The following is a 55,809-nucleotide window of genomic DNA, read 5'->3' as shown; positions in this document are numbered from 1 at the left end:
GAAACTGTCCACCAGGGTGGCGATCACGATGCGCGGCCCGTCGAAGGACAAAAACAGCATGGTCATGAAGACCCCGAGCAGCGTGGACAGGACCGGCTCCGTGGTCGAGCTTTGCGGGTCGAAGAACATGGCAAAACTCAGGCCCATTTCGCTGCTGATCAGCGTACCGGCGACATCGGTTGCCGCCAGGATGAGACGCATGACGAAGCCCATCGCCAGGCCTATCAAGAGCTGTTCGAACAGCATGGCCAGCCCCGCGGGCGACACCAGAGGGGTCGCAGGCAGCGGCGGCAGCAGCGGAGCGAGCACCAGCGTCAGCACCAGGGCAAAGCCGGCCCGGTAGCGACGGGGGATGGAGCGCGAGGAAAAAAACGGCTCGGCACTCAGCAGACCGGTGATACGCGCAAACGGCCACACAAAATAGCCGACGATCGCGTTGATCTGTACATCGCTGATCGGAATCATCAGCCGATCACGTTCGGTATGCTCTGGAACAAGCGCGTGGTGTAATCGATCAGCGTGTTGAGCATCCACGGGCCGGCCAGCACCAGCGTCAGAAACAGGGCCAGCAATTTCGGAATGAAGGTCAGCGTCATTTCATTGATCTGGGTCGCCGCCTGCAACACGCTGACCAGCAGACCGACCAGCAGCGACACCAGCAGCACCGGCGCCGCGACCATCAGCAGCACCGACATGGCGTTCTGTACGATATTGATTACGAGTTCGGGACTCATCGCCAACTCCTCATTACCTGACTCAACCCGTGAAAAAGCTCTGTACCAGCGACCCCATCAGCAAGGTCCAGCCATCGACCAGGACGAATAGCATCAACTTGAACGGCAACGATATCATCACCGGCGACACCATCATCATCCCCATCGCCATCAGCACGCTGGCCACGACCAGATCGATGATCAAAAACGGGATGAAAACCATGAAACCGATCTGGAATGCCGTTTTCAGCTCGCTGATGATATAGGCCGGAATCAGCGTCTTCATCGAGACATCGGCCGGTGTCGCCGGCTTGGGCGAACGCGAAATTTCGATGAAGAAGGCCAGGTCCTTTTCCCGCGTCTGATGCATCATGAACTCGCGCAAGGGTTTGCCACCGACGTCGAGCGCCTGGTTGAAGGTGATTTTATCATCGGAATACGGCACCCATGCCTTGGTATAGATCTGATCCAGCGTCGGGCCCATGATGAAGACCGTGAGGAACAGGGCCAGGCCGACCAGAACCTGGTTGGGCGGCACCGACTGCGTACCGAGAGCCTGACGCAGCAGGGACAGGACGATAATGATGCGGGTGAAGGAGGTCATCATCAGCAACATGGCCGGAATGAAACTCAAGGCGGTCATGAACAGCATCATCTGCAGGCTGATCGAGTAATTCTGTCCGCCTCCCGGCCCCGGGGTGCTGTTCATCAGGGGCAGGCCGGCCGTTTCGGCCAGCAGGGGAAACAGGGCGAACCCTATCCCCAGAATCAGGAACAAACGTTTCATGAAACCGCTTTATCGGAAGACGGCCGCGCTTTGTCGATCGCCGCTTTGAGCCAGCGGGCGAACGGTTCGCCACCGCCGGCAGGCGCATCGACGTCGGCACTGGCGGGGCGCGGCATACGCGCCAGTCGGTTAATTGCTTGCGCAGTCACGCCAAGAACCAACCACTCGCCCTCGATCTCGACCACAACCACGCGCTCGCGCTGCCCTACCATCACCGCGCTCACCACCTTGAGCCGGCTGCCGCCGCCAAGGGCGCCGGCAGAGACTTTGCGGAACATCCAGGCGCAGGCCGCGATGGCAGCCAGCACCACGGCCAGGCCGAGCACGACTTGCATGATGCCGGCCAGCGGGGATGGAGAGGCGATGGCCGGCACGGCCGCGGCCCAGGCAGGCACCGGCGCCAACAGCGCCGTCAGCAGGGGCAATCTCATTTCTGCAGGCGCCGGATACGTTCGGCCGGCGTGATGATGTCGGTCAGACGGATACCGAATTTATCGTTGACCACGACGACTTCGCCCTGGGCGATCAGACAGCCGTTCACCAGGACGTCCATCGGTTCACCGGCCAGTCCGTCGAGCTCGACCACCGAGCCCTGCGCGAGTTGCAGCAGATTGCGAATCGCGATCTTGGTCCGGCCAAGCTCCACCGTGAGTGCGACCGGGATGTCCAGAATCATGTCGAGATTCGGCGGCATGTTCTGCGCAGGATCGCCGGCCCCGAGATCCTTGAACAGACCGGTGGCGGGGGCCGGAGCCGGAGCGGCTTCGGCGCTATCGGCCACGGTCTGCTCGGCCATCGCTGCGGCCCAGTCGTCCATCGAAATTTCTTCTTCCGGCGCCGCGTCGGCTGGCGACGCCATTTGTTCGTCAGTCATCTGTTTCTTCTCCTGCGGCCTTCGCATCGGCGAGTTCCTGCGCGCCGGCCAGAACCGTATCGACTTTCAAGGCATAACGTCCGTGCAGGGTACCATAATGGCACTGGAAAACCGGAATGCCGGACACATCCGCCACGATGGAGTCCTGTATCTCCAGCGTCACCACATCGCCCTGCTTGAGATTGAGGATCTGCCCGAGCGTGACCCTGGCCTCGCCCAGCGTCGCCACCAGTTCGACTTCGGCCGCCTGCACCTGCCGCGACATCAGACTGACCCAGCGATTATCGACTTCGGTCCGGTCGGCCTGCATGGTACTCGACAAGATATCGCGAATCGGCTCGACCATCGAGTAAGGCATGCAGATGTGAAAATCGCCGCCGCCCGCCCCCAATTCGATGTGGAAGGTCACCGCCACCACCACTTCGGTCGGCGTCGCGATATTGGCGAACTGGGTATTCATTTCCGAGCGCAGATAGACGAATTCGATCGGATAGACCGGTTCCCATGCCTTCTGGCACTCGGTGAACACCACGTCCAGCAGACGCTGGATGATGCGCTGTTCCGTCGGGGTGAAATCCCGCCCTTCGACACGCACATGATAACGACCGTCGCTGCCGAACAGATTATCGACGATGAGAAATACCAGATCCGGATCGAAAATCAGCAATCCCGTGCCGCGCATCGGCTTGATATGAACCAGATTCAGGTTGGTCGGCACCACCAGATTGCGAATGAATTCGCTGTACTTCTGCACCCGCACCGGTCCGACCGAAATTTCGGCGTTGCGGCGAATGAAGTTGAACAGCCCGATGCGCAGATTGCGGGCGAAACGCTCGTTGATGATCTCGAGCGTCGGCATCCGCCCACGCACGATGCGTTCCTGGCGACCGATATCGTAGGTGCGTATGCCCTCCGAATCGCCGCCGCTGGTGTCCTCGTCGTCCTCCCCGGTGACGCCCCGCAGCAGGGCATCGACCTCCTCCTGGGACAGGATATCGTCGCCCATGGCCTTACTGGTTCTGAATGATGAAAGAGGTGAACAGGACGTTCACGACCGGCGGGTTATCGTCGGGAGCGTCCATGGACTGATTGATGATCTGCTTGACTTGCGTCTTGAGCTTGATCTTGCCCTCGGCCGTGGCCAATTCATCCGCGCTCTTCGACGACAATAGCAAAATCACCGCACTGCGGATTTTTGGCATGTAGTCGGTCAGTTTTTTCTTGGCTTCTTCGTCGGACACTTCGGCCTGCATGTCGACCTGCAGCAGACTGCCGGAAGCACCGGTCAGATTCACGACGAAGGTATCGAGCTTTTCGAAGGCGGGAGGCGCATCCTTCTTCTTGGTCTGCGTCGTCTCGGCTTGCGCCCCACCCGCCGCCGCCGGCTTATGCAGGAACAGGTATCCCACGCCTGCAACAGCCACCAGGACCAGCACCAGCAAGACAACGGCGATCAGCATCAGCTTGCTGCCGCCGCCAGCCGGTTTAGCCTCTTTTTCCACCTTTTTCTCTTCAGCCATGAGCACTCGGTTCCGTACGTATAGGTATTCTGGAATTTTAAGCGATTTCTTGCATGCATTTTCCAGATTTCGACACAGCCTGAACAGGGGCCAGGTGCGAATAATCCGGGCAAAGCGGCTCCAGAACGGGACTTTGTGCCATGCACAACCCCGAACTCGGGCCCAGGGCTGTGATTATGACAGGATTCGGCCGAGTGCACGGCCTCTGATTACGCGTAGGTGGAAAGCATGCGCGCGCTTAGAAGTGTCGTGGTCAGGGTTTCCACGTCCTCCACCGCGACGGTGTCGCCGCGGCGCGAGGGTTTGGCTTGCGGATTTGCCGCCTGGCGCTGCCCCTGCGACTGGCTCGACACCTGGGCATCGGACAGCTGGATTCCGCTCGCCGCCATCATTTCAGTCAGCCGCGGCAAACTGTTCTGCAAAGCGTCGCGAGTGGCGGCAGAGTCGGCGCTGAACATGACCTGCGCGGTATTGGCATTGCCATCGAGTTTGAGCGAGACCGTGATCGGCCCGAGCTCGGGGGGGGACACCTGGATCTGCGCGTGATCGGCCTTGAGACTGACCATGGCGAGAACCTGGCTGCCGACCTGGCGCGACCAGGTCTGATCGCCGACCGGCGTATTGATGGTGAACGTTGTTGCCGGCAAGGCGCTGGCCTCGTTCTGTGCCTGGGGGGTGTGAACCCCGACCGACTGACTGGCGGACAACTGCTGCTGTTGAACGTCCTGGAACGGCAATAATTGCGCCCCACCGTCCTTGGACGGCAAATTTTGCAGGGTCCCTGCATGTGGTCCATCCTTGTCGGACCCCGTTTTTCCCGCGCCGAGCAGGGTCGCCGCCGCCAGCGCGTCCGTGCCATCGGCACGGCGGCTACCGCCTGCGGCAGCAATGGCATTCGGGTCGACGGAAGGGTCGGCGAAGGCCGGCACCGGGGGCGGCGCCTGCATGGCCGATGTCATCGCGCTCTGCGCCATGATCTGTGCCGCCAGGTCGGGAATCAGGGTCGGATCGACCGCCTTGGCCGGAGCGTCCGAAGCACTGTCGTTCTTGGCGCTCAGGCTGTCCGGGGCCGCAGCGGGCTTCGCGCTGGCAGTGCCCGCGGCGGGCGCCCCCCCTTGCCCGAGCAGGCTGATTTCAGCGCCGAGCAAACTGGCAAACAAGTCCTGCATCGCCGCATCGCTGCCCGGTTCGCCGGGCGCCTGCGTTGCAGCCGCGCTCATGTCCGTGCCGATGGAAGCGGCAGAGAAAGACGCGGTCGGTGCGGCCTGTGCAGATGCGGTCTGTGCGGGTGCGGCAGTGGGGATCAAGCTGATGGTCATGGTCACGACTCTCCATGTGGTTAGCCGTGATACAGCAATAAGCGTGCCGGAACGTTCAGTCTTCGTCCCGTACTTGCTGGCTGTCCCAGAAGCGGCGGGTGGCAAACTCGTCGGTGGCCTTCTGTGACCGGCGCGCCTCGGCCAGGGCGAGACGCGCCGCTTCGCGTTCATCCAGCTTTTCGAATGCCTTGAGCCGCTTGCGCTCATCCTGCCATGCCTGACGCTCAAGCAGAAAACGCTGCACGGCATGATCGGTTTCGCCGCGCTGAACCTGCACCGCCTCCTGCAGACGAGCGAGAAAGCGCTGAAAATCCTGCCACTGCGAAATGCTCATGCCACGCATCCCCCCATCGCGCAAGCGTTGCTGGTACTCGGACAAAAAGGCATCGAGCTGCGACATCTTGCCTTGCGCCTGTACCGCCAGCGCCTGGGCGCGTCGCATGCGCTCGCCGGCCGCCTCGACCTTTTCGCCGGCGAGTCGCAGCAGCAGGGTGAATTTACCGTCGGCCATGGATGCTTGCTGCCGTTTACATCAGCACGCCGCCAAGCTGGGCCAGCGAGGACGGATAGTCGTGCGATTCGTGCATGGGCTGGGTCAGAAAGCCGATCATCTGCAACTGGCGCCGGATGGCTTCGTCCAGCTGCGGGTCGGAACCGGCGACATAGGCACCGACACTGATCAGATCGCGGTTTCGCTGGTAGCGCGAATAAAGCTGCTTGAAACGACGTGCGAGATCGGTATGCGCGGGCGGCACCACATCAACCATGACGCGGCTGATCGACTGTTCGATATCGATTGCCGGGTAGTGTCCCGATTCGGCCAGTTCGCGCGACAGGACAAAGTGTCCGTCAAGAATCGCGCGCGCCGAGTCGGCGATCGGATCCTGCTGGTCGTCGCCCTCGGACAACACGGTGTAAAAAGCGGTGATCGAGCCGCCGCCTTCGGGCCCGTTGCCGGCACGCTCGATCAACTGCGGCAAGCGGGCGAAAACGGAGGGCGGGTAGCCCTTGGTCACCGGCGGCTCGCCGATGGCCAGCGCGATTTCGCGCTGCGCCATCGCGTAGCGCGTGACCGAGTCCATCAGCAACAGCACATCCTTGCCTTCGGCGCGGAAGTACTCGGCCAGCGCGGTGGCATAGGCCGCCCCGTGCAGCCGCATCAAAGGCGGCATATCGGCCGGAGCGGCCACCACGACCGAACGGCGGCGCCCCTCTTCACCCAGAATCTGTTCGATGAAGTCTTTCACCTCGCGACCGCGTTCGCCGATCAGGCCCACGACCACCACGTCGGCGCGGGTAAAACGGGCCATCATCCCCAGCAAAACGCTCTTGCCAACGCCCGAGCCCGCGAACAGCCCGAGCCGCTGACCGCGCCCGACCGTCATCAGGCCGTTGATCGCGCGCACGCCGACATCCAGAACGTCACGCACGGGAGAGCGCCCGAGCGGATTGAGCGGCTGGCTGTGCAAAGGAAAATAGGCATCGGGATGAATGGGGCCGAGATCGTCGAGCGGACGGCCGAGCGAATCGAGCACCCGCCCGAGCAAACCGAAACCGACCGGCACCTGCCGCCCGCCGGATTGCAGCGGTTCCATCTGAGTAGACGAATGGCCAAAGCGAGGAGGATGGCTGTTGTCGTAGGGACGCACCGTCGTTCCCGGCAGCAGGCCCTGAACATTTGACAAGGGCATCAGAAAAACCTTGTCGCCGGCAAAGCCGACCACCTCGGCCTCGACCACCCCCTGCCCCGGCAGATCCACCTGACAGGCGCTGCCGACCGGCAATTTGAGCCCGACCGCTTCCATGACCATGCCGGTTACGCGTGTCAGCCTGCCGCAGGGCTGCGATAGCGGCAGACATTTCACACGCTCGGCGCAGGCCCCCAGATAGCGGCTTTGGCGCGCAAGCCAGTCAGAGTTCGGCATCGCCGCCGTCCAATCCCAGTGCGCTGCGCAAGGCGGCGCTACGCGTCGCCAACGTCAGGTCCAGTGCCAGGTTCGGGCTGTCCAGCAGGCAACCGCCGCGGGCGATGCTTTCGTCCGCCACCCACTGCCACTGCGTCTGCGGACGCTCCTGTTCGAGGAAAACCTGCGCAACTTCCAGATCGGCCGGATTGACACGCAGCCTGCCGCGCGCCAGTGTCGAAGGAACCGATGCCAGGGCTTCGCGCAACAGGGCTTCGATGGCGTGGGGATTGTATTCGATGTGTGCCGCGACCATGCGTTCGGCCAGTTCCAGCGCGAGTGCCAGCAGATCGCCCGACAGCCTCGCCTCGAAAGCGTCGAGGCCGGCGGCGAAGTTTTGCGCGAGCTGGGCCAGGGGTTGCCAGGCAACCGAGAATTGCTCCAGCGCTTCGGCTCGGCCCTGCTCGCGACCGGACAGCAGGCCGGCGGCATGCCCCTCGGCAAAACCCGCCTCGCTACCCGCGTCATGCCCGGTCTGCCAGGCGTCCTGATGGATGGCCTCGAGCTCGGCAGCCGTCGGATAGCCGAGCTGTTGCGGAGGAAGATCCGCCGCCTCGCCGGCGGCATCGTCGGAGCCGGACTGCCCGGCGGCGGCCGACAGCGCCGCCAGCTGCTCGGCACTGAGACCGGGGATGCCGGACTCGATTTCACCCGGCTGCCACACCCGCCAGCCGTCCTGCTCGCTGGCAGGGATGATGCCCTTATTCGACAAGGCCTTCGTCCCCGCCCTTGCTGCCTAGCACGATCTGACCATCGTCGGCGAGCTTGCGTACCACTTTGAGGATTTCCTTCTGTTCGGCTTCAACCTCGGACAATTTGACCGGTCCCTTGGACTCCAGATCGTCGCGCAGCATTTCAGCCGCACGCTGCGACATATTGCGGAAGATCTTGTCCTTAAGCTCGGCGCTGGTGCCCTTGAGCGCGATAACCAGCGAATCGGTCTGCACCTCGCGCAAAATCGTCTGGATGGAGCGATCGTCGATATCGAGCAGGTTCTCGAACACGAACATCTTGTCCTGGATGCGCTGCGCGAGTTCGGGGTCGTATTCGCGGATATAGTTGAGCGCGGACGCTTCGACATTGCCACCCATGAAGTTGAGAATCTCGGCCGTCATGCCGACGCCGCCCGCCGCGCTCTTCTTGATGCGGTCGGAGCCGGCCAGCAATTGCGTGAGCACATCATTGAGCTCGCGCAGAGCCTGCGGCTGCACCCCTTCCAGCGTTGCGGTCCGGATCAGCACTTCATTGCGCAGGCGCTCCGGGAAAAAGGCCAGAATGGAGCTCGACAGGTCGGGATCGAGGTGAACCAGGATGGTGGCGACGATCTGCGGGTGTTCGTTGCGGATCAGATCGGCCGCCGACGACGGATCCATCCACTTCAGGCTTTCGATGCCGCTGTGGTCGTTGCCCTGCATGATCTTGTCGAGCAGGTTCGCCGCCTTGTCCGGCCCCAGGGCTTCGATCAGCACGTTGCGAAGATATTCGTCCGAGGCGCCAAAGCTCGCGCGCGCCGCGCATTCCTCGCGGAACTGCTCGATGACTTTGTCGATTTCCTCGTGGCTGAGGTTGCTGATCGCCGCCATCGCCAGCGACAGCTTCTGCACCTCTTTCGGCCCGAGGTATTTGAATACTTCGACCGCCTCGGCCTGGCCGAGACTGAAAAGCAATACCGCGCTGCGACGGATTCCGGACTCACTCATCGGAGCTGATCCATTCTTTGATGATCTGGGCGGCCATGCGCGGATCGGTCTTCACTGCGTCGCGCGCCGCCTCGAGATTGTTGGCGTAATGTTTGCGTAGCGCCGTCTTGGCCGCCGTCTGCGGGCTTTCCGGCTCGCCGCCTTCGCCGCCCGGGCCCGTGCCACCTTTGCCGCCGTCGCCGGCAGCTCCCTCGCCTTCGTCCTCGTCGCCCGCCACCGCCAGCAGCCGTCCGCCCTCCGGTCCGACCAGGGGTACCGGTTTGGGTTTCATCACCTCGCGCATCACCGGCCGTACCACGCCGAACAGCAGATAAAGCACGGCGATGCCGAGCAGGGCATATTTGATGATTTGCGTCAGATTGGCCGTGACATAATCGGCCACTTTTTCCTGCATCGTCGCGTGCGGCGCCGAATCGGCGAAGGCCGCGTTGACCACGTTGACCGTGTCGCCGCGCGGTGCGTTGTACCCCATCGCCTCCTTGACCAGGTTATTGATCTGCTGGACTTCTTGCGCCGTCAGCGGAGTCGGCTTCAACTGACCGGTACGGTCGGGCATATTGCGGTAATTGACCACCACGGCCGCCGACAGGCGCTTGAGCGCCCCCTTGGGCAAGGTCGTGTGCTGTATGGTCTTGTCGACTTCGTAATTGGTCGTGATATCGCGTTCGAGGGCGCCGTTCTGGCCCATCGCCTGACCGGACAGGGTCTGCGTTCCGGGCGCCGCGCCGGGCGGCAGCGTGATCGGTGCGGAAGCGGCGCCGGGAGGCTGATTGGACAGCGCGCCGGGCACTCCGCTCGGCTGGGTCGAACCGTTGCCGAGTTTTTCCACGATCTGCTGGCTGCGGGTGGCGGAAGGATTGGGGCTGGAATTGGGACGGAACGTTTCCGATGTCTGTTCGACTTCGGAAAAATCCATGGTCGCCGTCACCTGGGCACGGGCATTGCCCTTGCCGAACACCGGTTCCAGAATTGCCTCGATCCGCTTGACGTAACTATCTTCCACCTGGTGCACATAGCCGAGCTGGTGCTGATCGAGACCGGCCGAATTCGTGGTATCGGGCTGCTGCGACAGCAGATTGCCGTCCTGGTCGACAATGGTCACGTTCTTGGCCTGCAGGCCGGGAACCGAGCTCGACACCAGATGCACGATGCCGGCGACCTGACCCGAATCCAGCACTCTCCCCGCGTAGAGACTCAACATCACGGAGGCTGTCGACGGGTCCTGCTCGCGCACGAATACGCTTTGCTTCGGGATCGCGATATGCACGCGCGCCGACTCGACCGCCGCCACAGACTCGATGGTCTTGGCCAGCTCGCCTTCGATCGCACGCTGGTAATTGACCTGCTCGGCGAACTGGCTGATACCGAATTTCTGGTTATCCATCAGCTCGAAGCCGACGCCACCGGCCTTGGGCAGGCCTTGCGCCGCCAGCTTCAGGCGCGCGTCGTACACATTTTCGGCCGGAACCGAAATCACGCCGCCGGCGCCGAGCTGATAGGGAATATTCATTTGCTGCAGCGACGCGACCACCTGCCCGCCATCGCGGTCGGCCAGATTGGAAAACAGCACGCGGTAGGACGGCGTGCGATTGAGCACGGCGGCGCCGACGATGACGGCGAACAGGGCGGCAAGCGCCCCGAGGAAGACGACCTTCTTGTTGGCGGGCAGGGCCTTGAAACGATCCGTCGCTTCATTCAGCCGGTTGCGCCAGGCGGGCGTCGCATTTTCTACCAGATCAGCCATACAGTGGTTTTAGCTTTCGGTTCTAACCGCTGTCGGCTTTAGCGACAAGACAGGCTAGACCTGGGTGTTCATGATTTCCTGATAGGCAGAAACCAGCTTGTTCCGCGCCTGCTGCATGGTCTGGAATGACAAACTGGCTTTCTGCAACGATACCATAACATCCTGCAGGTTGACCCCATTCTGTCCCAGTTCGAACTGCTGCTGCATTTCCTGCGAAGTCTGCTGCGCCGAGTTGACCTGCTCGAGGGTCGACTTGAGCACGGAACCGAAATCGACTTCGCCGGCCGCATCGGCACTCTGGGCGGGTGCAGCCTTGCCCGCGGCGAGAGCCGAAGCCGAGCGCAACTCGCCCAACAGCTGGTCAATGCCTTGCGTCTGGTTAATGCCTTGCGTAGCCATGGTTACTCCATCGTGCCGGCTCAGGCATCGGCGTCTTCGTCACGGTAGCGCTGCAATTTATAGCGCAAAGTGCGTTCGCTGATGCCGAGTTTTTCGGCCGCCAGTTTCTTGACGCCGCCAACCGTCGTCAAGGTTTCCAGAATATGTCGCTTTTCCAGCGTTTTCATATCCGCATCGGGCGGCTCGTCGCAACTCGCCGCCAGCGTTCGGGCAGGCAGTTCCGCGGCACCGAAAACGTCCGGCAACAGCAAATCGGCGGCAAGAATTTCCGCCCCGGCGGCAAGAATGACCGCCCGCTGCATGACATTTTCCAGTTCGCGGATGTTACCCTCCCAACTATAGGCCGTCAAATGACGCTCCGCGTCGGCTGACAGGGTCAGCGCGCTTCGTCCGGCGGCCTCAGCGTACCTTTTAAGCACACGTCGTGCCAAGGGCAGGATATCCTCGCGCCGGGCCGCCAGGGCCGGTATTGCGAGCGGGAAGACATTGAGCCGGAAATACAGATCCTCGCGGAAACGGCCGGCGTCGACTTCGGCCTGGATATCGCGATTGGACGTCGCCAGCACCCGGATGTCGAGCCGGATCGTCCGCGCCCCCCCGACCCGCTCCAGCTCGCGCTCCTGCAGCACCCGCAACAATTTGGCCTGCAGGGCCAGCGGCATTTCGGTAATTTCGTCGAGCAGCAGGCTGCCGCCCTGCGCTTGCTCGAACTTGCCGGCCATGGCCTGGCTGGCGCCGGTAAAAGCCCCCTTCTCGTGCCCGAACAGCGTCGACTCGAGCAGGCTATCCGGAATCGCCGCGCAGTTGACGGCGACAAAGGGCCCTGCGGCACGGCGCGAGTAGCGATGAATATAGCGCGCCAGCACTTCTTTGCCCGCGCCGCTCGGACCGGAAATCAGCACCGTGGCATCGCTCTGGGCGACCCGGCCGGCCAGCGCAAACAACTGCCGCATCGCCGGCGACTCCGCCACGACCTCGTCGCCATCCGGCTCGGGCAGGCCGAGCAGATGCTTCTCGACCTCGGCGATCAGGCTCGGCGGTTCGAACGGTTTGAGCAGGTAATGCGTGGCCCCGGCGCGCAGCAGGTCGATCGCGCGCTCGATCACGCCATGCGCCGTCATCAGGATGAAGGGAACGCCCGGATACTGGCGCTTGACCTCGGCGAACAGCGCATAGCCATCCATAGGCTCCATCTGCGCATCGGAGATGATCAAGCCGACCGGCGTCTTTTTCAGACGTTCCAGCGCCTCGCCGCCATCGCCGGCGGAAATCGATTCATAACCGGCCAGGGCCAGCGTATCGACAATGGCCTCGCGCAAATCGGCGTCGTCTTCGACGACCAGTACAGGCAAAAACTTCATCGATATTCCGTGTTTCTAGACCGAGGCCTGGCGCTGAGACGCCAGGGCCACCAGTCGATTGGCGATCGATTGCAAAGGAAGTATCTCGTGCGCCGCCCCGAGGGCGATCGCCTCCTTGGGCATGCCGAACACGACACAGCTCGCCTCGTCCTGCGCGATATTATAGGCGCCGGCCTGCCGCATCTCTAACAAACCGTTTGCGCCGTCGCGCCCCATGCCGGTCAGCAATACGCCGATGGCATTGCGGCCGGCGACATTGGCGGCAGAACGGAACAAGACGTCGACCGAGGGGCGATGGCGATTGACCGCATCGCCACGGCTCAATTCGGTAACGAAACCGACGCCCTGCGCCGGGCGGATCATGAGATGGGAATGGCCGGGCGCGATGTACACCGTGCCATCCTGCAGCTTCTCGCCGTTTTCGGCCTCGTGCACAGCGAGCTTGCTCAGGGAATCGAGCCGCGTCGCGAACGAGCGCGTGAACATCTCGGGCATGTGCTGAGCGATGAGAATGGGCGGCATATGCAGGGGCAATGCGGACAGAACGTGGCGCAAGGCCTCGGTCCCGCCGGTCGACGAGCCGATCACGATGACGGTCTGGCGCGACAAGGGCTGACGCGATGGGCGCAAGGGCAGAATGACGTCGGCGCTCAGGCTTGGCGCAACCTCAATGGGTAAGTGCGTCTTACCTGACGAAGGCATAACAGTGTTTCCCCCAGCTGAACCGATGAACAGGCCGTTGCCTGTTGCGTTATTTTAACCTGAATACAACAAAACCGTAGCTTAAGCTAGCAGGGCGGTTTCACTCCCCCCCGAACAGGCGCACGATCCAGCCGTCGCAAGCCGCCTCTATCATGTCCAGCACCCGGTCGAAACCCGATGCGCCGCCGTAATAGGGATCGGGCACTTCCAGCCCCGGCGGCGGCAGGGTATCGAGAATCAGCGCCAGCTTGTGGCGATAGGCGGCCGGACAGCGGCGCTGCAAAAAAGCCAGATTGTTGCGGTCGGCGGCCAGCACAAGATCGAAACGCTCGAAATCGCTCGCCTCGACCTGGCGTGCACGCAGACGCGACATATCGTAACCGCGCGCCTGCGCTGCGCGGCAGGCGCGCGGATCGGGGGCTTCACCCACATGGTAGTCGTGAGTGCCGGCAGAATCGACCCGGGCCCTGGCGGACAAGCCGGCCTCTTCCAGACGGGCGCGCATCACCGCTTCGGCCGTCGGCGAACGACAGATATTGCCGTGGCAGACAAACAGGATTTCGAGCTTGGCCTTTCCGTTCATGCCTCTCCGTCTTTCACAATTCGTTGATCCAGGCTTTTTCCTTGAATGCCTTCAACTCGTCGCGCAGTTGCGCAGCGCGCTCGAATTCAAGGTTGCGCGCCGCTTCCTGCATTTCTTTTTCGAGCCGCTTGATTTCGCGCGCCAGCGATTTTTCGTCCATCATCGCCACGCGCGCTTCGTCGACCAGCTTCTTGCGTTCCGACTCGACGTCGTACACGCCGTCGATCAGATCTTTGATCTTTTTATTAATCCCGACCGGAACAATACCGTGTTGTTCGTTGAACGCCAACTGCTTGGTCCGGCGACGCCCGGTCTCATCCATCGCGCGCTGCATGGAGGGCGTGATCCGATCGGCGTACAGGATGGCGCGGCCGTGCAGATTGCGCGCCGCACGGCCTATGGTCTGGATCAAGGAGCGGTCCGAGCGCAGAAAACCTTCCTTGTCGGCATCGAGGATGCCCACCAGCGAGACCTCGGGGATGTCCAGCCCTTCGCGCAGCAGATTGATGCCGACAAGCACATCGAACATGCCGAGGCGCAGATCCCGGATGATCTCCACCCGCTCTACCGTATCGATGTCCGAGTGCAGATAGCGCACTTTGACCCCGTGTTCGCTGTAGTAATCGGTCAACTGCTCGGCCATGCGCTTGGTCAGCGTCGTGACCAGCACGCGTTCGTTGCGTTCGCTGCGCAGGCGTATCTCGGACAACAAGTCGTCGACCTGGCTGCCGACCGGGCGCACTTCGATCTCGGGGTCGACCAGGCCGGTCGGGCGCACCACCTGCTCGACCACCTGCCCCGCATGCGCGGCTTCATAGTCGGATGGGGTGGCCGATACAAAGATGGTCTGCGGCATCAGACGCTCGAACTCCTCGAACATCAGCGGCCGGTTATCCACCGCCGATGGCAGCCTGAAGCCGTAGTCGACCAGATTGACCTTGCGCGCGCGGTCGCCGCGGTACATGCCGCCCACCTGCGGGATCGTCACATGCGACTCGTCGATGAACATCAGGGCGTTCTTCGGCAGGTAATCGATCAGGGTCGGCGGCGCGGCCCCCTCCGGGCGGCCCGAAAACAGGCGCGAATAATTTTCGATGCCTTTGCAGAAGCCCATTTCGTATAGCATTTCCAGATCGAAGCGGGTGCGCTGTTCGATGCGCTGCGCTTCGACCAGCTTGCCTTCGCGCTGATAAAACTCGACGCGGCTGGTCAGCTCGTTCTTGATGCGCTCGCAGGCGCGCAGCACCGTATCGCGCGGCGTCACATAATGGCTGCCGGGGAAAACCGTGAAGCGCCCGACGCGGTGACGCGCCGCGCCGGTCAACGGATCGAACATGGACAGGGACTCGATTTCATCGTCGAACATCGAGATGCGCACAGCCAGTTCGGCGCTTTCGGCCGGATAGATATCGATGACGTCGCCGCGTACGCGGAAGGTCGCGCGCGCGAAATCGACGTCGGCGCGGTCGTATTGCATCGCCACCAGGCGCGCGATGATATCGCGCTGCGGCATCTTCTCGCCTTCTTTCAGATGCAGGATCATCTGATGATATTCGGTCGGGTCGCCGATGCCGTAAATGGCCGAAACCGTGGCCACGATCACGCAATCGGGCCGTTCGAGAATGGACTTGGTTGCCGACAGCCGCATCTGCTCGATATGCTCGTTGATGCTGGAATCCTTCTCGATGAACAGATCCCGGCTCGGCACATAGGCTTCCGGCTGGTAGTAATCGTAATACGACACGAAATATTCGACCGCGTTCTCCGGAAAGAACTCGCGCATCTCGGAGTAAAGCTGGGCCGCCAGCGTCTTGTTATGCGCCATGATGATGGCCGGGCGCCCCGTGCGGGCGATGACATTGGCCATGGTGAAGGTTTTTCCGGAACCCGTTACGCCCAGCAACGTCTGAAACGACAGGCCGTCGTCCAGGCCTTCGACCAGGTGCTCGATCGCGGCGGGCTGGTCGCCGGCGGGCTGGAACGGCTGGTTCAGACGAAAGGGACTGCCCGGAAAGGTCATTAGCATGGATGCACTCTCGACAGCGGATAGGGACCCATCAGTTTACTCCAAGCGCCCCTCGGACTTAACCTTATTCGCCGCCGCGGCGTCCGGCGTCCGGCAGCGACCCGGGTTATTTGCTCGCGGCGAGCGGATTTGCGCCCGACGCAAGGGTAAAAATGCGTCAAAATCGCAAGAGAACGGCTGTTGTAGCATTTCTTAGGAAAAGAAAAGGTTCACCTCGGCCCAAGGTTGTTTAAAATACGACTTATCAGTTTAATTACCCACGTCAGTAACAGGAACAGGTTCGCAATGTTGAGGAAAATTTCTGGTTTGATGGTTGCCTTCGCACTCGCCTTGCCCGCATGGGCAGGTCCGTCCGTCGTCGCGGCCCACAACGTCAAAGTCGCCGCGCAGATGTCCGGCCATGCCGTTCCCCGTCTCTACTCGCACTCCGTGCTGATTCTCAACGGCGTCAACGGCGACCCGATCTACCAGAAAAACATCGACGAGAGAATGCCGATCGCCTCGATCAGCAAGCTGATGACAGCCATGGTGCTGCTGGACTCTGGCGTTGCGCTGGATGAGCCGGTCACCATCACCGATGCCGAGATCGACCGGTTGAAGAACTCGCACTCGCGCCTGGCAATAGGCACCACTCTGCCGCGCCGCGAATTGCTGCTGCTGGCCCTGATGTCGTCGGAAAACCGCGCCGCCGCCGCCCTTGCGCGCTCCATTCCCGGCGGCACCGCCGCTTTCGTGGAAAAAATGAACCGCAAAGCACGCGCGCTCGGCATGAACGACACCATTTTCCACGATCCGACCGGACTGGACATGCGCAATACGTCGACGGCACGCGATCTGGCGCGCATGGTCAAGGCCGCGGAAGGCTACCCGATGATCCGCACCTTCACCACCACGCAGCAGCATTCGGTGATGATCCGCGCCAACCGCGAATTGCAGTACAAGAACAGCAATGCCCTCGTTCGTCAGGGACAGTGGGACATCGCCGTGCAAAAGACCGGCTATATCCAGGAAGCAGGCCATTGCATGGTGATGCAAGCCACCGTCGGCTCGCAGCCGCTGATCTTCGTGCTGCTCGACTCGGGCGGCAACGCGACGCGCGTCAACGATGCGCGTGCGATAAAGACCTGGCTCGAGGGGCACCCTGGCAGCTGGCTGGCCAGCTGACAGGCCCGGCGCTGCACGCGAACCGCAGCGCCCTCCCCGTCTCCGGCCCAAGCATGCGCTTGGGCTTTTTTGTTTTTCGCCCGCACCGGATAAGGGCCGCCGCTCACTGGCGCCCATCCCGCGCGTGGCTCCTGCATGGCCCCGTCATCGCGGCGGCGGTTCAAATCGCCTCGGCCCGCAGTGATTCGCGCAGTCACGGCGCAGGGACAAACCGGGCATAGTCGCCAGCCTCGACCTGCACCGGGGACGCGACCAGGGTCGCCAGCGAGCGCCCTGGCTGCACCTCGGTCAGCTTCATTTCGCCGGCGACTTCCTCTTCCACCGCGCGCTTGAACCCGGTATTCAGCGTCCGCATCGGCAATGCGGCCTGGCGATAGGCGAGCAGGTGGTCACCGACCGCCAGGCCGTCGGCGCTCCCCGCATCCAGCGTCACCTGATTGCCATCGACCTTCACGATATGGGCGGCAAAGGCAACACAGCCGGCGACTTCGGCGATGCGGTGCTCGGCACGCAACAGGACGTCGTCAACCACCTGCCCGTAGTCCGTCTGCCAGAATTCGGCCGATGCAAACGGCGGAGCCGACGACGGCTCGACATCGCCGTGCGCGAGCCCGGCCAGCCTTTCATCGGCCACCACCGCACCGCTGAAGCCGTCGTAGATCCAGAGTTCGAGCTCAAACTGCCTCGCGTTCGGCGTGCGGCGCAGGACGCCTCCGATCAGGGAGGAAAAGGGCCCGTCATAGACCGTCCGCGCATCCGGGATGCCTTTCGACTCGAACACGGCGGCGCGCAAGCCGCGCGACGTGATCATGGTCGAGACGACGCGCCCGGCCACGACGAGCTGCGCGTCGGCGCGGCTCGCCAATTCGCGTGCGTTATCAATGCCGGCACCAGACTCCGGCAGCACCCCGCCGTCCAGCACCGACACTCCGCCCATGGCCATCGCACGCAAGGAGGGGTAGCGCTGCAAGCGCCGCGCCAGATCCTGCGGCACGACCGTCGCCAGATCGTTCAGATCCGAAGCGTCGACCGGGCGCTCGACCTGGAAATACGTCGTCAGTACGCGGCGGCGCATCGCGCGGGCGCTCGCCGCGCACGCGGGCGCCGCCGCCGCGCTCTGAACGCGCAGACGGACAAAATACACCCCGTAGCGCTCGCCCTCGTCCAGCACCTTGACCTTGCCCGCCGGCACGCGACCATCGCCTCCCTGGCTGAGCACCGCCATGCGCAGCGCATCCTGCATCGCACTTTCGCGCGCGGCGCGCGTCCCGGCACCGAGCGCGGCATGCCCTTCGACAATCAGGGTCGCGGCCGACAACGGGGCCGTCAGCAGCATCAGGCACAGTCCGAGCAGGCTCAGACAACGGGACAGTCGAATCATGGGAAACATGGGGACACCCTTCAACGTGATATGCCAAGGGTAGGAAGCGAAGTGGGGCGGCGTCAACTCCCGCACCGACGCCGGTATTCTCAGCCGCGCCGCAGGGAAGAGAGCGTATTGACCAGCAAGGCTGCCAGCAGGCAGACGCTGCCCGACGCCTGCAGGACAGTCAACTGCTCGCCCAGCAGTCCCCAGGCGGTCAACAGACCGATCACGGGGACCAATAGCGAAAAGGGTGCGACACGATTGGCCGGGAACCGCGACAGCAAGCGGCTCCACAGGCCATAACCGAGCAGCGAGGCGGCAAAGGCCAGGTAGAGCACGACCAGGAGCATGCCGACAGAAAAATGCCGCAAGGCCTCCAGATCAGCGTCATACCCCTCCAGCCACCAGGACAGCAGCAGGAAAGGCAAAGGTGGAATCAGGGACGACCAGACCACGAGTCCGACCGGCTCGATGCGATGGCCGGCCGCACCGATCAGGCGCACCACGATATTGGAAGCCCCCCAGCTCAGCGCAGCCAGCAGCGTCAGGACAAAACCAGCCACACTCATGGCCGAGCCGTGAGCGATGCCGATCAGGAAGAGCCCGGCGAGCGCGAGAACGAGCCCGAACAGCTGCTCGCGCCGCCAATGCTCGCGCGCCAGCCAGCGTCCGAGCACGAGCGTAAAGAACACCTGAGCCTGCAGCACCACCGAGGCGAGACCGGCCGGCATGCCGAATTTGATCGCACAAAACAGAAAGCCGAACTGTCCGACCGCCACGGTCAGCGCATAGGCGATCAGCCAGCGCCAGGGCAGGGCCGGCCGCGGGACGAACCAGACCGCGACCGCCGCCAGCGTGCCAAAGCGCAGCGCCCCCAGCAGCAACGGCGGCACCCCGTGCACGCCCCACTTGATGACGGCGAAATTGACGCCCCAGATCAGCACGATGGCCAGAGCCTGCGCCACGTCGCGTGCCGTCATCGGTACAGGCCGATTCACGAGGGTCGCGGCGACGATCAGCTCCCGAACGCGGCCATGCGCTCCAGAACCTGCTGCTTGCCGATAAGGGCCAGCACGGCATCGACCGATGGCGTGTGCGCGGTGCCGCATACCAGGATGCGCAAGGGCATGCCGAGCAAGCCCATCTTGATCCCCTCCTCGCTGCAGAACGGTTTGAACAATTCGTGGATGGAGGCGGCGCTCCAGTCGTCGAGAGCGGCCAGGCGTTCGGCAAAACGGGCCATGCGCGCGCGGGACTCGTCGCCCAGATGCTTGGCCACCTCGGCCTCGTCCGGTGTGCGGCGACGGTAGAAGTAGTCGCACTCCAGCGCCAGCGCATTCAGGTCCTGCACCCGCTCGCGCAGCAGCGCGATCACCTCGCCCAGCGCCGGGCCGGCGGCCGTATCGATGCCGGCGGCGGCCAGACGCGGTGCGACCAGTCCGGCCAGCCGGTCGAGCGAGGCCGACTTCAGATACTGGGCGTTCAGCCACAGCAGTTTTTCGCCGTCGAAACGCGAAGGCGAGGAACTGACCGCGTCCAGATCGAACCACTCGACGAACTGCGCCATATCGAACAGCTCGTCGTCGCCGTGCCCCCAACCCAGGCGCGCCAGATAGTTGAGCAAGGCCTCGGGCAGAATGCCCCGCTCGGCGTAATCGACGACGCTGACCGCATCGCGCCGCTTGGACATTTTCTGGCCGTCGGCATTGAGTATCATCGGCAGGTGGCCGTAGACCGGCAGCGGCGCGCCGAGCGCCTGCAGGATATTGATCTGGCGCGGCGTATTGTTGACGTGGTCGTCCCCACGGATGACGTGGGTGATCTGCATGTCCCAGTCGTCGACCACGACGCAGAAGTTATACGTCGGGCTGCCGTCCGGGCGCGCGATGATCAGGTCGTCGAGCTCTTCATTGCTGATTTCGATACGCCCCTTGACCGCATCCTCCCAGGCCACGACTCCGCTCAGCGGAGTCCTGAAACGCACCACGGGTTCGACGCCAGCCGGGGGCGGCGGCAGGACCTTGCCCTCCTCCGGACGCCAGCGGCGGTCATAACGCGGTTTCTCGCCGCGTTCTTCCTGCCCCGCGCGCAGAGCCTCCAGCTCTTCGCGGCTGCAATAGCACAGATAGGCATGACCGGCATCCAGCAGCTGGCGGATCACCGCCTTATAGCGGTCGAAACGCTGGGTCTGGTAGAAAGGACCTTCGTCGTAATCCAGGCCAACCCAATGCATGCCGTCCAGAATCGCCTTGACCGACTCCGGGGTGGAACGCTCCAGGTCGGTATCCTCGATGCGCAGCACGAAGCTGCCCTTGTTCTTGCGGGCAAATGCCCAGGAGAACAAAGCGGTGCGCACGCCACCAATATGCAGAAAGCCGGTGGGACTCGGGGCGAATCGGGTTCGTATCATGTCGGAAGATCCAGCAGGGCAAATTAAAGAAGCCATTGTACGCTGACGACAAAACCTGCCGCAAACCGACTTCAGGCCGGCGCCGCCTGCAAGGCGCCGCCGGTGCGGGCGGGCATGCTGTCGGATGGCGCGCCGTCATGCCCGCCCTCCTCCTGCGGCGCGCTCAGCCAGCGCACCGCGATCAGCTCGCCCGTATCGCGCGCCGGCGAGCGGCAGCTCAGACAAACCGGCTTGCCGTTGCGCACTTGCAAGGCTTCGTCGACGCGGCGGCCGTACACGGCGATGCGATGCTCGCGCTGCCAGGCCAGCAGCGTCTCGGCCAGCCGCGTCATCGCGACATCGTCATGACGGTAGGGATTACTGAAGGCCGTCAGCCACAACTGCCCGGCCGCATCTTCGTTGAGCAAGATGGGCTGATAGGCCACCGTCACCGCCGTGCCGCGCCCCAGATGGCTTGCCAGCTCGAGCACGTCGTCGTTTTTCATGCGTACGCAGCCATGGCTGCGGAAGCCGGGCACGCTGCCCGGCGCGTTGGTTCCATGAATGCCGAGGCCGAGCGAGGTTTCGCCGAAGCGGATGAACACGCGCCCCAGCGGGTTGTCATCGCCGGGCGGGATCGATGTCTGCACCGGCTTGCCCCTGGATCTCATCTCGTCCTGGATGCTGCGAGGCACGAACCAGGTCGGATCACGATAGATCCCGGTGACATCGAAACGGCCCGTCGGCGTGCGCGACAACATCTTGCCGACCGCCACCGGGTAGGACTTGACCAGCAAACCGTCCTGGTAGAGGAACAGCCGCGTCTGCGGCAGATTGATCACCACCTGCAAACCGTGCTGAACCACCTGGACATCGGGCTCGGGCGTCTGCCCCCAGGCGGGAGCCATCGCCAGCCAACCCATCAATATCCCCCAAGCACACCTGCTTTTCACCGTCTCACCCATTCCTTGGCCGATTCCTGTCACCTCCGGAGCGCTCCCGTCGCGTCCGGCTTGTCGCCACGTCTTCAAAAAAGCCAGCGCGAGACTCCGTATTTTGAGAAAATCGCTCTTTTAGCAGTTGATTTGGCAAGCAAACCATGAATTCGTTCCCGAACATTGCCGTGATAGAGTCGCTCGACCACGAGGGTCGTGGCGTCGCCCATGTCGATGGCAAAACTCTTTTCATCGACGGCGCACTACCCTATGAAAAAGTAATATACCGTTCTTACCGGCAAAAACCTACCTATGAGAACGCCGATACCGAGGCCGTGCTCAAGGAAAGTTTCATGCGTACACAACCGCGCTGCCCGCATTTCAACGTCTGCGGCGGCTGCTCCATGCAGCACGTCGACGGCGCGGCGCAGGTCGCGATCAAGCAGCGGATACTGGAAGACAATCTGCAGCGTCTGGGCAAGGTCAAGCCCGACATCATTCTGCCGCCGATCGCCGGCCCGCAATGGGGCTATCGCCACCGCGCGCGGATGTCGGCACGCCTGGTCGAGAAAAAAGGCGGCGTGCTCGTGGGTTTTCACGAAAAACGGTCGGCCTATATCGCCGAGATGAGCGAATGCCATATTCTGCCACCGCATATTTCGGCCCTGATCATGCCCCTGCGCGCGATGATCTTCCGCCTGTCGATCAAGGATCGCATGCCGCAGGCCGAAATCGCGGTAGGCCACAAGGTCGACATCATCGTGTTCCGCAATATGGACGCGATCAACGAGGCCGATGAAGCCCTGTTTCGCGAATTTTCGGATCGCCACGGCCGCCCCGACCGTCCGTTGCAGATCTGGCTGCAGCCGAAGGGGCCGGACACCTGTTATCCGCTCTACCCGAAAGACGCGCCGCGCTTGAGCTACACGATCCCCGAATTCCGCATCGAGATGCCTTATTATCCGACCGAGTTCACCCAGGTCAACCCGCAGATCAACGCGGTCATGGTCGCGCGCGCGATGCGGCTGCTGGCGCCGCAAGCCGGTGAACGCATCGCCGACATGTTCTGCGGCATCGGCAACTTCACCCTGCCGATCGCGCGCAGCGGCGCCACCGTGTACGGCATGGAAGGCAGCGACGCTCTCGTCCGCCGCGCACGCGAGAACGCCGCCTTCAATGGTCTCGAATCCAGAGTCGATTATGAAATGGCCAACCTGTTCGACGTGACCGAGGACTCTCTCGCCGCGCTCGGACACTTCGACAAGATGCTGATCGACCCGCCGCGCGACGGCGCCGTGCAATTGTGCAAGGCAATGACCGACGAGACCGCGCCCAAGCGACTGGTATACGTCTCCTGCAACCCGGCCACGCTCGCGCGCGACGCCGGCATCCTGGTCAACACCAAGGGCTACACCCTGCGCGCGGCCGGCATCATCAACATGTTCCCGCATACCGGTCACGTCGAATCGATCGCCTTGTTCGAAAAGACCGGGAAGGGCAAGAGCCGCGAGGAAATGGCGGCGATCGAAGCCGAAGAACAAGCTCGCATCGCAGCCGGCAAGGCGGCGAAAGAGGCGCGCAAGGCACTGGAAAACGCCGAGAAGAAGCGTCTGGCGGATGAGGCCGCAGCCAAGAAGGAAGCGCGCCACCAGCACTACCTGGAGAACAAGGACTACTACGATGCCAGGAGCGCGGCCCAGCTCGAGAAACAAAAGGAACTGGCGGCGTTGAATCCGAACCCGGAGAAGAAGAAAAAGAAGTCGCGCAATCGGCGCTAGGCGCCTGCGCAAGGGAGGGCCGCCGCCCCCCTTGCGCGCCGGCACTCGTAAGAATGCCTGGCCACCACCCTGGAAGTGAAGCCGTGGGCGGCGGCCGTCAGTTCGACCGCCGCGCGCGCTATCGTCTCCCGAGCTTGCGCGCCACTTTACCCAGCAAGGCCCGGCTTTCCTGGATGCGCAGCGCGAAGGTCAGCGCGAAATACACCACGCCATACCCCCCGAGCACCCACAGCGCGAGCCACACCGGATGCCCGCGCCCGAGCGCCCATTTCACCCCCCCGCCGACGGCCGCCGCGATCGTCGCCGCGCCCCACAAGCGGGCCATCAACCCGAACGGCAGACCGGTGACACCGATGCGGGCATTCATGCCGCGACGCAGCAGCATGTACTCGACCCAGCCGGCGATGCCCGCCGATGCGGTCAGCCCGGCGGCGCCCCAGCGCGGAGCAATGCCGAACCAGGGCGGCAGGGCGAACACGCAGAACACGCCCAGCAAGGTGGTCAGCACCAGACGTACCAGCGCATAGCGCAGCGGGGTACGGGTGTCGCGCAGCGCGTAATAGGTGGACGAGTACAGGCGCCCCAGCGTCGTCGCCAGCAGACCGACCCCGGAGCCGGCAATGATGCTCCAGACGAAGACCGAATGCGCATGCGTAAACTTGCCGGTCTGATACAGCGCGGCGGTGACGACATCGCCGAACGCAAAAAAGGCCATCGCCGACGGCACGATGAAAAAGGCGATCTGCCGCAGTCCGCGGTCCAGCCGCTCGCGTAATGCCTTTGCCACCGCCGACGCGTCCTCGTCGCCGACGGCCCCCGCCATGGCAGGCAGTTCCGCCGCCGACACGGCCATGCCGAACAGGCTCACCGGCAGCATATTGATCGTCGCAGCCGTCGTCATCGCCGCCATCACCCCCGGCCCCAGCAAGGTGGACAGAGCCTGATCGACGTAGGCGCTGATCTGAACCACACCGCGGCTGACCGCCACCGAACCGAAATTGCGGATCACGGTGCGGACATGCACATTGCCGGCATCCGGCCGCAAGCGCAGGCCGTGCGTCACGCGCAGCACAGGCGGCACCTGAATCAGAAACTGCAGCAGGCAGCCGGCGACCGTCCCCCAGGCCAGATAAACGGCCAGACGATCGAGATGGGAATGCCGGAACACGATCATCGCCGCGATCATGGCCAGATTCCAGACCACCGGCGCCGAATAGGACAGGAAAAACTTGCGATGGCTGTTAAGGATGCCGAGGCACCAGGCCGAGCACACCAACACGCCGGTACCGGGAAAGAGAATGCGCACCAGCAGTATGGTCAGTTCGCGTTTTGCGCCGGTGTAGCCGGGAGCGATCGCCCACAATAGATAAGGCGTGGCCGCCATCCCGACCAGCACGATGACGGAAACGCTCAGGGCCAGAATCGCACCGACCGCACCCGCCACCCGATCCGCCTCTTCGTCGCGGCCCTCGGCCAGCAGACGCGCGTAAACCGGGATAAAAGAGGCCGACAGCACCCCTTCGCCAAACAGGTTTTGCAGGAAATTGGGAATTCTCAGCGCCGAGCTGAAGGCGTCGGCAATATCGGACAAGCCAAAGAAGTGAGAAAACACCCGTTGCCGGACCAGCCCCATGATACGGCTGAGCAGAATTCCCGCCCCGACCAGAAACGCATGGTAGCCGGCATTTTTCTTCGTCATGAATTACGGGCTCAAAAATAAGCGGACTTTAGCAGCTGACGCCGGAGATGTCTTCCCCCGCAAGCGGCGCGCAGCCGTGCAGCGCCAGACGGCGACGCAAACAGACGCCGGGATGGCGGATAGCACCAGCCTGCGGACGGCGAAATCAGTCGCGCGAGCCCAGACCGGCCATCAGCAGATCGATGCTGTTGAAGCTCGGGCCGAGCGCGGGTGCGGCGGCGCGCGGCGCGCATTCGGCCGCCGCGCTGGCCTCGGCGAGCGGAAAGGTATTGTCGGCGACAATGCGCAGCAGCAGCAGGCGCACGGCATCGGACAGGGTCATTCCCAGTGCCGCCAGCACATCGGCGGCCTGTTGCTTGAGCTGCGGATCAACCTTGACCCGGACACTGGCGTACTCGGCCATGTGAGATTCCTCGCGGGCGGGACGACACGCTTCCGTCGCCATCCCGCGTACTGTTCATGCGTCTTGATTGAAAATATCGTGAACGGCACTATTGAGATCGTCCAGCTCGTCGCTGCCCACTCCCAGTTCGTCCAACGCCAGCGGTCCGGCGCGGTGCATATCCGCGCTGAGGGCCAAGCCCATGTAGTGCTGGATGATGATATCACTGATGGCGCCCAGCGCGATCAGGCGTCGCACCGACAGCGGGGCCTGATCCGATGCGAATGCCGTGTAATCGTGGTGCAGACTGATAGCGAGGACCACGTCGTCCGGCAACTTCCAGTTGCGCGCCAGCAAGGCGCCGATGACGGCGTGATTGGTGCGGTGGCGCCCATCCTCGACTTCCGTGAATGGGGCATGCATCGAGCAGTGCGCGAGGCGCAAGGTTTCACCATAGTCGCCAAAACGTTCCATCAGCATCGGAATCCCCAGATCGGCAAACAGTCCGAAGCTGCGGGCGAGATCGGGCGAGCCCGCGCGCAACTCGCGCGCGAGATAGGCCATGGCGACCGAGCGCCGCGTCGACGTTTCCCAAAAACCCGACAGCTCATACCTGTCGCTGTGGAAAGACTGCCGCACGAGGAAACCGCCAGCCAGCAACGACACCTGATTCAGGCCGAGCCCGGTCAGTGCGGCCTCGACTGTCTCGGCCTTGCGCGCGCGATGGTAGAGCGCCGAATTGACGGTTTTCAGAAATGCCCCGGACAAGGCGACGTCTTTTTCGACCACGCGCGCCAGCGTCCTGAGATTGGGGTCAGGTCGATCGATCTCCTGTTGCAGATCGGCCAGCAGACTGGGCCGTGGCGGAATGTGGATAGAGTGGATGAGGTCATCGACCTCCTGGGCATCGAGTCTGGCCAGACGGGGATCAAGGTCGGGCATCGAGCACTCCATCAAGCTGGCAACGATTGAAAATGGAAGGATCATTCTGATCCTAGCAATCGGGTCGCACGGTAACAAGGAGCAAATGAGCGACTTCCGGCAGCCCCGCGCGGCAGCGCGAACGGCCGGATTTCCGGCGCACCCGGATTTGCGGGATAATGACCATCAACCGTCCGCCACTGACAGAATCGAGAAACCATGAGTCTCCCTCCGCTAACCGAACGCGACTACCAGAACCTGAGCGCCACCCTGTCGGGCCTGCATGCGCAAAACGCCATGAGTCTGGAACGACTCGACGGTTTCTTTGCGGCCCTGGTCGCCGGCCCGGAACCGATCCGGCCGGGCGAATGCCTGCCGGCCATCCTCGGAGACGCTTTCGATGATGAAGACGCTTTTCCTTCGGCCAAATCGCTGGAGAATTTTGTCTCGCTATTGCTGCGGCACTGGCTCGAAATCGCCGATACGCTGCGTGCGGAACAGGAATTCCATCCCTGGCTCGAGGCTGACGAGGACGGTACGGTGCACGGACGGGAATGGGCACGCGGTTTTTGCGACGGAATGCAGCTGCTGAACGAAGACTGGGGCCTGCTGTTCGACGATGAGGAAGAGGCCCCGGCGCTGGTTCCCATCATGGCGCTGGCCTTCGAGCAGGAGCCGGACGACGCCTTGCACGATTTTGTCGCCGGCGCAGACGACGAACAGCGCCAGGCGTGGGTGGCCAGCTTGTCGACCTCGGTCGCCGCCATCCACCGTTTTTTCGTCGGGATCCGCCAGCAGCTCGAGGACGAAGCCGGCGACGACGCCTGATCCCCGTCTCCCCCCGCCCGCGGCGCCGCGACGCGGGCGCACGCGGGCGCGTGCGACGCAATTGACCGTGGCCGTCCGTCGGGCGGCCGATTTCACGCCGACCGCTCCTGCTACATCGTATGCGCGGTATCGAGCACGACGATGGCCTCGGTCCGGTTGCGCCCCTTGCGCTTGGCCTCGTACAAGGCCAGATCAACCCGCTTGAGCAGCAAATCGCCTTCTTCATCCGGATTGTTGCAGCAGCTCAGGCCGAAAGACACCGTGATTGCGCGCTCGTCGTCCGGCAGTACGCCGCGGATGTCGGCAACGGCCGCATGCAGCCGTTGCAGCCGCTGCCGGGTGGCGTCGAGCCCCAGTCCGGGAAACAGCAGCAAGAACTCCTCCCCCCCCCAACGCGAGCAGAGACCATCCTCCCCGACGTGATGCGCGAGGCAGGTGGAAATCGCACTCAGCGCCTTGTCCCCGATGTCGTGACCGAAATGGTCGTTGATGGATTTGAAGTGATCGATATCCGCCAGAACCAGACAAAACACGGCCGTGCCGGGAACGATGCGCCGCAGCGCACGGTCGAGCTCCGCGCGGGCGAAACGCCGGTTATACAAGCCGGTCAATTCGTCGTGGCTGGACAGCCATTTCAGACGCTCGTTCATTTCACGCAGCATCTGCTGCGATTGATCGCTGATGCGAATGATTTTTTCCAGCTGCCGCTCCAGTCGCCTTGCCTCGCTGGTGTGCAGCTGATAGAGCGTCTGCAGCGCCTCGCGCAAGGGGTGGGCAGCATGGGCGGGATCGCCGATCAGTCCGCTCACTTCGGCCAGAAACGCTTCGCGCTGGGCAGTCATACCGAGGACTCGGGTTTGGCGATGATATCGAAGGGAAACAGGTAATCCTCGCGAAACTCTTCCGCCAGCTCCGCCACCCGCTCGTTTTCCTCCTCATACCACCATTGCAGACTGACTTCGCGCCCCTTGCCATGCGCGGCTTCCAGCCGGTCGAAAATCTCCATCAGGGAACGGATGGTGCTGGTGTTGACGTACAACAGCTCGATGCGCAGCATCAACGGCCGCTCCGAGTCGGCCAGGAAGGACTCGACCCACTTGATGACGGGACGGTACAGCTCGAAGGGATTTTCCGGATACGAATCGCCCCACATCGCCAGACAACCCTCTTGCCACTGCGCGTGAATGGACGGAGTACTCTCGTTCCCTTGCACTATCAGGTCTTGCATGACACCCCTTTCAAATCACTGCGCATAAGCTAAAGAAGGATCGCGTTTCATCCAGTGCCTTCAAAGTGCCGAGCAAGGGTGCCCGCGCCTTGCGCGCCAGATCGATCAGGCCGAGACCGGCGCCGGTCGCTGCATCCGGATCATGCGGCTGGCGCAGTTGTGTCTTGTACGCCAGTTTGAGCTGGTCGCGATCCAGCGTCGCAAGCATCGCCAGTCGCGCCATCAGCGCAGGGCCATCCGCCGCCTCGACCACATTGCCAGAGCACACGACATACGCGCCGTCTTCGCGCCGCGACACGATCAGCACGGCGTGCGCATCGCTGCCGGTCAGCTCTTTCTGCCGGGAATAGTGACGTATATTCTGCGTCATTTCGATGTAAACCGAAAACACGTCGCTGACGGCGGACTGCGAGGCATTGAAGCTTGCCATATGCTTACGCAAGGCCAGACCGATTTCCTCGATCAAGGAGGCGGAAAACGGCCCGTTGAAACACAACACGATCCCCTGCCGGTTGAATGCCTCGCGCAAGGAGAGGACATCAATCTGCTCCATGGATACTCCTCGTTCAAATTGCAGGTAGCCCGTCGGAAAGCTGCGCGGAACTCAGGCGGGATGGTCGGGCAGGCGAAAAGCGGCCTGCGCCGGGTATGGCACATGGAGTGAGCATACCCCAGACGCATGTCAATTTTATGAACGCGACAGGTCGGACCACCCGGCCAGAACGAGGCTCCGAAAGCGGAAAAAAGCGTATTCACCCCGAAGTTGCTTAATATTTTACGGAATATGGGCGCAAAACTGGATTTACAGGGCAGGGAACGAGTATGTTATTGTTTTTTTGCAACTGGAGTCAGCCATGCCCCGCACTGCCTTCTTCATCTCCGGCCGTACGGCCATCACGTCGGAGGTTCTGGGACACAGCTTGCTCAGCCAGTTCGATCACACCACGTTTCGCCATATCACCCTGCCCTACGTCGATACCGTCGAAAAAGCCGAGCATGCGGTCGCCCAGATACGCGCCCAGGCCATCGCCGACGGCTGCCGGCCACTGGTTTTCTCCACCGTGGTCGAAGAGAACGTGCGCAAGATTCTGTATATCAAGGAAGCGCTGGTACTCGATTTCTTCGAAACCTATGTCAGCCCTCTGGAGCAGGAGCTGGGGATAAAATCATCCCACACCAGCGGCAAGGTGCATGGCATAGCCAATCTCGAGCAATACCAGCACCGCATTAACGCAATCAATTTTTCGATGCGCAACGACGATGGCAGCATGCAAAGCACCCTGCACGACGCCGATGTGATCCTGATCGGCGTATCGCGCTGCGGCAAGACCCCGACCTGCCTCTATCTGGCCCTGCACTATGGCATCAAGGCCGCCAATTTTCCGCTCACGCCGGACGATTTCGCCGAGCGCGCCCTGCCCAAGGATCTGCTGCCGTATCAGAACAAACTGTTCGGTCTGACCATCGATCCCGAACGCTTGTCCAAGATACGGCACGAGCGCAAATCAAACAGCCAGTACGCTTCGGTGGAAAGCTGCCGCAAGGAAGTGGCCGAGGCGGAACGCATGATGCAGCGCCACGGCATTACACCGCTTAACACCACGACACTGTCCATCGAAGAGCTGGCCACCACGATTTTGCAGCTGGGCGGGCTCAAGCGCCGTATTTTCTGACGGTTCGATCTGCGCGCCGCACCTGCCGGCATTTGTCGGCGCGGAGCAAGATCTTTACAATGTCGACGCAAGGGCCGCCTTGGCCCGCTAACGATAATAGTGCCGCAGAAATGAAAATGCCGGACGACAAAAAACCGTTCACCCCGTTGTCGCCAGACTTGCCTCGCCGCGCCACCGCGATCATCGAACTTGCAGACGGACTCCTGGTCAGCGCGCCTCGCGGCAGCCGCTTCACCCTGCCGGGAGGCTTCGCCCACCGCGGCGAATTGCGCTCGCAGGCCCTGATCCGGGAAATCCGCGAAGACACGGGGCTGCGCATCAACTCCATGCTGTATCTGTTCGACCACATCACCCCGCTGACCGCGCACAGGGTCTACCTGGCCATCGCCCAGGGGCATGCGCGCGCGCAAGGCAGAATCGGGCGCATCGCACTGGTCTCGTCGCCGGAAACGGAGCTGGAGCTGGACTACGAAGCGCGCGCGATCCTGCGCCGCTATGCGCGTCTGCGAGCCGAAGTGACGCCCAAGGGCGACGCTCTGCGCGGCATCCTCGGACTCGCGCGCTACATCGCCAAGGTAGACTGAAGGCCGGAGCGCTCAAGGGGCGAAATCGTCGTCCTCGGATGCGGGCGGCTGCGACGGCGGCTGCGACGGCGGTTGCGACGCTGCCGCGGCGTCGGTCGCGGGCGGGAGCGGCATCCAGCCGAGCTGGGCCGCCAGCGAAGTCATGCCGGCAAACAGCCCCACCGACAAGGGCAGGAACAACAACACCCCGAACGCCACCCGCCGTACGGCGATCTTCGCCGCACGCGCGACGCCGTATACCGTCAGAGCCAGGGTCACTCCCCACAGGGCGGCCTGCACCAGCAGGGCCGCCTGCTCCGGCAGCCAGCTGGCCAGCGGCGAGACCAGCTGCGGCAACTCGCACAGCAGCAGCAGGGTGAACAGCGGGCGCCAGTGCCCGCGCGCCGTCAGCCGCAACCAGAGCAGCAGGACCGTACACAGAGCCAGCGCCTCCAGCCAGTCGAACAGCACGAACACGGCCAGACGCACGGGAATGGAAACCCCGGGCAGTTCGGTGCTCGCGCTGTCGAAAACCCCGATCGCCGTCAGCGCGAGAATCATGAGCCACCAGGGGTGGCGATATTCGGCAAGTGGCCGTACCTTGAGCCGCAGCAAATTCCGCAGGTCGAGCCAGAGACGCGTCATGGATCAGTCGAACACGACGGTCTTGTTGCTGTAGGACAGGATGCGGTTTTCCAGATGCCACCGTACGGCGCGCGACAGAACCACTTTCTCCAGATCACGCCCTTTCTGCACCAGGTCCTCGACCTCGTCGCGGTGCGAGATACGGGTGACTTCCTGCTCGATGATCGGGCCTTCGTCCAGCTGCTCGGTCACATAATGGCTGGTCGCGCCGATCAGCTTCACCCCGCGCGCGAAGGCGCGATGGTAGGGCTTGGCGCCGTCGAAAGCGGGCAGAAAACTGTGATGGATATTGATCACGCGGTTCGGATAGCGCTTGACGAAATCGCCGGACAGAACCTGCATATAGCGCGCCAGCACCACAAGATCGACACCGGCTTCGTCCAGCAGGCGGAACTGCTCGGCCTCGGCTTCCTGCTTGTTCTCGCGGGTGACCGGAATCACATGAAAAGGGATGCCGTTGAACTCGACCAGGCGCCGGCACTCTTCATGATTGGCGATCACCAACGGAATATCGCAGCCCAGTTCACCGATGCGCCAGCGGTGTAACAGATCGGCCAGACAGTGCTCGTAACGCGACACAAAAATCGCCATGCGCGGCTTGCGTTCGGATACCGAAACCTTCCACTCCATATGGTGTTCTTCGGCGATCGGCTGGAAAGCGGCGGCAAAATCGGACATCGGCAACGTAAAACCTTGCAGCGACCATTCGACCCGCATCAGAAACAGGTTTTCGGCGCCATCCTGATGCTGATCCGCGTGCATGATGCTTGCGTTATACGTCATCAGAAAGTTGGCGATCGCCGCAACCAGACCCTTTTTATCGGGACAGTTGATCAACAGTGTGGCGGATTGTTTGTTCAGACTCATGTCAGCGTTTCTTCATTCTTCGGTAAGGGCAGCGGATTCAAGCATGCAGATTGGAGGAATCCAGAGTGTTCTGCAACAAGGTCGCGACCGTCATCGGACCGACGCCCCCAGGAACCGGCGTGATATAGGCGGCGCGTTCCGCCGCCGCCGCAAATCCGACGTCGCCGCACAGGCTGCCGTCCGCGAGGCGGTTGATGCCGACGTCGATCACCACCGCGCCCGGCTTGATCCACTCCCCCTTGATGATTCCCGGCTTGCCGACCGCGGCCACCACGATATCGGCGGCGGCGACTTCGGCGGCCAGATCTTCGGTCCAGCGATGGCAGACCGTCACCGTGGCGCCGGCCAGCAGCAACTCCAGCGCCTGCGGGCGGCCGACGATATTGGACGCACCGATCACCAGCGCCTTCTTTCCCTTCACCGCGATGCCGTAGTGTTCGAGCAGGATCATGATCCCGCGCGGCGTACACGGACGCAGCAGCGGGATGCGAACCGCCAGCCGCCCCATATTGTAGGGATGAAAACCATCGACATCCTTATCCGGATGGATGCGCTCGATCACCGATTGGCTGTCGATCTGCGCGGGCAGCGGCAGCTGGACCAGAACCCCGTCGATGCCGTCGTCGGCGTTGAGACGGTCGATGATGGCGAGCAAGTCCGCCTGCCCGGTCGACGCAGGCAGATCGTAGGCCACAGAACGGATACCGGCCTTTTCACAAGAGCGCTTCTTGTTGCGCACATAGATGGAGGAAGCCGGATCGTCGCCCACCAGAATCACGGCCAGGGCCGGTGCGCGCTTCCCCGCGGCGAGACGGGCATCCACCCCGGCGCGCACCTGCGCGATGAGTTGTTCAGCGACTGCTTTTCCATCAATGAGTTGTGCCGACATGTAAAATCCTGAGTAAGCCGATGCGAAGGTGCAATTTTGGCATTTTTTGCACCCATTACTCAACGGGTATTGACAGTAAATGACGCTATCCGTATAGTTGCGGACTCTGTCGTCGGGGTGTAGCGCAGCCTGGTAGCGCACCTGGTTTGGGACCAGGTGGTCGTGAGTTCGAATCCCACCACCCCGACCAGACACAGGCATGGCAGTTGCGCCCGTAGCTCATTTGGATAGAGCACCGGCCTTCTAAGCCGGGGGTAACAGGTTCGAACCCTGTCGGGCGCGCCAGTACCGCAGCATCGAAGCAAACCAGTGGTGGATGTAGCTCAGTTGGTAGAGTCCCGGATTGTGATTCCGGTTGTCGTGGGTTCGAGCCCCATCATCCACCCCAGATTCTTTCGCGTCGCCCTGCGACGCGTGTATGATTTAACCGTTTTACGACGGTGGATATAGCTCAGTTGGTAGAGTCCCGGATTGTGATTCCGGTTGTCGTGGGTTCGAGCCCCATTATCCACCCCAGGCATGTCAGGCCCCTGCGTTGCACGCAGGGGCCTTTTGTTTTTCTCTCGCACGCGCCGCCGCAGACACATTCGATCCCGTACAAACAACGCAAGTCATCGCGTATGATAACCATTATCATCATTCCAGACAGCAGGCCGGACATGACCATGATAACCCTTCATCACCTCGACAACTCGCGCTCCCAGCGGATACTGTGGCTTCTGGAAGAACTGCACTGCTCATACAGCGTCAGGGCCTACCGGCGCGATCCCGGCAGCCTGCTGGCGCCGCCCGGGCTCAAGGCTGTCCACCCGCTGGGCAAGGCCCCGGTACTGACCGACGACGATATCGTCGTCGCCGAATCGGCCGCCATCATCGAGTACCTGATCGACACCTACGGCCAGGGCCGGTTCAAACCGCCAGCCGCGACCCGGGCCGGACGCGACTACACCTACTGGCTGCACTATGCCGAAGGCTCGGCCATGCCGCCATTGGTGATGAGCCTTGTGTTCAGCCGGCTCGACCGGCCGCCGATGCCGCTGCTGCTGCGCCCGCTGGCCGGAATGATAGCCCGCGGGGTTCAGCGCCGCTTCCTCGACCCGCAGTTGAAGCTGCACCTCGAGCATATCGATGCCCACCTGGCCACCAGCGGCTGGTTCGCCGGCGAGGACATATCGGGCGCCGACATCCAGATGAGCTTTGTGCTGGAAGCGGCCTGCAGCCGGGTTCCGTTTGCACGCACCCTGCCGCGGATCCAGGACTTCCTCGCCCGCATTCACGCGCGGCCGGCCTACCGCGCCGCGCTCGAAAAAGGCGGCCCCTACGCCTACGCCTGAGGCGAAGCCGCCGCATGCAGGGCCGAGGCCAGCTCTCCCAGCCGGCCGATCGCCCCCATGAAACGGGCATCGAGCTCATGACAGCAGGAGAGGCGCAGGCAGTGCCTAAAGCGTGCGCCACTGGAATACAGCACTCCCGGCATGATGACGATGCCTTCCGCCAGCGCGGCATGAAACAACTGCAGCGTATCGATACGCTCCGGCAGCTCCAGCCACAGCAGAAAGCCGCCTGCCGGCTGCGTGGCGCGGGTTCCCGGCGGAAAACGGCTCGCGATCAGACCACGGACACGGTCCAGCTGACGGGCATAACGGCGCCGCAAACCCCGCAGGTGGTGGTCATATCCGCCGCTTTCCAGAAACAGTCCGACCGCCTCCGTCAAGAGCGCGGATTCGGCGATGCTCGACGCAAATTTCAGCTGCCGCACCGTTTCGCCGAAACGCCCGGCCTCAAGCCAGCCGATGCGATAGTCCGGTGCCAGCGTCTTGGTATAGCTCGCGCATACCATGACCCAGCCTTCGCTATCGAAGGACTTGACCGCAGGCGACGGCACGTCCTCGAACTGCAAGTCGGCGTACAGGGCGTCCTCGATCAGCGGCACCCGATGCTGCGTGACCAGCGCGGCCAGCCGGCGCTTGGCGGCCAGCGGCATCGTACAACCGAGCGGATTATGCACCGTCGGCATCGCCACGACGGCGGCCAGGCGCCCCTCCCGCAGCAGCATCTCGACGGCATCCACCGACAAACCGTGCTGCGGATGGGTAGGAATCTCCAGCGCATGCAGTCCCAGGCTGGCCAGCAGCGGATAGAGATTGAAATAGGTCGGCGACTCCACCCCCACCGTATCCCCCGGGCGGCAGACCGCGCGCAGGGCCAGTTGCAAGGCCTCCATCGCACCGTGCGTCAGCAGGATATCCTCCGGCGCCAGACGCATGCCCAGCGCCATCGCCCTGCGCGCAATCTGCTCACAGAGCCGCACCGGGCCCGGTGGCAGCGCATAGCGGGTGACAATGCCGGGCTGACGCCGCAAGAGCGACGCCGTGACCCGCGCGAGCCTGGCCCCGGGGTAAAAGATCTCGCCGCGCGGACACGCCAGTGCCAGATCGATATAGTCCTCGCGCTGCTGGCAGCGCAGCACGACGGAGACCAGATCGCGCATCTCGACCGAGGCCGGCTCCGCATCGCCAGGCAGCGCGCGCAAGGGGTCCCGCAGCGCCGGCAGCAGACTCTTGACGTAATAGCCGGACTGCGGCCGCGCCTCGATCAACCCGCGGTCTTCCAACTGGCGATAGGCAGCCGTCACCGTATTGAGCGCCAGACCGCGCTGGCGCGCGGCGCTGCGCACCGACGGCAGACGCCCCCCGGCCGGCAGACTGCCGCGGGCAATGGCCGCAGCCAGTTCATCGGCCAGCGCGCGGTACAGAGTGGGAGCATTTCTCATCGGGACAGCCCGCAAACAGGGCACAGCCGCGCCCAAAAAATAGGTAACAGTCGCATCATTTCCGCAACTGACACCATTACAATATCTGTTTTCTGAATCTGTATCCATTACGTCGCGCGTGCGAGCATGAATCTCGTCATTGCCACAGAGAGAGAACGCCATGCCAGTACCGCTCGCCTTCGTCAGCTATATGGGCGCGATGTCCATCACCCCCGGCCCCAACAACATCATGCTCGCCACCTCGGGCGTCAATTTCGGCTTCCGGCGCACCGTGCCGCATATGGTGGGCATCAGCACCGGCTGTGCGCTGCAGCTTTTTCTGTGCGCCATCCTGCTGAATCTGGTCATGGCCAGGATAGAAGCCATCCATCTGCCGCTGACACTGGCGGGCTGCGGCTACATGCTGTGGCTGTCGTGGAAACTCGTGCGTTCGCCGCCCCCCGGACGCGTGGACGCGGCGACACCGATGAGCTTTGCCGCCGCCGCCTTGTTTCAATGGGTCAACCCCAAGGCCTGGGTCATGGTCATCAATAGCGCCGTCCTGTTCATGCCCGCCTCCGGGGGCGCGCTGTCGGCGGCAGGCGAGCTGGCGCTCGCCGCGCTCGCGGTCAATCTGCCCTGCATCGCGATCTGGGCATTCGGCGGCGACAGCTTGCGCCACTGCCTGCAGGACAGGAGAGCCTTGCGCGCCTTCAATCTGCTCATGGCCGCACTACTGGGTGCAACCGCCATCGGGATGATCGTCGGCGAGTGGCCGGCCTGAAACTGGCGCACCGGCGGCATGGGCCTGCCGCCACGCCGTCGGGATCGTTCTCTTGTCTGGCCGCGCAAGCACCGTATAATCGATGACACGCGACATACCTTTTTCATACAGCAGACAGAGCTCATGACCCCTTCGCAGCCGATCAAGCGCCAGACCCTGACCAGTGCGGTCACCGTATCGCTTCGCCAACGCATCCTGTCCGGTGAATTCACCGATGGCCAGCAATTGCGGCAGGAAGCCTTGTCCCATGAATATGGCGTCAGCCGCGTGCCCGTGCGCGAGGCGCTGCGGCAACTGGAAGCCGAAGGCCTGATCCAGATCATCGATCACAAGGGCGCACTGGTGTCCAAGCTGTCGCTGGACGATGTGCTGGAGTTGCTGGAAATCCGCGCGCTGCTGGAAGGAGCCGTCCTGCGCAGTTCGATTCCGCGCCAGACCGCGGACGATTTGCGCCTGGCGGCCGAAACGCTGGCCGAGTTCGAGACCGCGCTGCGCACCGATGACATCCGCCACTGGGGCGCCCTCAACTCGCGCTTCCACCTGGCGCTATACCGCAGTTCGGGGCGAACGAACACCCTGGCGCTGATCGAACAGTTGCACAACAAAACCGACCGCTATACCCGCATGCAGATCCTGTTCACGCATACCAAGGACAGGGCGCACGAGGAGCACACTCATCTGCTCGACCTGTGTCGCCAGGGGCGGGCGGAAGAAGCGGAGGCATTCATACGCTTCCATATTCAATCGGCCGGCGAAGCGCTGCGCCGCTATTTGCAAGACCCCGCGCCGGTCGCCTGAGACACGCCGCGGGCACACCGCTTGCTTGACATGCTGTGGGACTCTTCCCTTCGCACCTCAGGCCAAGACCATGATTCGCGACTCCCTGCCCTACGTGCCGACAGGCCACTGGCACGGCGAACTGGCATTGGGCTACGCCTGCCTCAACGGCCGGACGCTACCCGTCCACCGCTGGCATCGCGGCTCGCTGCGCATCCAGAAACACAGCCACCCGGAAGGCGACGCGCTGTGCCACCAACTGATCTCGATACCGCCGCAAGGCATTGCGGGATCCGAGAGACAATCCCTGCATCTGTGGCTGGCCGGCGGCTGCCGCGTCCTGGCCACCACCGACAAGGCCACGCTGTGGCATGACGGGCGCGGCGACAGCGCAAGCCTGCACCTGGTGATCGAACTGTCGCGCGACAGTCATCTGGAGTGGCTGCCGCGCGAGAACACCTTGCTGCCGGGCGCCGACGCCGTCATCGACAAACGGTTCGAACTCGAAGCGGGGGCCACGCTGCTCGCGAGCGACGTCATCAGCCTGGGCAGCGAACGAGAACGCTTCAGCCACGGCTGCTGGCGCCAGCACTATATGATCCAGCGCGAAGGCCGGCCTGCATGGCGGGAAAACAGGGTCATGTCATCGGGGAGCTGGGAGCTGGATGCGCCCACCGGGCTGGGTGGGCGCAGCGTGTGCGCCACCCTGCTCTGGGTCGGTCCGGACCTGCCGGCCGCCACGATTGCCCGCTGCCGCGCCATCGGCCTGCTCGGCGACGAGGAATGCGGGCAAACCGAAGGCATCTGGCTGGCCCGTCACATTTGCGACGGCATTGACGAAGCCAATACCTGGGTGCGCGCGCTATGGCACGAACTGCGCCCGCACACGGGGCAGCGCGCCGCGTGTCCGCCCCGCGCCTGGCAGGAGAGTTAAAGCACCAAGATGGCGCATCCGCCCCGCGCCCGGCCATCTGCGCACCAATTCATGACACGGCGGCGCAACAGACGGGCGCGGAGCCACCCTCCTCACTCGTAGACGAAACGCGCGCGCTTGACGTTGCACAGCAGCTCGTAGCCCAGCGTCCCGGCCGCCTCGGCCACCTGGTTGACACCGACGCGGTCGCCCCACAATTCGACTTCGCTGCCGATGCCGCTGTCCGGCAAATCGGTGAGATCAATGGTCAGCATATCCATCGACACGCGGCCGATCAGCCGCGCGGCCCGCCCGTCGACCGCAACCGGCGTGCCGGAAGGGGCCTGCCGCGGATAGCCGTCGCCATAGCCACAGGCAACCAGGCCGACCCGAGTCGGAACATCGGTGACAAAGCGTGCGCCATAGCCTATCGCCTCGCCAGCCCCAAGCTCCCGCACGGCGAACACCCGGCTCGACAGTCGCATTACCGGCTTGAGGCCACCGCTGCCGACGCCCTGCCCCGACTGCGGCGACGCTCCGTACAACATGATCCCGGGACGCCCCCAGTCGCGGCGCGCACGCGGGTGCAGCATCAAGCCGGCCGAGTTGGCGACGCTGGCCTCGCCGGGCAGCCCGGCCGTCGCGCGATCGAAGCATTCCAATTGTGCGGCGGTGGCCGGACTGTCGCTTTCGTCCGAGCGCGCAAAGTGGGTGATTTTGACCACCGCATCGACCTTGCCGCTGGCGAGCAGACGCCGGTACGCCTCCGCGTAGGCCTGCGGTCCGAAACCGACGCGATGCATGCCGCTGTCAAGCTTCAGCCAGACACGGAACGGCTTCGCGGGGCTGGCGGCTTCTATCATCGCAATCTGCTCAGGGCAATGCACCACCATCCACAAATCATGGCGGTCGACATGTGCGAGTTCGGCTGCGTCGAATACCCCTTCCAGCAACAGGATGGGGTGCCGGACTCCGGCCGCGCGCAACTCGAGAGCCTCTTCCAGAAAGGCCACGGCGAAGCCGTCGGCGCAATCGGCCAGCGCATCGGCGCAGGCCAGCGCACCGTGGCCATAGCCATTGGCCTTGACGGCGGCCAGCACGCGCCCGCCGTGCAAGGCGCGCGCCAGCGCGCAGTTATGGCGCAAGTGGTCGAGCCGGATCTGAGCGGTCAAGGGACGCATGTCGTCGCCCTCAGATCGCGGATTGTGCAACGGGCGAGAACGGAACTACCCAGTTCTGGCCACGTCCGGCATAGCGCTGCAAGGAAAGCCCCTCGATGCTGATCTCGGGTTTGACGCCGCAGATCAGGTCGGCCAGCACTTTGCCCGACCCCGCCGACTGCGTCCAGCCCAGGGTGCCGTGCCCGGTGTTGAGCGACAGATTGGCGAAGCGGGTGCCACCGACGATGGGGGTGCCGTCCGGCGTCATCGGGCGCAAGCCGCTCCAGAATTCGGCCGCAGGCAGATCGCCGCCTTCGGGGAACAGATCGTGGGTGACCATTTCCAGCGTCTCGCGACGGCGCGGATTAAGCGTGGTGTCGTAGCCGTTGAGTTCCGCCATCCCGCCCACGCGAATGCGGTCATCGAAGCGGGTAATGGCGACCTTGTAGGTTTCATCGAGCACGGTGGATACCGGCGCGCCGGCCGCATTGACGATGGGGACGGTCAGGGCATTGCCCTTGACCGGATAGACCGGGATGTCGATGCCGAGCGAACGGGCCAGTGGCCGCGAATAGCTGCCGAGCGCGAGGACATAATGGTCGGCGCTGAACCGTTCTTCGCCGCAGCGCACGCCCGTCACACGCTGGCCATCCTGCTCGATCGCATCAACGGAAAGTCCGAAGCGGAATTCGACGCCGATCTCGCGCGCCATCTCTGCCAGCCGCGTGGTGAACAGGTGGCAGTCGCCGGTTTCATCGTTGGGAAGGCGCAGCCCTCCGCTCAGTTTATGCTTGGTCGCGGCCAGTGCCGGCTCGACCCTGGCGCAGCCGTCGCGATCCAGCGCCTCGTATGGCACGCCAAATGCTTCTAGGACGGCGATGTCCTTGGCCATCGCATCGACTTGCGCCTGGGAACGGAACAATTGCAGGGTCCCGCCCTGGCGTCCTTCGTACTGGATGCCGGTTTCGGCACGCAAGGCGCGGATCATGTCGCGGCTGTACTCGGACAGGCGGACCATGCGGCCCTTGTTGATCGAGTAGCGCGCGGCCGTGCATTGAGCCAGCATTTTCAACATCCATTGCGCCTGGAACACACTGCCGTCAGGACGCATAGACAGGGGGGCATGACGTTGAAACATCCATTTGACGCCCTTGAGCGGAATACCGGGGGCCGCCCACGGCGCGGAATATCCGGGGGAAATCTGCCCGGCGTTGCCGAAGCTGGTTTCCAGCGCCACGCCATCCTGGCGTTCGATCACGGTGACCCGGCAACCGCTGCGGGCCAGATACCATGCCGTCGTGACACCGATCACTCCACCACCCAGTACGATTACATGCATTGCCCCACCCTCCCAGCCTTGTCGGTTTACGCATCGTGCCGCCGGTGGCGACACACTGAATTAACAAATAGCGAATAAGCCTATTATATTCAGCAAAATGCAGTTTTTTTAACCAAATTGTTTTATTATCAAAGCAAAAACAACTGACTAAAACACACAGAACAGGGAAAAGATGAAGAAGGCATCACCGATCAAAGCATTGGACAAAACCGACCTGAAAATTCTCAGGCTGCTGCAGGAGAACGGCCGGATCTCGATGACGGAACTGGCCGAGCGCGTGGGGCTGTCGACCACGCCCTGTACAGAACGCGTGCGCAGGCTGGAACGCGATGGCGTGATCGAGGGGTATTATGCACGCTTGAATCCGCAGGCTGTCGGCGCCGGGCTGCTGGTTTTCGTCGAGATTAAATTATCGGCCAAGTCGGGCGACATTTTCGACGCTTTCCGCCGAGAAATTCAAAAAATTCCGCAAATCATGGAATGTCACCTGGTTTCCGGCGAATACGACTATCTGATCAAGGCACGCCTGCCCGACATGTCGATGTACCGCAAGCTGCTCGGCGACATTCTGCTGCAACTGCCGGCGGCCAACGAATCGCACAGCTATGTGGTGATGGAAGAGGTCAAGGAGACGTTGCTGCTGCCGGTGCCGAACTGATCGCGGGCGGGGTCCGGTCGAGGTAGCGGTGGAAAAACCGACTCATGGCTTCGAACGCTTCGAAACGGTTTTCCTGATTGCGAAAGCCGTGGCCTTCGTCCAGTTTGACAATCAGATCGACATCGACCTGACGTCGTCGCAGGACATCGACCAGTTGCAAGGACTCGCTCAGGTGGACGCGCGGATCGCGTGCGCCCTGCAAGACCAGCAGCGGGGTACGGATGCGCTCGGCGGCGAACAGGGGCGAGGCGTCATGCAGCAGCGCCGCGTCGCGTTGCGGGTCGCCTATCATCTGATACATCGTCTCGCGCTGCAGCGTCCATTCGGGCGGCATGGACGCAAGATAGCTGAACAAATTGGACATCCCGGCGTAATCGACGGCGCAGCGGTAGCGCTCCGGCGCACGCGTAATCCCGACCAGGGCGGCATAGCCGCCATAGCTGGCTCCCATGATGCACAGCCTGCCGGGATCCGCGATGCCGGCGGCGAGCAGCCAGTCGACGCCGTCGTCGATATCGTCCTGCATCGCCCGCCCCCATTGCTTGAACGAGGCTTCCCAGAACGCCTTGCCGTAGCCGGTCGAGCCGCGATAGTTCATCTGCAGCACCGCCCATCCCTGGCTGGCGAAAAACTGCACCACGGGGTCGAACCCCCAGCTGTCGCGGGCCCAGGGCCCGCCATGCGGGTAGACGATGACCGGCACCCGGCCATGGCGGTAAGTGCGCGGCAGGGTCAGGTAGCCGGCTATCGTCAGCCCGTCGCGGGCCGGATAGCGGATCGCATGCATGTGCGCCATCTCCGCCTCGGGCAGCCAGGGCGTCAGCACGGACAGCAAGGTCAGCCGATCGGCGCGCACATCGTAGCGGTAGCGCCGACCGCGGCTGCGATCGTTCCACGCCGCCACGATCAGGGTGTTCTCGCTGCTATCGGCATTGAGCACGCTCACCTGATAGCCTGGCAGGCGCGACTCCAGCCGCCGCAACACCCGGTCCATGACCGGATCGAAGCAGACGCGATGCGGCTTATCGGTTTCAAAACTGGCGCAGGTGATCGTTTTGCGCGCCGACGAATAGCCGAGCCGCGTCACATCGACATCGGGGTGGGCGTAGACCACCCGCCGCTCGCGCGCGTGCTGCGGATCAAACTCAACCAGCGCCGCGCGGTCGCGCCCGAGCGAGCTGGATGCAAACAGGGTGTGATCGTCGAAACCGAAGAACAGGGGCACAAAGCGGTCGCGAAAACCGGTGGTCAGCATCGGAACGAAGGCGTCCCGCGACGTCGCGCGGTATAACCAGGTGGTATTCACGCCATCGCTCTGTGCGGCCAGACGGACATGGCCGCTGTGGTCGGTCAGCCAGGAAACGATGTTGCCGGGATTCACCGCCTCCAGCGTCAGTGCTCCGCTGACGAGGTCGAGCCGGTAGACATCGAACACGCGCCGGTTGCGCAGATTCAATCCCACCAGCATGGCGTCGTCCAGATCGCCCAGGTCATCCACGATGCGTGCCCGGACACCGGGATAGGGTGTCAGATCGCGCGTCGTACCCGTTGCGAGATCGACCATGAACACATGCGCGTTTTCGTCTCCCCCCTCGTCCTTCAGGTACAACAGGCGATGCTTGCCTTTCCAGAAGTAGGCTTCGGGGTCCCGGTCGGTAAGAGAGGTGACGCGGCGGTCGGGCTGGCCGGCCCGGCGCAGCACGATATTCAGCCGGTCGTGCCAGGGCGCGAGAAACGACAGGGTGCGTCCATCGGGAGAAAGCTGAAACGATGACTGCCCGGGGCTGCGGAAAAAATCGCGCAAGGTCGGCGCCGCGAGGGCCGGTCCGGAGACGAGCAGCAAGGACAGCAGCAGGGCCGGAGGCAGTTTTCTTGAAATGGACAGGGTCGTTTCCGTCGGCGGTTGCGCAAGTCGGCTATTGTAACCAGCCATCCCCCCCTTGCCTATCGCCTGTCCGATCTGTGCTAGCATGAATGCTTCCCTCGATGACGGAGACTTCGATGAGCATGGAATCGGTGCGCCGCTTTTTCGGCGAGCGCAATCTGGACATTCCCATTATCGAGCTGGAAACCAGCACGGCCACGGTGGCGCTGGCCGCCGCCGCCCATGGCGTCGAGCCGGGCCGCATCGCCAAGACGCTGGCTTTCCGCCTCAACGACCGGCGCGTCGTGCTGCTCGTTGCCAGTGGCGACGCGCGCATCGACAACCGCAAGTTCAAGAGCGCGCTGGGGAAGGGAAAAATGCTGTCGCCCGACGAGGTGGAAAACGTCACAGGACACCCGGTCGGCGGCGTCTGCCCGTTCGGACTGGCGCAGGACCTTCCGGTCTTCCTGGACATCTCGCTGCGCGATTTTCACGAAGTCCTGCCGGCGGCCGGCGCACCGCACAGCGCCGTACGCCTCAGCCCCGACCTGCTCGGTCGCATCGTCGCCGGCGAATGGATAGACGTGTGCCAGGAGAGGGCTTGAAGCGTCGCCGCGGCCGGCCATTCATAAATTTTCCGTATGAATCTATCCAACATATCAATTTGTAGCATAGCCAGTCGCATGCTGTAATGGCGGATGACGGTGCCAGGGCCAAACCGGCACCCCCAGCCCACCTGCAGAATCGACCATGACCCGACCCGCTTATCTACCCGACACCTTCACTCTCGCCCTGATAGGCAGCGTCGCGCTGGCCAGCCTGCTGCCCTGCCACGGCCAGGGCGCCGTCATCGCCGGCGCGATCACCAATGTCGCGATCAGCCTGCTGTTTTTCCTGCACGGCGCCAAACTGTCGCGCGAGTCCGTCATTGCCGGCGCCACGCACTGGCGGCTGCATCTCGTCGTGTTCGCCAGCACCTTCGTGGTCTTCCCGGCGCTCGGCCTGCTGCTCGCGCCGCTGCTGTCGCGGCTGCTGACGCCCGACCTCGCCCTGGGCATCCTCTATCTGTGTCTGCTGCCATCGACGGTGCAGTCGTCCATCGCCTTCACCGCCGTCGCGCGCGGCAATGTACCGGCAGCGATCTGCAGCGCGTCGGCGTCCAACCTGATCGGGATTTTTCTGACGCCGCTGCTGGTCGGCGCCCTGCTCGCGACCCACGGCAACGCAACGCCCTCCTTCGACGCGGTGATCAGCATCGTGCTGCAGCTGCTGCTGCCGTTCATGCTCGGACAAGGACTGCGGCCATGGCTGGGGGGATGGATCTCCCGCCACCGCCCGCTGGTCGGCCGCGTCGACCAAAGTTCCATTCTGCTCGTGGTCTATACCGCCTTCAGTGCGGCCGTCATTCAGGGCCTGTGGCATCAGATGCCGGCCCGCGCGCTGCTCGGTCTCGTCCTCGTGAACGCCGCCCTGCTGGCGCTCGTACTGGCGCTGACCACGCTTGCCAGCCGCACGCTGCGCTTCAACAAGGAAGACGAGATCACCATCGTGTTCTGCGGTTCGAAGAAAAGCCTGGCCAGCGGCGTGCCGATGGCGCAGGTTCTGTTTGCCGGCCATCCCGTCGGCGCCATCGTACTGCCGCTGATGCTGTTCCATCAGATCCAGTTGATGGCCTGCGCCGCACTGGCCCAGCGCCATGCACGCCGCCCGGAGGGCGATGCCGGCGCAAGCGCCGACATCGCGTAAGGCCAGCGCATGCCAGCGTTCCCGGACACTCCCTCTCCAGGCGGCCGCAGCCGCATACTCGTCGCACTGGCGCTGACGGTCGCCACCGGTCTCGCCGCAGGGCTGGGGGGACTCGCGCTGTCCCTGCTATTGCATAGCATCCAGCATCTGGCCTTCGGCTATAGCCTGGACGCACTCGTCGGCAAGGAAAGCTTTCTCGACGGCGTCAGCGCCGCCTCGCCCGGGCGCCGCCTCGGCATCCTCTGTCTGTGCGGCCTGGTCGCCGGTGGCGGCTGGTGGGCCTTGTACCGCTTCGGCCGCCCGCTGCAGGGGCTTGCCCAACTGCTCAAAGACGAGGACCCGCGCCCTCCTCCGGCCAGTACCCTGATTCATGCCCTGCTGCAGATCGTCACCGTGGCGCTCGGCTCGCCGCTCGGGCGCGAAGTCGCACCCCGCGAGATCGGCGCCGCCTGCTCGGCCTGGCTGAGCCGCAAGGCCGGGCTCGATCCCGAACAGCGCCGCATCCTGCTGGCCTGCGGCGCCGGCGCCGGGCTGGCCGCCGTCTACAATGTCCCGCTGGCCGGGGCGGTATTCACTCTGGAGGTCCTGCTGCTCAGCTTCAGCTGGCGCACGGTTGCCCCAGCGATCCTCAGCTCGGTCATCGCGGCGATGGTCGCGTGGCCAGTGCTGGGCAACGGAGCGCAGTACAGCCTGCCCCCGTTTGTGCTCTCCCCCTCCCTGCTGGTCTGGTCACTGGCGAGCGGACCGCTGACCGGGGCCGCGGCCTACGGCTTCACCCGCCTCGCCGGCCGTGCCCGGGCGGGCGCGGCGCGCGGCTGGCGTCTGCCACTGTTCGCCGTGCTCAATTTCGCCATCGTCGGCGCGCTCTCCATGCGCTACCCGGCCTTGCTTGGCAATGGCAAGGGGCCGGCGCAGGCCGGTTTCGACAACACTCTGGGAGTGGGAGTCGCCGCGACGCTGATGCTGCTCAAAGTGGCGGTCTCATGCTCCAGCCTGCGCGCGGGGGCCTCGGGCGGTCTGCTGACGCCGGGCTTGTCGATCGGTGCGATGCTGGCCATCGCTACCGGCGGCGGCTGGAGCCTGTTCTGGCCGGGCGTTCCCTCAGGCGAATTCGCGCTGGTCGGTGCGGCCTCCTTCCTGGCCGCCTCGATGCGGATGCCGCTCACGGCGGTGGTGCTGGTGCTTGAACTCACGCACGCGCCGTATGCCGCACTGCCGCCCATCCTGCTCGCCGTCGCCGGCGCGATCGCAAGCTTTCAGCGCTGCGCAGCCGTCTCAGCCACGGTCAAACCTTAGCAGGGCATCGCGGTCGATGCCGACGCCGATTTCTCCGCCCGGATGCAACTGCCCGCCGCAGGCGGCCACCTCGCGCGCCGACAGGGTCAGGACAAAGCGGCCCAGCGCGGTCTCGACCCGGACCCGCATGCCTTCGGCCAGAGGAACGACGTCCTCGACCCGGGCCGGCGCCTGTCCGGCGCCCAGACGAAATGCCCGCTCCGGCACGACCGCATCGGAGAGCAGGTTTTCGTAGCCGATGAAACGCGCCACCCAGGGGGTCGCGGGCGCCGCCAGCAGGGCGGCCGGCGTCGCGCACTGCTGTATGCGACCGTCGCAGAGCAAGGCGACGCGATCGGCCATCGCGAACGCTTCGGCCCTGTCATGGGTCACCAGCAAGGCGGGAATTCCCTGCTTGCCGAGCAGGCGGCGGAAATCCTGCTGCAAGCCCTGCCGCAAGTGCGCGTCCAGGCTGGAGAACGGCTCGTCGAGCAACAGCAGCCGCGGCCGCGTCACCAGCGCGCGCGCAAGCGCCACGCGCTGCGCCTCGCCGCCGGACAAGGTCCACACCCGCCGCGCCTGATAGCCGTCGAGCCCGAGTTCCGCGAGCATGGCGCAAGCACGCGTCCTAGCCTCTTCGCGCGCGACACGCCGCTCGCGCAAGCCGAACATGACATTGCCCAGGACATCGAGGTGGGGAAACAGGGCGAAATCCTGGAACATCAGCGCGAACCCGCGCGCATCGGGCGACACCCGCGCCAAATCGGCCCCATCGAAGCGCACGATGCCGGCATCCGGCGCCTCCAGGCCCGCGATCAGCTTGAGCAAAGTGCTCTTGCCGCAACCGGACGGGCCGAGCAAGGCGACCACCTCCCCCGCCGCCAGTGTCAGCGACAGACCGCAGGCCGCAACACGATCGCCGTATCGTTTGTGAATATCGATAATTTCCAGCATATCAGCCCCCGGATTCCCTCCTGGCGTGCGACGGCCATTCGATCAATAAAAACGCCAGCAGGGCAAACCCCATCAACAGCGAAGCCAGCACCAGCGCCTGATCCAGATTGGCGGCGCCCGGGCGGCCCAGATGCCGGTAGATCAAGGTCGTCAGCGTCGTCCACTCCGGTCGCGACAAAAACAGGGTCACGGCGAATTCTCCGACCGCGCTGGCGGCGGCAAAGGCCATCCCGCGGCGCAAGGCCGGACGCAGCAAAGGCAAAGTCACCCGCCACAGCACCCGCGGCGGAGATGCTCCCAGCGTACGCGCCGCCTGCACCATCGTCGGCGGCATCCGGTCGAGCGCGCTACCGATGCCCTTGGCCACGAAAGGATAGGCGAGCAGGGTGTAGGCGGCGATCAGCAAGCCGAGGCTGGCACTCAAGCCGGGATAGAGCAGTAATAGTCCGAACGCCATGCAGACCGGCGAAATCACATAGGGCAGAAAAGCGGCAGCCCGCATCCAGACCCGGGCCCGCCCCGCCATCGCATGCATCACGCCGAGTACGGTCGCCAGCACCAGCGTCATGGCGCTGAAACGCGCGGTATTGCCGAGCGCCGCCAGCGTATCGGGTTCGAACAGCACGCGCCAGGCGGCGCCGGCAGACGCCGCCCGCCAGGCGACGGCCGCCAGTGGCAGACCGCCAAAGAAAAACAGCGCTCCCAGCGCCAGCGCGAGTGCGACGCGCTCCTGCCAGTGCCGCGGCGGCGCGGGCGGCAGGGGATCGACAGGCGCGGGGTGCGCAAGCCGCCGCTCGAACCAGGCATAGATCAGCACGCACACGCCACTGAGGGTCAGCGCCATCAGCGCGAGCGCACTGGCATCGGCGAGATTCAGCTCATAGGCGACCAGGGAATAGATCTCGACCTCGACGGTGGCATAGCGCACGCCGCCCAGCAGCAAAGCCAGACCGAAACCGGAAAAACAGAACAGGAACACCAGGCATAGCGACGCGCCGAGCGCAGGCAGCATCGCCGGCCATTCAACGCGCCAGAAGGCGCCAAGACGGGTCGCACCCAGTGTCCGTGCCGCCGCCAGGCGGCTGGCGGGAAGAGCGGCAAAGCCATCGTGCGCGCCGCGAATGATCAACGGCAGGTTGTAGAACAGATTGCCATACAGCAGGAGCCAGGGCGTGTCCTGCAGATCGGCGCCGAACAGGCCGTGCGGCCCGAACACGGCCAGCACGCCGATGCCGGCCACCAGCGTCGGCATGACGAAGGGAAGCATCAGGACCCGCAGCACCAGCGCTCGCCCCGGAAAGGCGGTACGCGCCAGAACCCAGGCGACGGGCACGCCGATGAGCGTTCCGAGCACGCAGGTAAGCGCCGCCTGTCCGAGCGACCACAGCAAGCGCCAGCGCAAATAGGCGTCGGACAGTACCGAAAAGCGGGCGCCGCTCTCCAGCAACAGGCGCGCAGCGGGCGCGAGTGCCACCAGCAGCAGAAAGACGAGCGGCGGCAGATACAGCCACCGCCGTTCCCGGCGCTCAGCTCTCATCTAGCGCAGAACGACCTGCGTCCAGCGCGCGACCCAGGCAGCGGCCTTGCGATGGATGGTGTTTTCGTCCGGCGTCTGGTGTGCCGCCGGGATTGCAGCGAAGCGCAGCGCCGGGTCGACCGGCGTTGCGTCGACCGCCGGATACATCCACATCGTCGTCTGCAGCGCTTTCTGGACCGCATCGGAACGCATGAAATCGATGAACTTGCCGGCCGCTTGCCGCTCTCCCCCGCCCTTCACCAGGGCAACGCCTTCGACCTGCCGGAACACGGCCCCCGGCAGAGGCAGATTGGCCGTCGGTGACTCGGTCAACTTTTCTTTGCTGTAGAACACTTCGGCCGCCGGGCTGGTGGCATAGCTGAGCACGATGGGGCGCGACCCGCCGTTACGGCTGAAATCGGTGTAATACGCCTCATCCCAGCCCTTGCTGACTTTGACGCCATTGGCGCGCAAACGTGCCCACAGGGCGAATGCCCGGTCTTCGCCAAGCGCACTGATGGTCGACAGCAGGAAAGCCAGGCCCGGACTGGACGTCGCCGGATTCTCCACCACCAGCAGATTCTTGTAGGCCGGACGCGTCAGATCGTCGAGCGTTCGCGGCAACGGCAGATGGTTCTTCGCGAACCAGGCTTTGTCGTAATTCAAGGTGACGTAGCCATAGTCGACGCTCGCGACGCCGCCGGGCAAGCCGACATGCGAGGGCCGGGCGCCGGCCTTCTGCACATAGGGATCGATCACGCCGGCATCGAGAGCCTTGGCGATCAGCGAATTATCGATACCGAACACCACGTCGGCGATCGGATGGGCGCGGGTGAGGATCAGCTTGTTCAACATCTCCCCGGCATCCCCAGCCTTGACGATGACAAGTTTGACGCCGGCCTGGCGCTCGAAATCGGCCAGCAGCGGTTTGGGCAGATCGAAGGAACTGTGCGCAAGGACACGCAACTCGTCGCCGTGGGCGATACCCGCGGCCAGAACGAATGCAATGGCGGACAAAAAGGACTTCATATGACTTCTCCCGGCGATTGGACAGGGTCGCAGGGGCAGGCGAAAAACCGACACGGGTCGATCCATCACGCTCCCTACGCTGGTATGACCCAGATCAGGTTGTTGGGGTCTCTCTCAGCCCTGGCGCGGGCACCCCCGGTGATCGTGTCCGCATTATACCGGCGCGAAGCGCCGCGGCGCCATGCGGATTTGGCACCCCGGCGGCTCCGCCCCGCACCCGCTTCCGTTGCTCAGGCCGGCGCTTTACCTTCAGGTTCCGCCTCGCGACAGACACCGTGGCCAGGCCGGTAGAGACAGCCCCCCAAGTCGCCGGGCAGGCCACCCAGCCGGTCCCGTTGCGCTGGCGCGCAAGACGCCCTGGCGGGCACACCCAAAAAAAAGCCGGAGCCATAAAGGCTCCGGACAAACCATCGCAAAGACAGAGAAGTCACAATGCAACGAGTCGGGTTAGACATCGCGCTTTTTACTATGCAAATCCCATGCCAGAACTTAGATCCGCTATGATGCCTACAAAGGCCATTCGGCAAGGCTTCCCCCGCACCAGCGATGGGCATTATTCTTGCCGAAGCACCAGAATACGACACCACGCACCCGAGATATGTTCTAGACATGGATACGACTACCCCGCAGGGAACGCCATCCGAACCCGCCCTTCGCGCGCCGGAGAATGAAACCACGCTCGCCGCGCTGGCCATGCCGATGGGCGAATCCGTTCTCCATCTCCAGGTCCAGGGTACCGCCGTCTACGGCATACTGAACCGCAGCCGCGCCATGACCGAGCAGTCGGATTTCTTCCGCATGCAGTTTCGCGGCTACGCCCGTAGCGAAGGGCCGCACTGGGAACTGTTTACCGGCGACGACGCCTCGTTTCACAATGTGCACAACTGCGCCTGGGCCCGCGTCGACCATCCGAGCCGCAGCGTCACCTTCGGCCCCAAAGGCGGCATCGCCGTCAGCGACCTGATGCGGACCTCCGGACTCGATATCTTCCTGTTCGCCGGCGTAATCAGTTGGGCCAAAAGCGTCTACCCCGATTTTTCGGTCAGCCCGGGCATGATTACGCTCGTTCCCGCCGCCACCGAAGACGACCGTCGCCGCAAGAGCGCCTTCTTCGCGCGCCAGGGACTCGAATTCGAATGGAAGGACGAGGCGCAACGTTCGGGGCTGTACTTCAAGGACAAGGTCAGCAAACTCATCGGCGTCTGCGATGTCGACACCATCGTCGAGTTCGGTGGCGAAGCCATGCTGCAGGCGCTCGCCAAGCAGGATGAAGAGCGCTACCAGTTGCAGCAACGCGTAGCGACCATGGAAACGCAGACGCGCTCATTCCATGCCGCGCTGCTCAAGGAGCGCAGCACCACGCAGGTATTGGCCGGGCTGCTCATTCTGCTGCTGCTGCTGGTCGTCTGGGTCGTGGTATGAAGCGCCTGCGCCGGACCGTGCCGCTCGCGGGCGAAATCGCGATCAATTTCGTGCTGCCGTGGCTGGCCTATCGCCTGACCGTCACCGGTTTCGGCGAGAGCCGGGCCCTGCTCGCCTCGACGGTGCCCCCGCTGCTATGGAGCGGTGTCGAGCTCGCGCGCCATCGACGCATCGACGCACTCAGCGTCATGGTGCTGGCCGGCATCGTCCTGTCATTGCTGGTGCTCGCGCTCGGCGGCGATCCGCGCGCCATCCTGCTGCGCGAATCGCTGATCTCGGGGCTGATCGGTGCGGCCTTCGTGCTGTCCTGCCTCGCGCCGCGGCCGCTGATCTATTATCTGGCGCGCGCAGGCGTGCGCCGAACACCGGGCCAGGCTGAAGAACAGTTTGAAGCGCTATACCGCCACCGCCCCGGGTTTGCGCGCTCGCTGCGCTTGATGACGCTGGTTTGGGGCGCGGGGCTGGTGGCGGAAACCGCCCTCAAGGCCATCCTCGTCGGACGCTTGCCGGCCGACCGTTTCCTGCTGCTGGCGCCATGGATAGGCTATGCCATCTACGGCGCCCTGCTCGGCTGGACTCTGCTCTACCGCCGCCGCCTGGCGGCGGGGTAAACCTTACTTCGCATCCCGCTGCAACAAACGGTGATGCTCGGCCAGGCGGATCCGGTGCAAGGGAATCATGCGCGTCTTGTGCTTGAATTTGTACCCGAACCAGAACAACGCGAACAGTGGAATCCCGATATACGTCGCGATGATTCCGTTCCAGTCGATTTGACGCGCCATGAAGGCGGCGTAGTTCTGCCCAAGCATGATGGCCAGGCATAAACCGAATGCAAACAAGGGCCCCAGGGGAAACCAGCGCGCCCGATAGTGCAGGCGGTCGAGATCGTAGCCTTGATGGACATAAGAGCGACGGAAGCGGTAGTGGCAGATCGCGATGCCGAGCCAGGCGATGAAACCGGTCATTCCCGACGAATTGAGCAGCCACAGATAGACGGCATTGTTATTCGCCAGCGAGGTCAGGAAACACAGGCAGGCCACCAGCGCCGTCGCATATAAGGCATTGCGCGGCACGCCGTTGTCGGTCAGCCGCGAGAACAGGCGCGGCGCCATCTTGTTGTGCGCCATGGTGTAGAGCATGCGCGTGGAGGCATACATGCCGGAATTACCGGCGGACAGCACGGCAGTCAGAATCACCGCATTCATCAGGCTGGCAGCGAAGGCCAGCCCTGCGCGTTGAAACACCAGGGTGAACGGACTCGCGCCGACATCCTCGACGCCATTCTTCAGCAGCGACGGATCGTTGTACGGCAGGATCAGTCCGATCACCAGAATGGACAAGGCGTAAAACATCAGGATACGCCAGAAAATCTGCCGCACGGCTCGCGGGATGGTCTGGCCCGGCCGCTCCGACTCACCGGCAGCGACACCGATCAGTTCCGTCCCCTGGAAGGAAAAACCGACGATCATCGCCACTCCGATAAAGGCCGGCATGCCGCCGACGAACGGTCCGGCACCATAGGTGAAGGTCGTCAGCCCCGGCGCGAACCCCTTGACGGGTGGATGGCGCATGATGCCGGAGATCATCAGCACGCCGATCGCGATGAAAGCGATGATGGTGACGACTTTCAACAGCGAAAACCAGTATTCGGCCTCGCCGAAGCCCTTGACCGAAAAATAGTTGAGCGCAAAGATCAGCACCAGAAAACCCGCGCTCCACCACCATCCCGGATAGGCGGGAAACCAGTAATGCATGATGATGGCCGCCGCGGCCAGCTCGACGGCAATGGTGACCGCCCAGTTGTACCAGTAGTTCCAGCCGAGGGCAAAGCCGAAGGCCGGGTCGACGAATTCCGATCCATACACCTGGAAGGAACCGGAAACCGGCATGAAGGCGGCCATTTCACCGAGGCTGGTCATCAAAAAATAAACCATGACTCCGATCAGTCCATAGGCCAGCAGCGCGCCGCCGGGTCCGGCAGAGGCAACGGTGGCGCCGGAGGCCAGAAAAAGCCCGGTCCCGATCGAGCCGCCTATTGCCAGCATGGACAGATGCCGCGCCTGCAGCGCACGGCGCAGCCCAGGCTGTTCTTGATTGTTTTCCATAATATGAGGCCGTATCTCTTGGATTCGATCGCAGCACCGCCCCCGCTGGCGATGCGCCTGCGCAATCAGAACCTTGGTTTTTTTCGCGGGGAAACGGCAAATTTTGGCAGCGATCCTGCTGAACTTCCAGCCTTTATCAGATTTTTTTACTGATTTCTTGTCAAATTACGGCAATTCACGATGAACGCCCGCCCAGGCGGGCGGGCGCGACAATAGAGAACGAACCGATGCACGCACAGGTCTGCGCGAACCGGCCCGTCTGGCCGGCAAGGGGCCGGCCCTCAGTCAATCTGCAGCACGAATCCGCCGAGCAACATGCTGCGACAGGCCTCGGCGCTAACCGGCGGACTGAACAGATACCCCTGCAAGGCCTCGCACTTGGCCTCGATCAGCAGGATCATCTGCTCCCGGGTTTCCACCTCATCCGCCACCACGTCCAGGCACAACTCGTGCGCGAGCGCGATCAAGGCGCGTACGATGGCCAGATCGCCGGGATCGTCGGCGATGCCCTGCACGAAGCTGCGATCGAGCTTCAGACGCGTGAGCGGAAAGCGCTTGAGCGAAACCAGGCTGGAATAGCCGCTGCCGAAGTCCTTGAACGACAGTTTCAGGCCCAAGGCGCGCAGGCGTAGCATGGTATCCACACAGAACTTGGGATCGCGCATCGTCGCCGCCTCGCTCAGCCCCAGCTCCAGCGCTCCCGCTTCGATGCCGTGAAGATGCAGCACGCCCTCCAGATCGCCGATCAGGGTGCCGGCAAAAAACAGCCCGGGCGACAGGTTCAGCGACAGGCAGGGCGCCTGCACGCCTGCCTCGCGCCATTTACGCAGTTGCAGGCACCCCTGGTTCAGCACCCAGCAGTCGAGCAGCGGCATCAGGCCGCAGAACTCGGCCAGAGGGACAAAATCGCCTGCCTTGAGTATGCCCAGCCGCGGATGGTGCCAGCACAGTACGGCCTCGAGCCCGATGATGCGCCCCCCCGCCAGCTCGGCCTGCGGTTGATACAGCAATTGCAAGCCGCCATCCGGCTCCAGCGCCGCACGCAACTCGTCCTCCACCTGCTGGCGCTGCTGCGTCTCCGTCCTCGGTCCGTGGCACACCCGGTGCCGGCACACCGCATCGCGTTCGGAACTGCGCAACTCGTATTCGGCACTGTGCATCAGGGCGACTGCATCCGCTCCGTCTTCCGGGTAGCGCGCGAGTCCGCTATAGACCGGCAGCGACCAGAATTGTCCGGCGATCAGAATCGGGTCGCGCAGACGCTCCAGCAACAGCGGAACCCATGCGGACGCGCGGGCGTCCTCGCCGCCGAGTACGATGGCAAACCGAAATGCGCCGATGCGGGCCACCAGGTCGTCGACGTCGAGCCACTTGCTCAGGCGCTCGACCGTATGCTCGAGAACGCCCGCCGCGTGCAGACCGGAACCTTCGCTTTCGCCGACCATCTCGACCGCTCCCAGCTCGATCACGAGCAGTACCATTCCATGCAGCATCGCATGACCGCGACAACGGGCATCCAGCTGCGCCATGAAACGGTCGTGGCCGGGCAGGCCGGTTTCGGCATCGAACTCTTCGTCCATAACCGATCCCGTCTCGTCCAGCGGAGACAGCGCCCGGTGCAGCTCGACCTCGGCCAGGACGCACCGCACCATTGCGGGCAGCTCGCTCAAATGTATCCAGAACACGAGATCGCTGCATCCGAGGCACATCGCCTCGATCACATCGTTGTCGCAAGACAGGTCGGAGACGAAAATCAGCGGCAAGCCGGACGCGTAGCGATTGCGAAACCGCAGTACCGCCAAACCATCAATACAGCGCAAGGGATACTCGGCCACGATCATGTCAGGCGGACGGTTTTCGAGCTCGCGCTGCAGCATCTCCAGCGACACGATACAGCTCACCTCTCTCGCCAGGCCGGTCGAGACCAGCTGATCGCGAATCCGGAAACCGCCCGCTTCATCGTTTTCCAGCAGCAGCACGCGCTGACAGAGCGCATTGAACGTCACATCCATAGTAGGTCCTTTTCCCGTACCGAGACTTACCGTGCAACAGAAACCGGCACGGAGGGTAGATGTCTCCTTCCGCAGGGAGGGAGGCATAGACCCGGTTCACAACCATCAGGCACCCGGAGCGCAGAGAGTCGGCGCACCACCGTGTCTGCCTACACCAGACTAGTGCACTGCACGGCACCGATACTTGAGCAAATAATGCTTATTCGGCACTGCACCATTGCCCGGCGCGCCGCACCGCAGACATGAAGCCGGCAACGGCCTCGACGAGGCAGAACCGGCCGACGCTTTGCGCCCGGACGGATTCGCACCACTCGAAATGGAAGTCGATGCGACCTCAAGCGGTCTTTTTGACAGGGCGGCGTCTTTTCATGTCAGTCGGCCCTCGTACGGGATTCCCCTTGCATTGATAGGGAAACACTAGGCAAAAGCGGTCAGTATTTGTAAGATAGGCCAAACTGGCCTGACCACCAGACCACAAAAAAGA

General features: G+C 63.4%; 55 protein-coding genes, 4 tRNA genes and 1 riboswitch (1 of these 60 running past the window's edge). Of the genes, 19 read left to right on the top strand and 40 right to left on the bottom strand.

Annotated elements, in window-relative coordinates; genetic code table 11:
- The 18 genes from fliR to uvrB all read right to left on the bottom strand — a co-directional run.
- Nucleotides 1-465, bottom strand: the 5' portion of a protein-coding gene (fliR, locus tag G520_RS0100840; protein WP_028534019.1) for a flagellar biosynthetic protein FliR. The gene continues 315 nt to the left of window position 1, outside the view; 465 of the gene's 780 nt are visible here — the first part of the coding sequence; it begins with the start codon at nt 463-465; its stop codon lies off the left edge, out of view.
- Complete coding sequence (fliQ, locus tag G520_RS0100835; RefSeq protein WP_028534018.1) at nt 465-734, bottom strand: flagellar biosynthesis protein FliQ; 270 nt, start codon at nt 732-734, stop codon at nt 465-467. The genes fliR and fliQ overlap by 1 nt, the downstream gene beginning before the upstream one ends.
- A gap of 22 nt (nt 735-756) precedes the next feature.
- Nucleotides 757-1,500, bottom strand: coding sequence for a flagellar type III secretion system pore protein FliP (gene fliP, locus G520_RS0100830; RefSeq protein ID WP_028534017.1), 744 nt, complete (start codon nt 1,498-1,500; stop codon nt 757-759).
- Nucleotides 1,497-1,931 carry a flagellar biosynthetic protein FliO gene (gene fliO / locus G520_RS0100825; RefSeq protein WP_028534016.1) on the bottom strand — a complete coding sequence of 145 codons (435 nt, stop codon included), beginning with the start codon at nt 1,929-1,931 and terminating at the stop codon, nt 1,497-1,499. Before fliO ends, fliP begins: the two co-directional genes overlap by 4 nt.
- Entirely contained in the window at nt 1,928-2,374 is a 447-nt protein-coding gene (gene fliN / locus G520_RS0100820) for a flagellar motor switch protein FliN (RefSeq protein ID WP_028534015.1), read from the bottom strand. The genes fliO and fliN overlap by 4 nt, the downstream gene beginning before the upstream one ends.
- Complete coding sequence (gene fliM / locus G520_RS0100815; RefSeq protein ID WP_028534014.1) at nt 2,367-3,380, bottom strand: flagellar motor switch protein FliM; 1,014 nt, start codon at nt 3,378-3,380, stop codon at nt 2,367-2,369. Before fliM ends, fliN begins: the two co-directional genes overlap by 8 nt.
- Nucleotides 3,381-3,384: 4 nt before the next feature.
- A complete protein-coding gene (locus tag G520_RS0100810) occupies nt 3,385-3,894 on the bottom strand; it encodes a flagellar basal body-associated FliL family protein (protein WP_028534013.1) in 510 nt (169 codons plus the stop codon).
- Nucleotides 3,895-4,103: 209 nt separating this feature from the next.
- Nucleotides 4,104-5,213 (bottom strand): flagellar hook-length control protein FliK, encoded by a 1,110-nt coding sequence (locus tag G520_RS23760; protein WP_051228768.1) that lies wholly within the window; start codon nt 5,211-5,213, stop codon nt 4,104-4,106.
- 55 nt (nt 5,214-5,268) lie between these two features.
- A complete protein-coding gene (fliJ, locus tag G520_RS0100800) occupies nt 5,269-5,724 on the bottom strand; it encodes a flagellar export protein FliJ (protein ID WP_028534012.1) in 456 nt (151 codons plus the stop codon).
- Between the two features lie 16 nt (nt 5,725-5,740).
- Nucleotides 5,741-7,138: a flagellar protein export ATPase FliI gene (gene fliI / locus G520_RS0100795; protein WP_028534011.1), complete on the bottom strand. Its 1,398-nt coding sequence runs from the start codon at nt 7,136-7,138 to the stop codon at nt 5,741-5,743.
- Complete coding sequence (locus tag G520_RS0100790) at nt 7,125-7,889, bottom strand: FliH/SctL family protein (protein ID WP_028534010.1); 765 nt, start codon at nt 7,887-7,889, stop codon at nt 7,125-7,127. Before G520_RS0100790 ends, fliI begins: the two co-directional genes overlap by 14 nt.
- Nucleotides 7,879-8,877, bottom strand: coding sequence for a flagellar motor switch protein FliG (gene fliG / locus G520_RS0100785; RefSeq protein ID WP_028534009.1), 999 nt, complete (start codon nt 8,875-8,877; stop codon nt 7,879-7,881). The genes G520_RS0100790 and fliG overlap by 11 nt, the downstream gene beginning before the upstream one ends.
- Entirely contained in the window at nt 8,870-10,621 is a 1,752-nt protein-coding gene (gene fliF / locus G520_RS0100780) for a flagellar basal-body MS-ring/collar protein FliF (RefSeq protein WP_028534008.1), read from the bottom strand. Before fliF ends, fliG begins: the two co-directional genes overlap by 8 nt.
- Nucleotides 10,622-10,675: 54 nt before the next feature.
- Nucleotides 10,676-11,020 (bottom strand): flagellar hook-basal body complex protein FliE, encoded by a 345-nt coding sequence (fliE, locus tag G520_RS0100775; RefSeq protein WP_036664924.1) that lies wholly within the window; start codon nt 11,018-11,020, stop codon nt 10,676-10,678.
- A gap of 20 nt (nt 11,021-11,040) precedes the next feature.
- The gene (locus G520_RS0100770) at nt 11,041-12,381 is read right to left on the bottom strand and encodes a sigma-54-dependent transcriptional regulator (RefSeq protein WP_028534006.1); all 1,341 of its coding nucleotides are present in this window, start codon (nt 12,379-12,381) and stop codon (nt 11,041-11,043) included.
- A gap of 15 nt (nt 12,382-12,396) precedes the next feature.
- A complete protein-coding gene (locus tag G520_RS0100765) occupies nt 12,397-13,083 on the bottom strand; it encodes a chemotaxis protein CheB (RefSeq protein ID WP_028534005.1) in 687 nt (228 codons plus the stop codon).
- A gap of 100 nt (nt 13,084-13,183) precedes the next feature.
- Nucleotides 13,184-13,666 carry a low molecular weight protein-tyrosine-phosphatase gene (locus G520_RS0100760; protein ID WP_028534004.1) on the bottom strand — a complete coding sequence of 161 codons (483 nt, stop codon included), beginning with the start codon at nt 13,664-13,666 and terminating at the stop codon, nt 13,184-13,186.
- A 13-nt stretch (nt 13,667-13,679) separates the two neighbouring features.
- Nucleotides 13,680-15,692, bottom strand: coding sequence for an excinuclease ABC subunit UvrB (gene uvrB, locus G520_RS0100755; protein WP_028534003.1), 2,013 nt, complete (start codon nt 15,690-15,692; stop codon nt 13,680-13,682).
- Between the two features lie 285 nt (nt 15,693-15,977).
- On the opposite strand from uvrB, the gene G520_RS0100750 reads away from it, so the two are divergent.
- On the top strand, nt 15,978-16,856 hold the full coding sequence (locus G520_RS0100750; RefSeq protein WP_028534002.1) for a serine hydrolase: 879 nt from the start codon (nt 15,978-15,980) through the stop codon (nt 16,854-16,856).
- Between the two features lie 193 nt (nt 16,857-17,049).
- On the opposite strand, the gene G520_RS0100745 is transcribed toward G520_RS0100750, so the two are convergent.
- The 4 genes from G520_RS0100745 to G520_RS20965 all read right to left on the bottom strand — a co-directional run bounded on the left by G520_RS0100745 (nt 17,050) and on the right by G520_RS20965 (nt 21,534).
- Nucleotides 17,050-18,246, bottom strand: a complete 1,197-nt coding sequence (locus tag G520_RS0100745) for a flagella assembly protein FlgT middle domain-containing protein (protein WP_028534001.1) — start codon at nt 18,244-18,246, stop codon at nt 17,050-17,052.
- An 80-nt stretch (nt 18,247-18,326) separates the two neighbouring features.
- Nucleotides 18,327-19,202, bottom strand: coding sequence for an EamA family transporter (locus tag G520_RS0100740; protein ID WP_028534000.1), 876 nt, complete (start codon nt 19,200-19,202; stop codon nt 18,327-18,329).
- 35 nt (nt 19,203-19,237) lie between these two features.
- Complete coding sequence (gene gltX, locus G520_RS0100735; protein ID WP_028533999.1) at nt 19,238-20,632, bottom strand: glutamate--tRNA ligase; 1,395 nt, start codon at nt 20,630-20,632, stop codon at nt 19,238-19,240.
- Nucleotides 20,633-20,703: 71 nt separating this feature from the next.
- Complete coding sequence (locus tag G520_RS20965; RefSeq protein WP_084637387.1) at nt 20,704-21,534, bottom strand: L,D-transpeptidase; 831 nt, start codon at nt 21,532-21,534, stop codon at nt 20,704-20,706.
- Nucleotides 21,535-21,710: 176 nt separating this feature from the next.
- Between G520_RS20965 and rlmD the strand changes: the two genes are divergently transcribed.
- Nucleotides 21,711-23,324, top strand: coding sequence for a 23S rRNA (uracil(1939)-C(5))-methyltransferase RlmD (gene rlmD / locus G520_RS20960; RefSeq protein ID WP_084637386.1), 1,614 nt, complete (start codon nt 21,711-21,713; stop codon nt 23,322-23,324).
- 118 nt (nt 23,325-23,442) lie between these two features.
- On the opposite strand, the gene murJ is transcribed toward rlmD, so the two are convergent.
- The 3 genes from murJ to G520_RS0100710 all read right to left on the bottom strand — a co-directional run bounded on the left by murJ (nt 23,443) and on the right by G520_RS0100710 (nt 26,347).
- A complete protein-coding gene (gene murJ / locus G520_RS0100720; RefSeq protein WP_036664922.1) occupies nt 23,443-25,023 on the bottom strand; it encodes a murein biosynthesis integral membrane protein MurJ in 1,581 nt (526 codons plus the stop codon).
- A 145-nt stretch (nt 25,024-25,168) separates the two neighbouring features.
- Nucleotides 25,169-25,426 carry a type II toxin-antitoxin system RelB/DinJ family antitoxin gene (locus tag G520_RS0100715; protein WP_028533997.1) on the bottom strand — a complete coding sequence of 86 codons (258 nt, stop codon included), beginning with the start codon at nt 25,424-25,426 and terminating at the stop codon, nt 25,169-25,171.
- 54 nt (nt 25,427-25,480) lie between these two features.
- Nucleotides 25,481-26,347: an HDOD domain-containing protein gene (locus G520_RS0100710; protein WP_028533996.1), complete on the bottom strand. Its 867-nt coding sequence runs from the start codon at nt 26,345-26,347 to the stop codon at nt 25,481-25,483.
- A 198-nt stretch (nt 26,348-26,545) separates the two neighbouring features.
- On the opposite strand from G520_RS0100710, the gene G520_RS20955 reads away from it, so the two are divergent.
- Nucleotides 26,546-27,154 (top strand): UPF0149 family protein, encoded by a 609-nt coding sequence (locus G520_RS20955; protein WP_036664920.1) that lies wholly within the window; start codon nt 26,546-26,548, stop codon nt 27,152-27,154.
- 110 nt (nt 27,155-27,264) lie between these two features.
- Here the strand turns inward: G520_RS20955 and G520_RS20950 are convergent, their stop codons facing one another.
- From G520_RS20950 to siaB, 3 genes are read right to left on the bottom strand one after another with little or no spacing between them, the layout of a single operon-like run.
- Nucleotides 27,265-27,996 carry a diguanylate cyclase gene (locus G520_RS20950; protein WP_051228766.1) on the bottom strand — a complete coding sequence of 244 codons (732 nt, stop codon included), beginning with the start codon at nt 27,994-27,996 and terminating at the stop codon, nt 27,265-27,267.
- Nucleotides 27,993-28,382 carry a biofilm regulation phosphoprotein SiaC gene (gene siaC / locus G520_RS0100695; RefSeq protein WP_028533995.1) on the bottom strand — a complete coding sequence of 130 codons (390 nt, stop codon included), beginning with the start codon at nt 28,380-28,382 and terminating at the stop codon, nt 27,993-27,995. Before siaC ends, G520_RS20950 begins: the two co-directional genes overlap by 4 nt.
- A 10-nt stretch (nt 28,383-28,392) precedes the next feature.
- The gene (siaB, locus tag G520_RS0100690) at nt 28,393-28,935 is read right to left on the bottom strand and encodes a biofilm regulation protein kinase SiaB (RefSeq protein ID WP_028533994.1); all 543 of its coding nucleotides are present in this window, start codon (nt 28,933-28,935) and stop codon (nt 28,393-28,395) included.
- Nucleotides 28,936-29,236: 301 nt separating this feature from the next.
- On the opposite strand from siaB, the gene ppsR reads away from it, so the two are divergent.
- Nucleotides 29,237-30,055, top strand: coding sequence for a posphoenolpyruvate synthetase regulatory kinase/phosphorylase PpsR (gene ppsR, locus G520_RS0100685; protein ID WP_028533993.1), 819 nt, complete (start codon nt 29,237-29,239; stop codon nt 30,053-30,055).
- 116 nt (nt 30,056-30,171) lie between these two features.
- Nucleotides 30,172-30,639, top strand: a complete 468-nt coding sequence (locus G520_RS0100680; RefSeq protein ID WP_246542741.1) for an NUDIX domain-containing protein — start codon at nt 30,172-30,174, stop codon at nt 30,637-30,639.
- A gap of 12 nt (nt 30,640-30,651) precedes the next feature.
- Here the strand turns inward: G520_RS0100680 and G520_RS0100675 are convergent, their stop codons facing one another.
- From G520_RS0100675 to folD, 3 genes are read right to left on the bottom strand one after another with little or no spacing between them, the layout of a single operon-like run.
- On the bottom strand, nt 30,652-31,263 hold the full coding sequence (locus tag G520_RS0100675) for a hypothetical protein (protein ID WP_028533991.1): 612 nt from the start codon (nt 31,261-31,263) through the stop codon (nt 30,652-30,654).
- A 3-nt stretch (nt 31,264-31,266) separates the two neighbouring features.
- Nucleotides 31,267-32,130, bottom strand: coding sequence for a formyltetrahydrofolate deformylase (purU, locus tag G520_RS0100670; RefSeq protein ID WP_028533990.1), 864 nt, complete (start codon nt 32,128-32,130; stop codon nt 31,267-31,269).
- A 37-nt stretch (nt 32,131-32,167) separates the two neighbouring features.
- Nucleotides 32,168-33,019, bottom strand: coding sequence for a bifunctional methylenetetrahydrofolate dehydrogenase/methenyltetrahydrofolate cyclohydrolase FolD (gene folD, locus G520_RS0100665; RefSeq protein WP_028533989.1), 852 nt, complete (start codon nt 33,017-33,019; stop codon nt 32,168-32,170).
- Between the two features lie 113 nt (nt 33,020-33,132).
- Between folD and G520_RS0100660 the strand changes: the two genes are divergently transcribed.
- From G520_RS0100660 to G520_RS0100640, 5 genes are all read left to right on the top strand, one after another.
- A tRNA-Pro gene (locus G520_RS0100660) sits at nt 33,133-33,209 on the top strand.
- Between the two features lie 18 nt (nt 33,210-33,227).
- Nucleotides 33,228-33,304, top strand: a tRNA-Arg gene (locus G520_RS0100655).
- A 27-nt stretch (nt 33,305-33,331) separates the two neighbouring features.
- Nucleotides 33,332-33,407, top strand: a tRNA-His gene (locus tag G520_RS0100650).
- A 52-nt stretch (nt 33,408-33,459) separates the two neighbouring features.
- A tRNA-His gene (locus G520_RS0100645) sits at nt 33,460-33,535 on the top strand.
- Nucleotides 33,536-33,684: 149 nt separating this feature from the next.
- Nucleotides 33,685-34,353 (top strand): glutathione S-transferase, encoded by a 669-nt coding sequence (locus G520_RS0100640; protein ID WP_028533988.1) that lies wholly within the window; start codon nt 33,685-33,687, stop codon nt 34,351-34,353.
- Here G520_RS0100640 and G520_RS0100635 read toward each other — a convergent pair.
- Entirely contained in the window at nt 34,344-35,792 is a 1,449-nt protein-coding gene (locus tag G520_RS0100635; protein ID WP_036664917.1) for an aminotransferase-like domain-containing protein, read from the bottom strand. The two genes, G520_RS0100640 and G520_RS0100635, sit on opposite strands and share 10 nt — an antisense overlap.
- 160 nt (nt 35,793-35,952) lie before the next feature.
- Here G520_RS0100635 and G520_RS0100630 point away from each other — a divergent pair, with 160 nt between their 5' ends.
- The 3 genes from G520_RS0100630 (at nt 35,953) to G520_RS0100620 (ending at nt 38,266) form a co-directional block, all read left to right on the top strand.
- A complete protein-coding gene (locus tag G520_RS0100630; RefSeq protein WP_028533986.1) occupies nt 35,953-36,555 on the top strand; it encodes a LysE family translocator in 603 nt (200 codons plus the stop codon).
- Nucleotides 36,556-36,678: 123 nt separating this feature from the next.
- Nucleotides 36,679-37,353, top strand: a complete 675-nt coding sequence (locus G520_RS0100625; RefSeq protein ID WP_028533985.1) for a GntR family transcriptional regulator — start codon at nt 36,679-36,681, stop codon at nt 37,351-37,353.
- A 70-nt stretch (nt 37,354-37,423) separates the two neighbouring features.
- A complete protein-coding gene (locus G520_RS0100620) occupies nt 37,424-38,266 on the top strand; it encodes an urease accessory protein UreD (protein ID WP_051228764.1) in 843 nt (280 codons plus the stop codon).
- A 92-nt stretch (nt 38,267-38,358) separates the two neighbouring features.
- On the opposite strand, the gene alr is transcribed toward G520_RS0100620, so the two are convergent.
- Together alr and G520_RS0100610 are read right to left on the bottom strand one after the other, a co-directional pair.
- A complete protein-coding gene (alr, locus tag G520_RS0100615; protein WP_028533983.1) occupies nt 38,359-39,426 on the bottom strand; it encodes an alanine racemase in 1,068 nt (355 codons plus the stop codon).
- Nucleotides 39,427-39,436: 10 nt separating this feature from the next.
- Entirely contained in the window at nt 39,437-40,744 is a 1,308-nt protein-coding gene (locus G520_RS0100610) for a D-amino acid dehydrogenase (protein WP_028533982.1), read from the bottom strand.
- Nucleotides 40,745-40,916: 172 nt separating this feature from the next.
- Here G520_RS0100610 and G520_RS0100605 point away from each other — a divergent pair, with 172 nt between their 5' ends.
- Complete coding sequence (locus G520_RS0100605) at nt 40,917-41,402, top strand: winged helix-turn-helix transcriptional regulator (RefSeq protein WP_028533981.1); 486 nt, start codon at nt 40,917-40,919, stop codon at nt 41,400-41,402.
- Here the strand turns inward: G520_RS0100605 and G520_RS20945 are convergent.
- Entirely contained in the window at nt 41,368-43,374 is a 2,007-nt protein-coding gene (locus tag G520_RS20945; RefSeq protein WP_211222727.1) for a S9 family peptidase, read from the bottom strand. The two genes, G520_RS0100605 and G520_RS20945, sit on opposite strands and share 35 nt — an antisense overlap.
- Before the next feature lie 29 nt (nt 43,375-43,403).
- Between G520_RS20945 and G520_RS0100595 the strand changes: the two genes are divergently transcribed.
- From G520_RS0100595 to G520_RS20940, 3 genes are all read left to right on the top strand, one after another.
- Nucleotides 43,404-43,871, top strand: coding sequence for a YbaK/EbsC family protein (locus tag G520_RS0100595; RefSeq protein WP_028533980.1), 468 nt, complete (start codon nt 43,404-43,406; stop codon nt 43,869-43,871).
- Nucleotides 43,872-44,016: 145 nt separating this feature from the next.
- Nucleotides 44,017-45,012, top strand: coding sequence for a bile acid:sodium symporter family protein (locus tag G520_RS0100590; RefSeq protein ID WP_028533979.1), 996 nt, complete (start codon nt 44,017-44,019; stop codon nt 45,010-45,012).
- Nucleotides 45,013-45,021: 9 nt separating this feature from the next.
- Nucleotides 45,022-46,308, top strand: coding sequence for a chloride channel protein (locus G520_RS20940; RefSeq protein ID WP_051228762.1), 1,287 nt, complete (start codon nt 45,022-45,024; stop codon nt 46,306-46,308).
- Here the strand turns inward: G520_RS20940 and G520_RS0100580 are convergent.
- The 3 genes from G520_RS0100580 to G520_RS0100570 are packed head-to-tail and all read right to left on the bottom strand — an operon-like array spanning nt 46,288 to nt 49,786.
- Nucleotides 46,288-47,241: an ABC transporter ATP-binding protein gene (locus G520_RS0100580; protein ID WP_028533978.1), complete on the bottom strand. Its 954-nt coding sequence runs from the start codon at nt 47,239-47,241 to the stop codon at nt 46,288-46,290. The genes G520_RS20940 and G520_RS0100580 overlap by 21 nt on opposite strands.
- A gap of 1 nt (nt 47,242) precedes the next feature.
- The gene (locus G520_RS0100575) at nt 47,243-48,778 is read right to left on the bottom strand and encodes an ABC transporter permease (protein WP_028533977.1); all 1,536 of its coding nucleotides are present in this window, start codon (nt 48,776-48,778) and stop codon (nt 47,243-47,245) included.
- Nucleotides 48,779-49,786, bottom strand: a complete 1,008-nt coding sequence (locus G520_RS0100570; RefSeq protein WP_028533976.1) for a thiamine ABC transporter substrate-binding protein — start codon at nt 49,784-49,786, stop codon at nt 48,779-48,781.
- 53 nt (nt 49,787-49,839) lie between these two features.
- Nucleotides 49,840-49,933, bottom strand: a riboswitch (TPP riboswitch).
- Between the two features lie 462 nt (nt 49,934-50,395).
- On the opposite strand from G520_RS0100570, the gene G520_RS20935 reads away from it, so the two are divergent.
- Nucleotides 50,396-51,208: a hypothetical protein gene (locus G520_RS20935; RefSeq protein WP_051228760.1), complete on the top strand. Its 813-nt coding sequence runs from the start codon at nt 50,396-50,398 to the stop codon at nt 51,206-51,208.
- Nucleotides 51,205-51,819 carry a VC0807 family protein gene (locus tag G520_RS0100560; RefSeq protein ID WP_028533975.1) on the top strand — a complete coding sequence of 205 codons (615 nt, stop codon included), beginning with the start codon at nt 51,205-51,207 and terminating at the stop codon, nt 51,817-51,819. Before G520_RS20935 ends, G520_RS0100560 begins: the two co-directional genes overlap by 4 nt.
- A gap of 3 nt (nt 51,820-51,822) precedes the next feature.
- Here G520_RS0100560 and G520_RS0100555 read toward each other — a convergent pair whose 3' ends face one another.
- A complete protein-coding gene (locus G520_RS0100555; RefSeq protein ID WP_028533974.1) occupies nt 51,823-53,313 on the bottom strand; it encodes an amino acid permease in 1,491 nt (496 codons plus the stop codon).
- Between the two features lie 281 nt (nt 53,314-53,594).
- Nucleotides 53,595-55,325: a two-component system response regulator gene (locus G520_RS0100550; RefSeq protein ID WP_028533973.1), complete on the bottom strand. Its 1,731-nt coding sequence runs from the start codon at nt 55,323-55,325 to the stop codon at nt 53,595-53,597.
- Between the last annotated feature and the right edge of the window lie 484 nt (nt 55,326-55,809).

The sequence above is a fragment of the Paludibacterium yongneupense DSM 18731 genome (assembly GCF_000422925.1).
GTDB classification, from domain to species: Bacteria; Pseudomonadota; Gammaproteobacteria; order Burkholderiales; family Chromobacteriaceae; genus Paludibacterium; species Paludibacterium yongneupense.
This window is presented reverse-complemented; position numbering and strand designations above follow the sequence as displayed.

Bases quoted from the DNA above. Each gene is read 5' to 3' on its own strand.
- G520_RS0100745 (WP_028534001.1), bottom strand. From the start codon at position 18,246: ATGTTTCCCATGATTCGACTGTCCCGTTGTCTGAGCCTGCTCGGACTG.
- G520_RS0100605 (WP_028533981.1), top strand. From the start codon at position 40,917: ATGAAGAAGGCATCACCGATCAAAGCATTGGACAAAACCGACCTGAAA.
- uvrB (WP_028534003.1), bottom strand. From the start codon at position 15,692: ATGCTAATGACCTTTCCGGGCAGTCCCTTTCGTCTGAACCAGCCGTTC.
- G520_RS0100630 (WP_028533986.1), top strand. From the start codon at position 35,953: ATGCCAGTACCGCTCGCCTTCGTCAGCTATATGGGCGCGATGTCCATC.
- G520_RS0100810 (WP_028534013.1), bottom strand. From the start codon at position 3,894: ATGGCTGAAGAGAAAAAGGTGGAAAAAGAGGCTAAACCGGCTGGCGGC.
- fliO (WP_028534016.1), bottom strand. From the start codon at position 1,931: ATGAGATTGCCCCTGCTGACGGCGCTGTTGGCGCCGGTGCCTGCCTGG.
- G520_RS0100590 (WP_028533979.1), top strand. From the start codon at position 44,017: ATGACCCGACCCGCTTATCTACCCGACACCTTCACTCTCGCCCTGATA.
- fliI (WP_028534011.1), bottom strand. From the start codon at position 7,138: ATGCCGAACTCTGACTGGCTTGCGCGCCAAAGCCGCTATCTGGGGGCC.
- G520_RS0100560 (WP_028533975.1), top strand. From the start codon at position 51,205: ATGAAGCGCCTGCGCCGGACCGTGCCGCTCGCGGGCGAAATCGCGATC.
- alr (WP_028533983.1), bottom strand. From the start codon at position 39,426: ATGCGTCCCTTGACCGCTCAGATCCGGCTCGACCACTTGCGCCATAAC.
- G520_RS0100570 (WP_028533976.1), bottom strand. From the start codon at position 49,786: ATGAAGTCCTTTTTGTCCGCCATTGCATTCGTTCTGGCCGCGGGTATC.
- murJ (WP_036664922.1), bottom strand. From the start codon at position 25,023: ATGACGAAGAAAAATGCCGGCTACCATGCGTTTCTGGTCGGGGCGGGA.
- fliN (WP_028534015.1), bottom strand. From the start codon at position 2,374: ATGACTGACGAACAAATGGCGTCGCCAGCCGACGCGGCGCCGGAAGAA.
- folD (WP_028533989.1), bottom strand. From the start codon at position 33,019: ATGTCGGCACAACTCATTGATGGAAAAGCAGTCGCTGAACAACTCATC.
- ppsR (WP_028533993.1), top strand. From the start codon at position 29,237: ATGCCCCGCACTGCCTTCTTCATCTCCGGCCGTACGGCCATCACGTCG.
- G520_RS0100675 (WP_028533991.1), bottom strand. From the start codon at position 31,263: ATGACGCGTCTCTGGCTCGACCTGCGGAATTTGCTGCGGCTCAAGGTA.
- G520_RS0100575 (WP_028533977.1), bottom strand. From the start codon at position 48,778: ATGAGAGCTGAGCGCCGGGAACGGCGGTGGCTGTATCTGCCGCCGCTC.
- G520_RS0100580 (WP_028533978.1), bottom strand. From the start codon at position 47,241: ATGCTGGAAATTATCGATATTCACAAACGATACGGCGATCGTGTTGCG.
- G520_RS20940 (WP_051228762.1), top strand. From the start codon at position 45,022: ATGCCAGCGTTCCCGGACACTCCCTCTCCAGGCGGCCGCAGCCGCATA.
- rlmD (WP_084637386.1), top strand. From the start codon at position 21,711: ATGAATTCGTTCCCGAACATTGCCGTGATAGAGTCGCTCGACCACGAG.
- purU (WP_028533990.1), bottom strand. From the start codon at position 32,130: ATGAGTCTGAACAAACAATCCGCCACACTGTTGATCAACTGTCCCGAT.
- siaB (WP_028533994.1), bottom strand. From the start codon at position 28,935: ATGGAGCAGATTGATGTCCTCTCCTTGCGCGAGGCATTCAACCGGCAG.
- fliM (WP_028534014.1), bottom strand. From the start codon at position 3,380: ATGGGCGACGATATCCTGTCCCAGGAGGAGGTCGATGCCCTGCTGCGG.
- gltX (WP_028533999.1), bottom strand. From the start codon at position 20,632: ATGATACGAACCCGATTCGCCCCGAGTCCCACCGGCTTTCTGCATATT.
- G520_RS0100625 (WP_028533985.1), top strand. From the start codon at position 36,679: ATGACCCCTTCGCAGCCGATCAAGCGCCAGACCCTGACCAGTGCGGTC.
- G520_RS20935 (WP_051228760.1), top strand. From the start codon at position 50,396: ATGGATACGACTACCCCGCAGGGAACGCCATCCGAACCCGCCCTTCGC.
- G520_RS20945 (WP_211222727.1), bottom strand. From the start codon at position 43,374: ATGCTAGCACAGATCGGACAGGCGATAGGCAAGGGGGGGATGGCTGGT.
- G520_RS0100760 (WP_028534004.1), bottom strand. From the start codon at position 13,666: ATGAACGGAAAGGCCAAGCTCGAAATCCTGTTTGTCTGCCACGGCAAT.
- G520_RS0100715 (WP_028533997.1), bottom strand. From the start codon at position 25,426: ATGGCCGAGTACGCCAGTGTCCGGGTCAAGGTTGATCCGCAGCTCAAG.
- fliF (WP_028534008.1), bottom strand. From the start codon at position 10,621: ATGGCTGATCTGGTAGAAAATGCGACGCCCGCCTGGCGCAACCGGCTG.
- G520_RS0100610 (WP_028533982.1), bottom strand. From the start codon at position 40,744: ATGCATGTAATCGTACTGGGTGGTGGAGTGATCGGTGTCACGACGGCA.
- G520_RS20955 (WP_036664920.1), top strand. From the start codon at position 26,546: ATGAGTCTCCCTCCGCTAACCGAACGCGACTACCAGAACCTGAGCGCC.
- G520_RS0100635 (WP_036664917.1), bottom strand. From the start codon at position 35,792: ATGAGAAATGCTCCCACTCTGTACCGCGCGCTGGCCGATGAACTGGCT.
- G520_RS20965 (WP_084637387.1), bottom strand. From the start codon at position 21,534: ATGGGTTGGCTGGCGATGGCTCCCGCCTGGGGGCAGACGCCCGAGCCC.
- G520_RS0100595 (WP_028533980.1), top strand. From the start codon at position 43,404: ATGAGCATGGAATCGGTGCGCCGCTTTTTCGGCGAGCGCAATCTGGAC.
- fliQ (WP_028534018.1), bottom strand. From the start codon at position 734: ATGAGTCCCGAACTCGTAATCAATATCGTACAGAACGCCATGTCGGTG.
- G520_RS0100620 (WP_051228764.1), top strand. From the start codon at position 37,424: ATGATTCGCGACTCCCTGCCCTACGTGCCGACAGGCCACTGGCACGGC.
- fliP (WP_028534017.1), bottom strand. From the start codon at position 1,500: ATGAAACGTTTGTTCCTGATTCTGGGGATAGGGTTCGCCCTGTTTCCC.
- G520_RS0100765 (WP_028534005.1), bottom strand. From the start codon at position 13,083: ATGCCTTCGTCAGGTAAGACGCACTTACCCATTGAGGTTGCGCCAAGC.
- fliJ (WP_028534012.1), bottom strand. From the start codon at position 5,724: ATGGCCGACGGTAAATTCACCCTGCTGCTGCGACTCGCCGGCGAAAAG.
- G520_RS0100770 (WP_028534006.1), bottom strand. From the start codon at position 12,381: ATGAAGTTTTTGCCTGTACTGGTCGTCGAAGACGACGCCGATTTGCGC.
- G520_RS0100740 (WP_028534000.1), bottom strand. From the start codon at position 19,202: ATGACGGCACGCGACGTGGCGCAGGCTCTGGCCATCGTGCTGATCTGG.
- G520_RS0100710 (WP_028533996.1), bottom strand. From the start codon at position 26,347: ATGCCCGACCTTGATCCCCGTCTGGCCAGACTCGATGCCCAGGAGGTC.
- G520_RS0100680 (WP_246542741.1), top strand. From the start codon at position 30,172: ATGCCGGACGACAAAAAACCGTTCACCCCGTTGTCGCCAGACTTGCCT.
- fliE (WP_036664924.1), bottom strand. From the start codon at position 11,020: ATGGCTACGCAAGGCATTAACCAGACGCAAGGCATTGACCAGCTGTTG.
- G520_RS20950 (WP_051228766.1), bottom strand. From the start codon at position 27,996: ATGACTGCCCAGCGCGAAGCGTTTCTGGCCGAAGTGAGCGGACTGATC.
- fliG (WP_028534009.1), bottom strand. From the start codon at position 8,877: ATGAGTGAGTCCGGAATCCGTCGCAGCGCGGTATTGCTTTTCAGTCTC.
- G520_RS0100750 (WP_028534002.1), top strand. From the start codon at position 15,978: ATGTTGAGGAAAATTTCTGGTTTGATGGTTGCCTTCGCACTCGCCTTG.
- G520_RS0100555 (WP_028533974.1), bottom strand. From the start codon at position 53,313: ATGGAAAACAATCAAGAACAGCCTGGGCTGCGCCGTGCGCTGCAGGCG.
- siaC (WP_028533995.1), bottom strand. From the start codon at position 28,382: ATGCAAGACCTGATAGTGCAAGGGAACGAGAGTACTCCGTCCATTCAC.
- G520_RS0100550 (WP_028533973.1), bottom strand. From the start codon at position 55,325: ATGGATGTGACGTTCAATGCGCTCTGTCAGCGCGTGCTGCTGCTGGAA.
- G520_RS23760 (WP_051228768.1), bottom strand. From the start codon at position 5,213: ATGACCATCAGCTTGATCCCCACTGCCGCACCCGCACAGACCGCATCT.
- G520_RS0100640 (WP_028533988.1), top strand. From the start codon at position 33,685: ATGATAACCCTTCATCACCTCGACAACTCGCGCTCCCAGCGGATACTG.